The organism is Pseudoalteromonas sp. PS5, from assembly GCF_004103255.1.
GTDB lineage: Bacteria > Pseudomonadota > Gammaproteobacteria > Enterobacterales > Alteromonadaceae > Pseudoalteromonas > Pseudoalteromonas peptidolytica.
This window is the reverse complement of the sequence record NZ_RCSQ01000010.1, coordinates 1-57,671: the sequence shown is the minus strand read 5'-3', so window position 1 is coordinate 57,671 and position 57,671 is coordinate 1. Positions and strand designations below refer to the sequence as shown.

Here is a 57,671-nt window from a genome sequence, read left to right as displayed (position 1 = left end):
TGTCCGTGCCCAACAAAAACAGAAGACTCGTCAAGCGCTTATCGAAGCGGCATTTAACCAGCTGAGTGCGGAGCATAGTTTCTCTAATTTGAGCCTGCGTGAGGTTGCAAGAGAGGCTGGTATCGCACCCACTTCTTTTTACCGCCACTTTAAAGATATGAACGAGCTTGGCTTAACTATGGTGGATGAAGCTGGCTTAACCCTGCGGCAATTAATGCGACAGGCAAGACGCCGCATTGCCAAAGGCGGTAGCGTTATTAATACGTCTGTTTATACTTTTATGGAGTTTATTGAGCAGTCGAGTAACCAGTTCCGGTTGTTACTACGTGAACGCTCTGGCACCTCACCGGCATTCCGTGCTGCGGTGGCACGAGAGATAAAGCACTTTATACTTGAGCTTGCACATTACTTAGAGACTGAGACTAGGGTGGATGCGCATCACGCTCATATGCAAGCTGAGGCTATGGTCACTTTGGTATTTAGCTCAGGTGCAGAGGCCTTAGATCAAGACTCACAACAACGTGCAGAACTTACCGAGCGCCTGAAGTGGCAACTGAGGTATATCGCAAAAGGTGCTTCAGGATATGCGAAGCACCCAGAGCCGCCCAAAAAATAGCCTTGCATAGGCTATTTTTTTGCTTGTAATTAAAATTCAAAATTACCCTGTTCATTTCATATACTATCTGTATTTCTCTCTTAAATTGAAAGATATTGTCTATGAAGTGCTTTTTTTAGACTTAAATTTTTATTTTATATATTTTGAAGTCAGTTTTGATGGATAATTTATGCTTGATTGTCACTTTTGAAGCATGTTAAAACATAACTAATTCATCAACAGGAACACCTAGCTCAATGAAACTAACAGCGCGTTTGTCACTCCTTCTTAACCTCCTACTGGTAAACCACAGGGGTGGGGTGTAATTGCGCGAATTGAGCGACATTTACTGTAGACACCCCGCACTTGCGGGGTTTTTTTTGGCTGAGGATAAGGGTATGCAAGATAAAGTTTGGATTTTCGATACAACGTTAAGGGATGGTGAGCAGGCACTAAAGGCCAGCTTAACCGAAGAAGATAAAATACAACTGGCGCATACCATTAGTCGGCTCAATGTGGATGTGATGGAAGTGGGTTTTCCAGTATCCAGCCCCGCGGATTTTCGTGCCGTGCAGCGCATCGCCAAAGAAGTAAGAGGACCTGCAATTTGCGGCCTAGCCCGTGCTGTGGCAAAAGACATTGACGCCTGTGGTGAAGCCTTAAAAGGCGCAGAGCAGCGTCGTATCCATACGTTTATTGCAACCAGCCCACTGCATCTAGAGCATAAGTTAAGAATGAGCTTAGATGACGCGACTAACATGGCGATTAACGCCATTTCTCAGGCCAGAAAGTACACCGATGATGTTGAGTTTTCTTGTGAGGATGCTGGCCGTACCCCTTATCCAGATCTGTGTCGGATTGTTGAAGCTGCAATAAATGCTGGCGCCTCTACGATTAACTTGCCTGATACCGTTGGTTACGTGACGCCCGATGAGTATGCCGCGATGATCCACCATATTCGCCATAATGTACCTAACATAGACAAAGCAAGATTAAGTGTACATTGCCATAACGATTTGGGGCTTGCGGTAGCAAACTCTATCGCTGCGGTACAAGCAGGTGCAAGGCAAATTGAATGTACTATCAATGGTATTGGTGAGCGTGCGGGGAACTGTTCACTAGAAGAGGTGGCGATGATCATGAAGATGCGTCAAGACCACCTAAAAGTTCATACCGATATTCGTAGTGAAGAAATCTACCGGGCATCACGTCAGGTCGCTAAAATTTGCAATATGCCGGTACAACCGAATAAAGCAATTGTCGGTGAAAATGCGTTTGCACACAGCTCCGGTATTCATCAAGACGGCGTGCTAAAAGCACAAAATACATACGAAATCATGGCACCTGAAACGGTAGGCGTACCGAGTAACCAGCTAAATATGACGTCTCGCTCGGGTCGTCACGTGATTGAACACCGCCTCAGTGAACTTGGTTATCAACAGTCAGACTACGATATGGATAGCCTATATGACAGCTTCTTAGCGTTAGCTGACCAAAAGGGTACGGTTTATGACTATGACCTAGAAGCGATGATTTACTTCAATCAGATCAAAGATAAAGATGAGCGCTACCAATTGCAGTTCGTTAACGCTTCATCTAACTCGCAATCTATCGCCAGCGCCACGGTTGGAGTCACAATCAATGGGGAGCTTAAGCAAGAAGCGGCAACAGGTAATGGTCCGGTGGAAGCGGCATTTTTGGCTATTGAACGGATCACAAATATGGCGATTGAAGTTGTGGAATATAACTTAGATGCAACTAGTCAGGGCGCCAGTGCACTAGGCCAAGTGAATATCATTGCGAAATTTGATGGCAAGCAGTATCACGGCGTAGGGCTTGCTTCTGACATCGTAGAGGCATCGGTAAGAGCGATGATCCGAGTATATAACCTAATCGATAGAGCACAAAAAGTGTCAAGTCTTAAACAACAAAGGAAAGCAGGATGAGTCAAGCAAGCTATAAGGTAGCAGTACTGGCAGGTGATGGAATCGGTCCAGAGGTGATGCAAGCCGCTGAGCTAGTATTGGATAAAGTGGCGACTAAGTTCAACTTTACTTTAGATAAGTCGGCGCAAGCGATTGGTGGCGCGGCTATTGATGCGTTTGGCGAAGCCTTACCAGCAGCAACATTAGCTGCATGTGAAGCCGCTGATGCTATTTTATTTGGTTCTGTCGGTGGGCCAAAGTGGGAGCATCTGCCACCGAATGAGCAGCCAGAACGGGCATCTTTATTACCGCTTAGAAAGCACTTCCAGCTTTTTTGTAACCTGCGTCCTGCGCAGCTATTACCCGCATTGAGCGCTGCCTCGCCACTGCGCAGTGACATTAGCCAACAAGGTTTTGATATTTTATGCGTCCGTGAGCTTACTGGCGGGATCTATTTTGGCGACAAAGGTCGCCAAGGTAAAGACGAAGACGAATCAGCGTTTGATACGCAAACCTACTCGCGCAAAGAAATCGAACGCATCGCCCGTTTTGCGTTTGATGCTGCAAGGCTCAGAAATAATCACGTGACGTCAGTGGATAAAGCGAATGTACTTGCAACTAGTGTGTTGTGGCGTGAAGTGGTCAATGACGTGGCGAAAGAATACCCAGATGTGGCGCTTGATCACATTTATATCGACAATGCTGCGATGCAGCTAGTCAAGCAACCTAGCCAGTTTGATGTCCTATTGTGCGATAACCTGTTCGGTGACATCCTTTCTGATGAATGTGCAATGATCACGGGTTCCATGGGGTTATTACCCTCGGCCAGTTTAAACCAGTCAGGCTTTGGTTTATATGAGCCTGCGGGTGGATCAGCGCCAGATATCGCCGGTAAAGGCGTGGCTAATCCTATTGCACAAATCTTAAGTGCTGCGTTGATGCTGCGTTATTCCTTGGGGCAAGACGAAGCCGCGCGGGCAATTGAAAAGGCGGTAGCAGAGGCAGTGAAAGATGGTGTGGGCACACCTGACATCTACCCGCAAGGTGGGTTTACTACAATGGATGTCGCACAAGCGATCGTCGATAGGGTCTAATAAGGGTAAGAGCAAGTGGCAAAAACATTATACGATAAAATTTGGCAATCCCATGTAGTTGCCAATTTAAATGAACAAACGGATCTGCTGTACATCGACCGTCACCTTGTACACGAAGTTACTTCACCGCAGGCGTTCGCTGGATTGAAGGAGCAAAACCGCTCCGTGCGTTGTCCACATAAAACTTTTGCAACGATGGATCATAATGTATCAACTAAAAGTCGCTCACTTGATGCAGCCAGTGATGTGAGTAAAAACCAGCTACAAGCCTTGGCACAAAACTGTGAAGAGTTTGGTATTGTACTGTATGACTTAAACTCGATTAACCAAGGCATAGTACACGTAATGGGGCCGGAGCAGGGGATCACTTTGCCAGGCACAACCATAGTGTGTGGTGATAGTCATACTTCAACACATGGCGCATTTGGGGCGCTGGCTCATGGTATTGGTACATCAGAAGTTGAACACGTGCTGGCAACACAAACATTACAACAGAAAAAAGCCAAATCGTTAAAGATTCAAGTGAATGGCGTATTGCGCCCGACCGTGACTGCAAAAGACTTGATCCTCGCTGTGATTGGGCAATTAGGCACAGCTGGTGGCACGGGTTATGTGGCTGAATTTTGTGGCACAGGCATTGAAGCACTGTCAATGGAAGCGCGAATGACGCTCTGTAATATGAGTATTGAAATGGGGGCGAAGGCAGGGCTCATCGCACCTGATGAAAAGACATTTGAATATTTACGTGGGCGTCCATTTTCACCTCAAGGCGAAGACTTTGATGCTGCGGTGCGCTACTGGCAAACGTTGCATAGTGACTCGGATGCTGAATTTGATCGTGTCGTGGAGTTAGACGCTGATAGCGTGCAACCTCAAGTAACGTGGGGAACAAGCCCAGAGCAAGTCATTGGGATTAATGACTTAGTCCCAAACCCTGACGATGAACCTAATTTAGTTAAAGCAGATGCGATGCGCAGCGCGCTGAAATATATGGGCCTCACAGCAGGGCAAAGGCTAAGCGATGCCAAAATTGATACTGTATTTATTGGCTCTTGCACCAATAGCCGGATTGAAGACTTACGCGCTGCGGCACAAGTGGTAGCGGGTAAACGCGTAGCAGCAGGTGTTGAAGCGCTTATTGTCCCGGGATCTGGCTTGGTAAAGCAGCAAGCCGAACAAGAGGGCTTAGCCGATATTTTTAAAGCGGCGGGATTTGAGTGGCGCGAACCGGGCTGCTCGATGTGCTTGGCGATGAATGACGATCGCCTTGGTGCAGAAAAGCGCTGTGCTTCAACCTCAAACCGTAACTTTGAAGGGCGCCAAGGGCGAGGCGGTCGTACGCACTTGGTGAGTCCAGCAATGGCTGCCGCAGCAGCAATAGCAGGTCACTTTACTGATATTCGAGGAGAGGCGTCATGAGCGTGTTTCACAAGGGCCTAGTTGCGCCACTAGACAAAAATAATGTTGATACGGACCAAATCATTCCCAAGCAGTTTTTAACTTCAACCAGTCGTGACGGCTTCGACAAAGCGCTATTTTATGACTGGCGCTATCTTGAAGACGGCCAGCCAGATCCGGACTTTGTGTTAAATTACCCACAGTATCAAGGGGCATCAATTTTATTAACACGCGATAACTTTGGTTGTGGCTCATCTCGTGAGCATGCTCCTTGGGCACTTAAACAATATGGCTTTACTGTGATCTTAGCCGAGAGCTTTGCAGATATTTTCTTTAACAACTGTGGCAATAATCAGATGCTTTGCATTGCGCTACCAGCCAGTACGCTAGATACGCTTTTCGACGCATGTGAGCAACAATCACAAGTGCATTTGAGTATTGACCTAGAAGCGCAGCAGGTAAGCGGAACAGGTATTACGCCAATTGACTTTGAGGTGCGAGAAGACATTAAAGCACGGCTTTTGAGTGGCCTTGATTTTATTGGTGAGACCGAATTATTGAATGCCCAAATTGATGCGTTTGAGCAGCAGCTGGCCACGACAAGACCTTGGCAATAATACTTGTTACTCAATTTGGTCGAATAATTTTGCCACCAAGCCAGAAGCTGATTAAGCTCTGGCTTTATTTGTTTTAGGTGTCTCCAATGAAAAAATTAACTTTCGCGCTACTCACGACCTTGAGTTGCGCAGCTTTTGCGCGTCCAGCCCCGCTGGTTTCAATTCCTAGTCATGATGCGTTTTTCGATAGTATCAAAGCGCATTGTGGCAAAGCTTATGAAGGTAAAGTAACAGTAGATAATCAAGGTCCCAGCAGCTTTAGCGATGCGCGCCTTGTGATGCACGTACGCAAATGCAGCGATACTGAGCTTCAGGTACCGTTTCATGTAGGTAAAGATGCGTCAAGGACGTGGATCATCACCAAAACAGGCAGCGGTTTGAGCCTAAAGCACGACCACCGTCATGAAGATGGTAGCGATGATGTTTCTACTATGTATGGTGGGCATACCTTAGATGCAGGGTATAACACAGTGCAGTCGTTTCCAGCGGATGAATACTCAAAACAGTTATTCATCCAGCAAGGGATCCCTCAATCCGTAGGGAATACATGGCAAATGTATATTTACCCAGAGCAGTTCACCTATCGCTTAGTTCGTGAGGGAAGAGAGTTTCGTGTCGACTTTGATTTAACGAAGCCGGTGACTGCACCAAAAGCACCATGGGGATATAAAGACTAAGTTCAGCGCTGAGTTGTAATACTAACTATTCGAAGATTAGGTTAACTATGCAATAAAGCGTGGAAAGTAAAGTGTGTGATTACCTTGCCACACACTTTATTTCAACTGTTAAATCATTTTGATAGGGTCTTGGCTCTAATGGGAGCCTGTCAAAATCTTGTACACCACTGAGTAATGTCACTTGTGGATGAGCACCTTGGCATAAGCGCTTTGCGTGACGTAGCAAGAACACACTTTGCTGCCTGAAGTGTGCATAACTATCAGGCTTTATAGCCAGTTTAAAGTAGGTATCACTATAAGTGATTTGCTCATAATGGACTTTATGGTCAAAATCATAGTGTTTCTCAGCCTCACCTTTTGGCACCTGAGTGTATTGACATGCGCTAAGTAATGCTACACCCACTGTTAGAGAACTTAGCTTTAACGCGCTTGCTCTTAATGATAACTTAGGCATAACTATCCTTTTAATCTGCTACATTCATAGTATATCACATAGGAGATGAGCAACTTGCTTAACCAACTAAAAAAGCTGTTCCAAAGCTTGCAAGAAACCGCTTCAAAAGAAGAGCTCGATTTTAATACTGCTTTAGCTGCGTTATTGGTGGAGGTAATGCGAGCGGACGGTAAGTTGCAGCAATCAGAGTTCGATAAAATCGCAGAGCTGCTAAAAACGCGTTGTGAATTACCACAGGCTCAAGTCACAACCCTTATTGATGAGGCGCAGCAGTTGGTCGAGCATGCAGTGGACATGTACTCATTTGCTAAACAGATAAACAACCATACCAATGATGTAGAGCGCATCGAGGTAATAGAGCTGCTGTGGCATGTGGCATATGCAGATGGCGAGCTAGACAGTCATGAAGACCATATTATTCGTAAAATTGCCGGTTTATTTTACGTTGCACATGCCGATTTTATTGCCGCTAAGCTCAGAGCTAAACCTTAGGCTAATTCGCTGCTTTTGCCATTAATGACTGACTAACTCTGTTTGGCAGCTGCTGATTGCCTCTTTGATCATAAAGTTGACTAAAGTTGGAGAGATTTTATAAAGGCTGGCAATCTCTTTTTGCTTTAGCCGACCATTACGATAAAAGGAGAGAATGTTTTGGTGGCGTCTTGAGAGCTTTCCAATCGTTTCATTGATTTTTCCGCTCAGCTGTTCATTCTCATATTTTGCTTCAAGATCGACCTGCTGATCGGTAAGTTGCTCTAGATGACCTGCCTCAATATCCACAATATTTTCACGGTTAAACTTTCTGAGCATATCAATGGCGATATTTCTTGCTACTTGATAACAAAAGCTTGTTGCATTTTTAACTGCTAGGTTTTGACAATTAGACATACCAGCCAATCTAATATAAGTATCCTGCAGGGCATCTTCTGCCAAATATGGACAGCGCAAAATACTGCTTAGGTACACAAGTAATTTTGATTCGTTTTCAGAAATAACACGCGACCATTTTAGCGCAAATTGAGACACAGCGACTTACTCCTTAAGTATTCCAAAAATAACAACAATGCAAATGATAATAATTATCAGTTATTCTATTTTTTATCTGGGAGCCATGTCAAGTGAAAAGTTTACTTTTTGTGTATTGTTTTTTCTTCAAATTAACAAAAGTATTTGTTTTGGGTATTCAGCTGGGGAGGTAGATAAATTAATTTCTAACTTGTTGTTTTTAAAGCAGGTAAATGAATTTTTGTATCCATTATGGCCCGTGAGTCATAGAGAAAATAGTGGGTTATTCGCCGTGAATGCAGTGTGATTAATACTAAAAGTTAATGTTATTAATGTGTTTTTTATTTTGATTCAAGGTTTCTATTTGATCTTTTGTGTTAACTGGGCTGTGAGGCAGCACAGTATTAACGAATAAATAAAACTAAATAATTTTGTCCGTGAGGCGTCATTGCTAGCAACTTAGTTTATTTACAGTCTGGGTGAAAAGTTATGAGCTTTGATAATGAGAATTGCACATTTAAAGTATTGATAAATCATGAGGAACAGTACTCTTTATGGCCAAGTTATAAAACTATCCCTGGAGGATGGCAAGAAGCTGGCTGCGAAGGAGATAAGCAGACTTGCCTTGATTTTATCAACGAACACTGGGTGGATATGAGACCGCTGAGCTTGCGTCAGGCATCTTCTAGTTAATCATCCGCATTCTTTTTTAATCTATTTAATGTCGATGGGTTTATGGAATTTAGGTTTCATCATTGAGCCCATATTGTCCAATTTTGTTCGTTAGCAAGCGTTTTCAATTAGCCATGTGCTGCTATAAACATCGGAGATCCTCGGAGTAATCTATGTCTGCCATTACCATTACAGACTACCTTGCGCGCCATGCCGAAGCTCAACCTGAGCAACTTGCGTTAGTATGTGTCGAACGCAAAGCAACCACACAGTGGAGTTATCAAGCATTACTAGACAAGGTAATGTCTCTTGCAGGTCACTTTCAACATCATGCAAAGATAGGCGACAGAGCGCTAATCTTGATGGAAACCGGCATTGAATATGTAGCCAGCTTTTTAGCGTGCCAATACTGTGGGATCACCGCTATTCCCAGTTTTCCTCCAGAGTCAACAAAACCACAACACCTAGCGCGAACAATAGGGATTGCTAAAGACGCCAGTGCGACTTTGATCCTGACCACATCACGTTTTAGCGACACGGTGCAAGCGCTGACATCACAAACTCCCGATGCTTCTATGTTGAGTGTTGATACGCTTGCGCCATTTGATGGCAAAGCCGAGCGCGCTGACGTTGCACCAAGTGACATTGCTTTTTTGCAATATACCTCAGGCTCTACTGCTGCTCCGAAAGGTGTTATGGTCAGCCATGAAAACTTGATTGCCAATGAGCGCGTTATTTGCGAGCGAATGGCCACAACCGCTGATGACGTCATGATTAGTTGGTTGCCGCTGTTTCATGATATGGGACTAATTGGCGGCCTGCTACAGCCACTCTTTGTTGGTTATCCGCTGGTATTGACGTCACCTCGTTACTTTATGGAACGACCAGTGAGGTGGTTGCAGTTACTGAGTCAGTACAAAGGAACGATTTCTGGCGGGCCTGACTTTTCATTTCGCTTATGCTTAGAGCGCATCAAACCACAGGTAATGGAAACGTTAGATCTTAGTCATTGGCGGGTTGCTTTTTCAGGCGCTGAGCCTATCCGGCATGACACCTTGATTGATTTTGCAGAGTGCTTTGCTGTATGTGGGTTGGACAAGCAAGCCATTTACCCTTGCTACGGTCTTGCCGAGGGTACCCTGATGGTGACAGGTAGTCACGCAGGACAGGGGGCATATGTTGCTGCATTTGATAGCGAAGCACTGGCAGCAGGAAAAGCAACTGAGGTGCCGAGCCAGGATTGGCGAAATACCGCGCAATACCGCCATCAGGTTGGATGTGGTGTGGTTGCCAGCGAGCATTTTTTGCGTATTAGCGACCCGCATACACAGCAGCGTCTTGATGATGGTGAAATTGGCGAAATATGGACCGCAGGCCCAAGCATCGCTGTAGGGTATTGGCAAAATGAAGCTGCGACACAGGCAACATTTGTAGAATTGGACGGTAAGCGTTGGTTAAGAACCGGTGATGTCGGTTACATCTATGATGGTCAGTTGTTTATTTCTGGACGAGAAAAAGACCTGATCATTATGAATGGTCACAACGTTTATCCGCAAGATATAGAAAGGATCATTGAGGCGGAACTAAACTTTGTACGCAAAGGTCGAGTCTCAGCGTTTCCGGTACCCAGTGCCCAAACGGGTGAAGGGATCGGTCTTGCGATTGAAACCAGTAATAGTTACCGCAACTCAGTTGCGGCTGAACACACCGCAGAAGTTATCAGAAACTTTGTAAGTACCCAATTCGGACATAGTCCCGAGTTAGTGCTGTTACTAGATCAAGGCACGTTACCGAAAACCTCCAGTGGCAAACTACAACGTAGTGCCTGTCTCAAACTGTATCAACGTGAACGGTTGGTACCGTATGGGGCATTTGATAGCGAAGCGCTGCGCAATCTCACTATGGCGGAGTGTGGCACTGAAAAGTGGTCTGATTTTGAATTGACCATTGCCCAACTGTGGCAGCAAGTGCTCAACTATCCAGTCACAAGCGATAAAGCAAACTTTTTCTCGTTGGGCGGGAACTCACTCAAAGCGGTGCGCTTAATTGCTGCGATACAAACCCAGTTTGATTGTCAATTAGACACCACTTGTTTGTTCACCGCACCAGAATTTGGTGCATTTTGCGAGTTCGTAAAACAAAACAAAGCGCAACTCAGCACGCAAATACAATTGCAGCCGTCTCAACAAACAGATTATCCATTGAGTGCTCAGCAGCAACGGCAACTATTCCTTTGGCAATTACAGCCAGACAGTAATGCCTATCATATTGGTGCAAAAACTACGTTAACCGGCGCCTTGTCCAATGCGCATATTCAGCAGGCATGTAGTACAGTATTTGAACGCCATCCTATCTTGCGACAGCAATTTATTAAAAGTCGTGATGGTATGTGGCGACAGTCAGCGTCTTCTCTTGACATGGTTTGGTGTGAAGAAGATTTATCACTGTGCATGCAAGATATACAGTCGCAGTGGATAGCAAAGTGGTATCGCACACCTTTCGCACTTGCAGAGGGAGAGTGCTTCAGAGTAGCACTGATAAAAGTTGCGCCACAGCAGCATAGATTACTGATTGCAATGCACCATATCGTTGGTGATGCGTGGTCATTTGAACTGCTACTTAAACAAATCGCTGAGGCTTATCAAGCTTTGGAAGACGGGGTGGAGACAGCGCAAGCACTCCCGTTATTGCAATATGGTGATTTCGCTCAGTGGCAGCAAGATTGGCTTGAAAGCGCAGAAGCTTTGCAGCAAAAAGCATACTGGCTGGCTCAGTTGTCAGGTGATGGGGATGAGGAACTTATTACACCGCAGTATGGCAATAGCTTAGCAGAGCCTGCGTCGGCGCTACTTGGCGAACGAGTCGAGTATCGTCAGGTGCAGCAACTTCAGGCTTTCGCTCATCAACAAGGTGCCAGTTTGTATATGCTGTTGTTGGCGTCCTTGCAAGTCACGTTTTATCGCCTATACGCCAAGGCCAAGCCAAGAATTGGCGTCCCGATTGCAAACCGTCGTAGTGCCGCTACTCAAGAAATGTTGGGCTTTTTTGTCAACACCCAAGTGATCAGTGCACATATTCAGCCTGCGATGTCATTCACTGAAGTGCTAGCACAGGTTAAACAGCGTGCCCTTGAGGCGCAGCAACATCAAGACTATCCGTTTGAAAAGTTAGTTGAAGTGCTAAACCCAGAGCGCCAATTGGGGAAAAACCCATTATTCCAGTTCATGCTGAACCATGTGGAATACCAAGCGAACCCATGGGGTGCATGTACATCACTGCGTGCTGAAGGTGTAGAGGCACTCAATCAGCAAGCGCAGTTTGACTTTAGTGTAGACTCAAAATTGTTTGATGACGGTCACCTTGATATCGAGCTGCAATACAACAGTGCGCTATTTTCAGACGCGCAAATGCAGACCTTTATACAAAGTTGGTTGACGGTACTTGAGCATGTTACTCAAGCGCCACAAAAAGCAATCGCGGAGCTGACGACGGTAAAACAGCCTGCTGAGTTATTAGCGTTGGGTCAAGGTAAAGCGAGCGGCGAAGCAACACCTTCGTGGCTGGCACAATTGGCACATCATGCCAACACCAATCCAGACGCAACAGCCATTATTTATCGAGACCAAAATTATAGCTACAGTTGGTTGTGGCAACGGGCACATGCCGTAGCTCGTCAGCTTAATACAGCAGGCCGTGACGAAGAGCTGGTCGTTGGTATTTTGTTACCACGAACACCAGAGATGTTAGCCTGTACCTTAGGGTGTCTGCTTGCCGGCGCGGGTTATTTACCATTAGATGTGAACTTCCCAGATGCTAAATTGGCGTTCATGCTGAAGGATGCAAACTGTGGCAAGCTCATCAGTGATGGTAGCAAAGTCAATATAACTTGTGCGGGTGGCGTTTACACTCCTGCTGAGTTATTTGAGACTTTGGATAGCGATAACAGCAATGAAATTAGCGCTACAAATCCGCATACCGTGGCGTATTTGAACTATACCTCGGGCTCTACGGGCACACCAAAAGGTATCGCGATAGCGCATGACGCATTGGCAAAATATATTGAATCGGCCATCGACTTTATTGGCTTAACAGTGAATGACGTGGTGCTGCAATTTGCAACCGCCAATTTCGATGCCTTTGTTGAGCAGGTATTCCCAACTTGGACTGTCGGCGCAACAGTAGTGCTCAGAGAAGACGCACTGTGGGATGCACAAACCTTGTATCATCAAGCAAAGCGTCATCATATTAGCGTGATGGATCTCAGCGCTGCTTATTGGCGTTCCATTGCTGCATCATGGGCACAGCAAGCTAAGCGTGATGGCGCGCTGGTATTGCCTCACCTACGCCAAGTTCACTCTGGTGGTGAAGCCATGTCTGTTAGCGGCATTGAGGATTGGCGTGCCGCTGGATTAGCCGATGTGAAATTATTAAATACCTATGGACCAACAGAAATAGTGGTTGAAGCCAGTGTGTTTGATTGTCGCACACTTGGCTCATCGACGACTGTACCTGTAGGTACGGCAATTCAGGGGCGGCAGCTTTATGTTTTAGATTCGGCATTACAGTTAGTGCCCCATGGTGAAGTTGGTGAGCTTTACATTGGTGGTGACATTCTTGCTCGCGGATACTGGCAGCAAAGTGCACTTACCGCTTGTAAGTTCATTGCTGATCCATTTAGAGACGATGGTGCTCGCATGTATGCCACGGGCGACTTAGTGCGGTGGCAAGGTGATCAGTTAGCATATATTGGTCGTCGCGATCATCAAGTGAAAATCAGAGGTTTTCGCGTCGAGCTTTCAGAAGTCGAATCACAACTAAGTAAGTTGCCTCAGGTCAATCACGCCGTGGTTCAACTCAGAGAAGGTCAAGGCACTGCCAGTCTCGTCGCATTTGTTGAGGCTGAGCACACTTGTGAGTCTGAATTAAAGCAAGCATTGCAACAGCATTTACCTCATTACATGATCCCAGATGTGATCCAAGTGCTTGATAAGTTGCCGCTTTCTGATAGCGGGAAGTTAGAGCGTCATAAGCTTCCCAACATCGAATCGACACCTGTTGAACCGCTGTTATCACAACAAACAGGAAGTGCACTAGAGCAACAGTTGCTGCAAGTATTTGCGCGCCATCTACAGCGAGATGCCATTGCCATGGAGCAAAACTTCTTTGACTCAGGCGGTCACTCATTGATGTTAATGGCTATCTTCGATGAGCTAAAACAAGATCACCCATCATTAGTCTTAACGGATCTATTCCAATACCCCAGTATTGCCAGCTTAGCGGCTCATTTAACCAGTCAGTCAAGCACCCAAGTTGCGTCGTCAAACGCGCCAAATAGTAAAAAACAAAAGCAAGCCATGAATGCCTTTGCTGCCAAGAAGCGAAAATCAAGAGAAGCATAAACGATGACAGAGCAAACATTTAACCCTTTAGATATTGCCGTGGTAGGTATGGCAGGCCGCTTTCCTGATGCGGATAATGTTGACGCATTATGGCACAACGTTCGTAGTGGCCACTGCGCGATTAACACCCTCACTGATGACGAGCTTGCAGCTGCGGGGGTAAGCGAAGCACAGCGTGAACATGCGGATTATGTGAAGGCTGCTATCCCATTTGCCAATAAAGATCAGTTTGATGCTGAATTTTTTGGTTACACACCAAAAGAAGCAACCCAGTTAGATCCGCAGCAGCGACTATTTTTGCAAACCTGCTGGCATGCGTTAGAGCAGGCAGGCCTAATGGAAGCAGGCCAGTTTACCGGCGTATTTGCAGGATGTGGTGTGCCTGCATATTTGCTGAAACACCTACTTCCCCAGCAGCAAGATAATGATATTACTAGCTTATTGGCGCTCACCAATGGTAATGAAAAAGACGCACTGGCAACTCGAGTAAGTTATGAATTAGATTTAACTGGGCCGGCGGTAACGGTGCAAACTGCTTGCTCAACTTCTTTGGTGGCAGTGCACATGGCCTGCCGCGCGTTGCAAAACTATGAATGTGATAGTGCGCTTGCAGGTGGGGTGTGGCTCAATCTACTAGATGACCAAGGCTACCTTGCCCCAGTAGGTGGAAGTTTATCGACTAGCGGTAAATTGAGCGCGTTTGGTGAGCACGCGGATGGCATTTTAATTGGTAGTGGTAGCGCTGCTGTGGTACTCAAACGTGTTGAGGAAGCCATAGAGGATGGCGACCATATCTTAGCTGTGATCAAAGGCTCGGCGATTAATAATGACGGTAGAGACAAAGTAGGCTACACCGCACCGAGTGTCACAGGGCAGGCGGGTGCAATACGTGCGGCGCTCGAGTTTGCTGATGTTGATCCCCGCTCAATTGGCTACATAGAAACTCACGGGACCGGCACTAAGCTTGGCGATCCTATCGAAGTCGCCGCCTTATCGCAGGCATATCAACACACTGAAAAACAATACTGCGCGCTTGGCTCAATCAAGGCGAATATTGGTCACTTAGACTCAGCGGCTGGCGTAACAGGTTTAATTAAAGCAATACAAGCTTTACGCCATAAAGAGATCCCACCGAGTATCCACAGCACGCCACTCAATAGTAAAATCGACTTTGAGGCGAGTCCTTTTTATTTACCGCAGCAGGTGCAAACGTGGCACAGTGATGTTCCTCGCAGGGCTGCGGTCAGCTCGCTTGGTATGGGTGGAACAAACGCACATGTGATTGTTGAAGAGTATCAAGCGCCCGAGGGTGAAAGGACAAGTGACACCGCGCCTTGGCATATCTTGCCTATATCGGCGGCTAACCCAGACAGTATTAAAAAACAGTGCCAGCAGCTGGCTAAAGTTATAGAGCAGCACCCGCAGCAGCTATCTTTAGTTGCGGCGCAGTTACAACACAAGAAGCGTCGCTTGTCAGCCTGCCATGCCATTGCGGTGAAAGATGCGACTCACGCGCTCGAGATATTAAGTCGTGAGCAGGTTGATTGTACCACCACGAAAGCAGAGCCGGTTGGTTTGTTGTTTTCAGGTCAAGGTTCACAATATGTCACGATGGCACAGCCTTTATATCAGCATATCACTGCTTTTAAAACGCACTTTGATGATGTAATGGCACGCGTGCCAAGTCAGCTCCAGTCAGAGCTACAAGCCGTGTTTTTCCCATCAGATGAGCAGATTTTGGCAGCCAACCAGCTCTTAAATCAAACCCGAGTTACACAACCTGCACTCTTTATTGTGGCGTATGCGATGGCGAAATGTTATCAGACACATGGTGTGCAAATACATGCAATGTTAGGCCACAGCGTTGGCGAATATGTTGCTGCGTGTTTGGCTGGCGTTATGTCGGTAGATGATGCCATTACACTGGTCATCGCACGCGGTGAAGCGCTACAGCAAATGTCAGAAGGGGCGATGTTATCGGTGATGGCAAGTGCGCAGCAAGTACAGACTTATCTGCATTCTGAGTTAGATATTGCCGCGCAAAATAGCCCTCAAAATACGGTGGTGGCAGGGACAAAAGCAGCTATCAAAGCGCTGCAAAGCACCTTAAAAGAGCAGCAAATAAGCTGTACACGTTTACACGTTTCTCACGCATTTCATAGTCACCTGACAGAACCGGTGTTAGCAACCTTTGCAGAGGCACTAGCAAAGGTTGAGCTACATACCCCAACACTGCCATTTGTCTCTAATGTTACCGGAGAGTGGATCACGGCGACTCAGGCAACGTCAACACAGTATTGGCTGGATCATATCCGCAAGCCAGTTAAGTTTGCCCAAGGTGTACAAACGCTAGCGCAATCATGCCCAGTGCTAATAGAAGCAGGCCCTGGCGATACATTGCAAAAACTCAGCATGCAGAATCTTGGTGAGCAAGCACTCGCGCTACACTCGATTGCACATGTAAGAGATCTGAAAGCGGCCATACCTCCTTTTATCAACACGCTTGCGGCACTTTGGCAGCGCGGTCATGAGATTAGCTGGCAGCAAGTCACTGACTATCCAAGTGGTCAAATGATGATCACACCAGAGTATGTATTTGCAGACACGCGTTTTTGGCAAGAGGCACAGCCGTTGCAAGCACAGGTTGTTGGATCGCAAGACACTCCCCCTGAGTTACTTACGCCAATCTGGCAACAAACGCCACCGCTACCAAGCGCAAGCCAAGTGCCGAGCGCAGAGCAATGGCTGGTGATTTGTGATGATAGCCCACTTTGCGGTGTGTTGGTGAATGCACTTCAAGCTCAGCAAGTTACAGTACTTCAACTGTGGCATAGTCGTGATTTTGAGCAGCAGCAGGCGCAAGTATACCGTGGCGATACGCAACAAGCTGAAACCCTAGAAGCGATTGCGGCACAATCTGGCAGTATCGACAGAGTCCTTGATTTAAGATTACTCGGTGATGATGTATTGGCATTTTCGAGCCACTTAGCACTGTTTCAATGGGCAGTGGCTAACAAAACAGCGTTAAGCCTTGTGACCACTGGGCTATTTTCGGTGTTGGGAAATGAAGCTATATCACCGCAAAAAGCGACACTTTTAGGTGCAACGCGGGCATTACGCCACGAAGCATCAGAGTTAGCAATACAAGTACTTGATGTTGATGAAGTGATTGCCAACGCTGCGAACAATAGGCTCAATTCGACGTTACTTCAGCATTTACTTTACGATCAGAGCGTGGAAGTAGCGATCCGTGGTAAAAACGCCTTTAGCTTGTCACAACAGACACTGGCGGAGGTGACAGCAGTGCCAGCTTGCACTGAGCAAGCCGTTAGCTTTATTACCGGCGGCCTAGGTGGTGTAGCCCTTGTTCTTGCCGAGCAACTTGCACAGCAAGGACATAAACTTGCTCTACTCAGTCGCAGAGCAATACCAGATCCAACACAATGGCAGCGACTGGCAGCGAACGCTGACACAGAAGATGAAAGGGCGTTGTTTACGCAGTTGTGTGTATTACAAACCACAGCAGCTGATTTAATGGTATTACAAGGTGATGTTACTGATTTAACCGAGTTGAGCGATGCGGTCTATAAAGCTGAGACCAACTTAGGCAGTATTACGCATGTTGTGCATGCCGCAGGAGTTGCTGGAGGTGGCGTTCTGCCACAGCTAACCGCTGAGCAAGTGACGATGACATTGGCCGCAAAAGTCTCAGGTGCGGACAATTTACTGACCGTATTTGCACAGCACTCGTTAACAAAAATGATACTGTGCTCTTCGCTCGCTTCCGTACTCGGGGCGTTTGCGCAAAGTGACTATTGTGCTGCGAATGCCTATCTTGATGCCGTCACTTATCGCGCGTTACCATTTCCCGTTTGCACTATTAACTGGGATGGGTGGGACAACATAGGCATGGCCGCAGGGCAGCAAGTGGCAAGTGGGCTTGGTTTAAGTCGTGAACAAGGCGCAGCATTATTCAAGCAGGCGCTTACAAGTGATGTTCCACATATTTATGCCGCAGCCATGAGTTGGGCGCAGCGTGAAATCAAACTTCAAGCATTACTTGAGACCCTGAGTAGCGTTGACTCTGCGCAGCCGCTGACGTCACAAGGTAAAGCGCGACCATCTTTGGATGTTGAGTTTGAAGCGCCCGAAAGCGAGCTGGAGCAGCGCCTAGCTAACTTGTGGTGTGAGTCTCTTGGTTATACAGAAGTTGGTATCTTCGATAACTTTTTTGCGTTAGGTGGAGACTCTCTGATAGCGATACAGATGATAGCAAAAGCAAAGCAAATCTTTGCTGTTGAAATCACACCAGCTGCCTTTTTTGAAGATCCCACGATTGATAACTTGGCATTTCTAGTTGAGGAAGCGCTGGTCGCAGAGCTAGAAAATCAATAACTGAAACGGGTGATAATCACCCGTTTTTTATATCTCACCTTATGTAAGCGATTTATTTCACCCTCGAAATTAATTGAAGCGCTACTTCAATTGTTTCTACTACTCAGTAACAAGAAAAGGATAGGTATGAACTCTAATACACTGCTCATTCCATTACTATTATTTGGCTCTGTAGCATGTCAGGCCGACTACTCGTCAATTCAAAGTAATAACAAACAAGACGACAGCAAGCTTAAAGCGAAGATCACGCGTACTGAGTTTGGTATTGCGCATGTTACAGCGCATGATCTGCGCTCTTTGGCTTTTGGTTCCGGCTATGCACAAGCACAAGATCATGCTTGTGTTTTAGCGGATAGTTACTTGCGAGTACGTGGTGAGCGCGCTAAATATTTGGGTGCTGATTTGCATCGTGCGGGCGACAACCGTCATGTAATGTCTGATTACCTGTTTAAGATTGCCGACATTCACCAGCAAGCTAAGTTAGCCTTTCCCCACCTTTCTGAAGATACACAAGCAGCAGCTGAGGGCTTTGCGGCGGGCTTTAACTTGTATCTGGCAGAGGTAGAAGAGGGTAAAGCGAGTTTAGAGCCGACCTGCCAAGGGCAAAACTGGGTGCAACCAATCACCGCAATTGACGTACTTGCCAATATCGCCGCGGCAGGCAGTGGAGCCAGTCTTGGGCAGTTTGCAACGGCTATCTTACAAGCTCATCCTGGACAGGCTAATGAATGGCTGCCAAGTGCAGCGAAGCCAGTCTCACTGACCGCTCCCCTTGCTGCTGTCCAAAGTGCAGATACGCTTGTTACTCAAGGCTCTAATGCTTGGGCAATTGGTGGTGCACTAAGTGATGATGGCAAAGGGTTATTGATGGCAAATCCGCACTTTCCTATGACCGGGCAAATGCGTTTTTGGGCGTATCATGCCAACATTCCAGGTCAGCTAGATGTAATGGGGGCATCATTACTTGGTTTCCCCGCAGCGGTAAATATTGGTTTTAACCATAATATCGCATGGAGCCATACCTATTCAGCCTCAACACAGAGCGTAATTTATCGTTTGACGCTCGATTCAACAGATCCATTAAAATATGTTGTTGACGGCGAAACGAAGCAGATAGCGGTCAAGGATGTCGCAATTGAAGTGCTTAGTGATTCAGGTGAAATATACAGGCTACACAAGCCTGTGTATAAAGCTGAAGGTGGCATGTTGGTCGAAATCCCCAAAGTGTTAGAGTGGAGTGAGCAACATGCCTATGTATTAAAAAATACCAATATAAATAGCTTTGCGGCAATCGATCATTGGTTGGCACTGAATAAAGCGCAAACACTCGCTGAGTTCCAACAAACTTTTAAAGATCACAATGGCTTGATGTTTAATAATGTGATTTATACCGATAAAGACGGACAAACATTTTATATCGATGCTGCCAATGTGCCAGACCTTCCGCCAATTGCATTACAGTATCTCAATGATAACGCGCAGGCGAAGCAGTACTTTGCAAAGTTCAGAGTCCCAGTGCTGCCAGGTGACTCGGCGGCGTATTATTATCAGCAAAGTGTACCGTATGAAGCAAAACCAAAGCTAACACGTACAGATTACGTGCAAAATGCAAATGACTCATATTGGCTCGCCAATGCGAGTGCACCGATAGCTAAAGTTTCTCCACTTTATGGTCAACACAGTGTATTGCAAAGTCGCAGAACACGACACTCCCTAGCTAACGTGAGTCACCCAGTCGGGGCTGATAATAAATTCAGTGCTGATGAAGTGGCGACCATTTTGTTATCGAATACTGCGCTTATAACTCCAATAATTGACGATGTCATTGCCGCTTGTGAGCAAGGTTGGCAACGCAAAACCATCACGATTGATGAGCAATCAATTGCGCTTGCGCCAAGCTGTGCAGCCTTGCAAAAATGGGATGGGCACTTCAATCAAACATCGATTGCGGCGCATCTAGTGCGAGAATTTGTTGCAAGAGTCAATGATAGGGAAGACTTTGAAGTCAGTTTTGATGCGCGAGATCCCGTGAATACGCCGCGCAATATTCGGATTGATGAAGCGTTATTTAAAGAGCTGGCTATCGCGGGTGAAATTATTCGCCATGCGGGCTTTACACTGGAGGCATCGCTTGGAGAGCTACAATTCTTTGAGCAGCACGGGCAGCGTTTTGTGTGGCAGGGTAATATGAACGTTGAGGGCGGGCTGAATGTATTTGCAACGCAAAATCGCCTTGACCAAACGATATTTGCACCTGTGGCAACGCCATCTGTAACAACGCCATACAATAACAGGCCGCTGTGGAGTGGGTTGTCACAACGTGGATACGAGCTCCACTTTGGTTCTAGTTGGATGATGGTTGTGGACTTTGAGCAAACAGGAGTGAAGGCACAGGGTCTGTTAACCTATTCTCAATCACAACATCCAGATGCAGAGAATAGTAACGATCAAACCCGCCATTATAGTGAACAGAATAAGCTGGTGACGTTACCTTTTGAAGCCGCTGACATTGCCACGACGCAAATATCGACAACCGTTATTAAGCAATAACTATTTCGTAAAGACATTAAAAAAGGGGCTGCTAGCCCCTTTTTTGGTCAACCGCTATTAAAAGCGGTATTTTACGCTGAAGTTATACGCGCGAGGTTCACTGTACTTCTTCGGTACGAAGCCGTAAGTATCGTAGAAGCTTTCATCAGTTAAGTTACTGACATTAAGTTTGAAGCTAAGCTGCTTTGAGTAATCATACTTAACATGAGCATTGATCAGGGTCTGGCCGTCTTGCTCTGCACGTACGGCACCACGACGACCACCGGCTGGAAGGCCAAGGTCAACGCCCGGTACGTTAAGAATGTCTACTTTTCTGTCGGTATCCCATGTCGCGTTTAAGCCAAAGCTCCAAGCTTCATAGGTGTACTTAGTGCTGACATTGAGTGTTTGTCTTGGTGCATATAGGTTAATGTCTTCGCCGTTTTCGTCAACGACATCAAAATCACTATAGCCAAGGTTAACTTGCCAGTTATCAGTAATATCCGCATTTAGTTCGATTTCAAAGCCATCAGCTTCTGCACCATCTACAGGGCGATACCTTGCTGGTCTTTGATCCGCATACTCAGGAATAACGACACCAAAGTCTTCTTTTAAGCTATCAAAATAAGCCACGTTTAGGCGTAAACGGTCATCAAGTAGATTCGTTTTCACGCCTACTTCGATATTGCGTGCGGTGATTGGATCAAGTTGCTTTAGGTTTACGTCAACTTTGTCTAGCTGAGGTTCATAAGCATCTGTGTAACTGACATATGTACTAACTTGTTCGTTGATGTCGTAAACAAAGCCTAGGTATAAGCTTTCACCGCTTTCATCTCCTTTATCGCTAGAGAAGCCACTCCACGCAAAGTCACGCTCATTGGTGCGTTCATAATCGAAAAACTTGATACCTGCGACTGCGTGTAGATCATCAGTAAGAACCAATTTACTGCTGATGGCCAAGCTTTGTTCTTTTGTTGTTTTATCCCAATAACCAATAAATTGCTTGTCGGTTGCATTCAAGTGTGAAGCCGGGTGGCGATTATAAATTGACTGAAGTGGATAAAAAACGGTGCGTTTGTTTGCGTCCAACTCTTCATAACGATCATCCGTTGATTCGAAGTCAGCATTGAGATAAGTCACATTGACCTGATGCGAGCGGTCGAATAGATCAAAGCGGCCCACTAAACCTAAAATAAAGTTGGTACCATCTACAGTTTCTACCCAGCGACGATCACCACCTTGTAACCCCAACCCTGTTTGCTTGTCAGGGTTACCACTAAAGTAGGTCATGGTAATGTCAGCTTCTGTTTTGCTGTACTGCGCACCAAAGTTAAGCGCCCAGTCTAAGTTGAGCTGATGCGATAATTTAAAGTGGTAACTTTGATGAGTATTGCCATTGAAGCTATCCGGTGAAGATAGATTGGTTTTTTTGTCAATTTCTACCGATGAGCCATCAGAATAAAAAATAGGTAGTCCCCAAGGTGACAGCTTTAGTTCACTATCTTGGTAATGTACGGTGAATGACGCTTCAGTATCATCAGAAAAATAATGGTGTAGCTGAGTGTAAGCAACGATTTTGTTGCTATTTTCTTTGTCTACAAAGCTGTCTTTATCTTCATAAGCAAGAATAAGGCGGCCAGCAAGCGCTTTATCATCTGTTAACGCACCAGTTGCATCAAGATGCGAGCGCACTTTATTCCAAGAGCCAACCTCAGCACCGACTTCAACAAAACCATCTCTGTCGGGTTGTTTAGTGATCACATTTAAGGTCGCGGATGGCTGTCCTGCTCCAGCCATTAAGCCTGCAGCACCTCTTAGTACTTCTACGCGGTCATAGACAATGGTATCTAAACGACTTTCTTGAGGGCCTGCAATAGAGGTTGGTAAGCCATCTTTTACCAACGCATTGATAAGATAACCGCGAGAGGTAAATTCGGTATTATCACCTGCACCAAACTTATATCGAGAAATACCAGTTGCTTGAACTAAGACATCTTCCAGATCATCAAGCTCAAAATCGTCGATAAAGTCATGGCTTAATACCGTGACAGACTGTGGGGTTTCTTTGATGGTAAGGTCCAAACCTGTTGGGCCTGAGTTACGTTTAATTGGTTGACCAACCACATCAATCCGTTCGATGTTTTTGGTGCTGTTCTGCGTATTGGCTAAAGTAGTAGGTGAGAAGTATATCAGTGACAGCATAAGAGATAATGCTGCTGATTGATGAGCTTTGCTTCGCATGGGTTTTTTCATTCCTGATTTTGTTATTTTGGCCAGTTATGCCATTTTGACTTAATGGTTTATTAAGCAAATTGGTATAAAACGCACTTTTGGCGCGCACCCGTAGGACGAAAAGTCGAAACAAAAATTTAGTAAAAGGAATCATTTTTATTTGCGACTGTTTTTTTCATTTTTTCACTCGTCTACTTGCCAAGTAAAAATGGCAGTTGCATTGTCCTAAACTGGAGACAAGAAAGTGGAAGCACCAACGAGAAAGCGCCAACGAAAATCACGGCTACACTCGACATCAACCCAACAGCTAAATGACCTAATAAAACAAAGAGCAAATGCTGCTCAGGTTAGCTTGTTAAGTCGCTCTGAGGTACAAGAACAAGCGCCTTTGACCGCAGCTCAGCAGCGCCTTTGGTATGCTTGGAAAGTTGCTCCGCATGATAAAGCATATAATTTAGCTGGCTCTTTGCACTTTGATGGGCAATTAGATGCGGAGTTGGTCAAACGTAGTTTTGACGTGTTGCAGGCGCGCCATGGCGCACTACAGATCCAGTTCTGCGAAACCGAAGCTGGGGTGTATCAGCAGCAAAATCCACACCTTAACTTTGAATTTTCAGTGGTCTCAATGGCACAAACAAATGCCAATCAACCAGCTGATAAGTTAAGCCATGCAATGCGTCCATTCGATCTATTATCAGAGCCGCTATTGCGGGTAGTATTGGTGAGTCATGAGAGCCGTTGTGAATTGCTGATTGTGATGCACCATATCATCACTGATGGCACTTCGATGCAAATTTTATTTGATGAGTTTGTGGATGTTTACCAAGCATACACGCTCGGAAAAGCGCCTGCGACACAAAAACAAGTCGACTTTATCGATTATGCCCGCTGGCAAGCGACACAAGATAACAGCACCAAGCTCGCGCAGCAAAAGCGCAATTGGGTGGCGCAGCTTCCGACACAAATAGAGGCCATCACGTTACCAGCTGCGGAGTCAGCAAGGCGTCTAGAGACTTACACAATGGCGACGCATAGCGCCACATTGACAGAGAACATAGTGCAGGCGGTGAGTAGTACCGCTGAGCGCTTTGGCACCACGCCTTACTTGGTGATGCTAACCGTTTTTCAAATGACACTACAGCGTTTTTGTGGTCAACGAGATGTCTTAGTCGGTGTCCCCGTGGCAAATCGCCATATAGCAGAGACCTTAGGAGTGATAGGCTTTTTTGTGAATACGCAAGTGAGTGCGCTACGTGTTACTGAGCACGATAGTTTTTCGACACTCATAGCGCAAGCCAAGCAGTATCACCATTTTGCGCAGTCTAACCAAGATTTACCCTTTGAGCAGCTCATTGATGCACTGGCGGTTGAGCGAGTGAACGGCACCCATCCGATCTTTCAAGTGATGTTCAACTATCTTCGTCGTGATAAGCAGCGCGCCAAACAGTTACGTGACGCGACGCTCAGCCATGCGCAGGCACATCGCTTTACCATGCCTTTTGACTTACATTTGGATGTTATCGATGTACAAAATGAAGGGGTTCAGTGTCACTTTTATTATGCAGAAGAGCTTTATCAAGCGCCGTTTATCGCGCAGTTCCAGAGAGCGTTTTTTACCGCACTCAACCACCTGACTTCATGTTCGACGACGCCAATTACACAAGCAAGTTTATGGCAAAGCGATACAGCAAGCCGTTTGCCTATCGGTGAATCGACTCAACCGGGTGCCGATCTGCTCGCACAGTTACAATACTATGGTGAACAACAGCCTGAACAGGTTGCCGCAGTAGGTAAATCCGGTGTCCTGACTTATGGTGAACTGGTGCAGCTTAGCGATAAAGTGGCTGCAATACTACAGAGTAAAGGAATACTTGCACAGCGCCGTGTGGGTCTGCGAATGTCGCGCGATATTACCGCACTGGTAAGTATTTTTGGGGTGCTAAAAGCGGGCATGACATATGTTCCGATTGATGCCTCACTTCCTGAATCGCGACAACAGTATTTAATAGACAACAGTGAAGTTGCATTGGTTATTTCGGATCTTGAAACGACGCTAGCGATACAATGTGAGCAGGTGCCGTATCAACAGTTAATGACACAAACGCCTGCGCCATTAACGCCGCCATTACGTCATAGTAAACAACTGGCTTATGTGCTTTATACATCAGGTTCAACTGGGCTGCCAAAAGGGGTAGCGGTGACCTTTGCTGGACTAAATAATTACTTAGCCGATGCCAGTGAGCGCTACATGGCAACATGCTCACGAGCCGTGGTCAGTTCAACGTTGTCATTTGATGCCACAATCACCAGCCTGCTAGTACCCATTTATGCTGGTAAACGTGTTGATATGATTGCGCAAGATGACGGACTGCTGGAGCAAGTAGCAGAGTGTATTCAACAGGCAACAGACAATACATTATTTAAGCTCACTCCCGCACACCTTGATGGCTTGCTGAGCTTAGGTCGTCATATCACTTCTTCGCTGCATCATTGCTTTGTTATCGGTGGAGATAAACTGATGTCGGGGACAGTGGCGAAGCTGCAACGTCATCTAATCAATAGTCGCTTTATTAACGAGTATGGGCCAACGGAAACTGTGGTGGGGTGCTCCGCATTTTTAGTGACCCCACAATCCTGTGCTACGCATACGGTGCAACCTATTTCTAACGCACTGAACAATACCGCGCTGTTTGTTTTAGATGAATATCTTAACCATTGCCCTGCGAATGCGGTTGGCGAGTTATACATTGCTGGCGCTGGCTTAGCACAAGGTTATCTAGGTCGTGCTGATCTAACGGCAGAGCGTTTTATTGCCAACCCTTTTAGTGACGACGGTAGTCGGCTCTATCGGACAGGCGATATAGTACGTTATGAGGCCGATGGCACTTTGCTTTACCTTGGTCGCAGTGACAACCAAGTGAAAATTCGAGGCTATCGTATTGAGCTGGCAGAAATTGAAGCCCAGCTATGCACGCTACCAAATGTTGACGAGGCGGTGGCGATAGTAGAGGAAGGGGCGACTCACTCTCGGATCATTGGCTATGTGGTTGCAAGCGAAATTGATGTGCCCGCGGCGCTTAGCCATCTCGAAAAGCATTTACCCCAATATATGCTCCCTGCGCATATTATCGCCTTAGACAGCATTCCGCTAACCGTCAATGGCAAGGTAGATAAAACCGCGTTACCTAAAGCCAGCCTCCAAGTAACCCGCGACTATATTGCGCCAGAGGGGAAAATGGAACTGCTGATAGCCACACTTTGGCAAGCGCAGCTTGGCCTTGAGCAGATAAGTCGCCACGATAGCTTCTTTAAACTCGGTGGCGACTCTATTATTGCTTTGCGGTTTATTGCCGCTTTGGGTAAAGCGCTTGGCTATGCTGTACCGCTTAAGATCTTATTGCTGAATCCGGTGCTAGAGCAGTTTGCAGACGCGATTAATCAGCCACAGAGTGCGATACTGCCACTGGAAAAAAGGCCGCAAAATACACCTGCTTTGGCATCCCCTGGACAAAGAAGCTTGTGGGTTGCACACCAGTTGGCGTTGAATAAAGGCGAAGCGATGAGTTACAACATGTTTGGAGGGGTAGATCTGCACGGCGAACTTGAGGTAACAAAGCTACAGCTGGCATTAGATAAGCTTGTTGAGCAACAATCTGCACTACGTACGTGGTTTGCTGAAGTGGATGGTGAAATTAGGCTGAACGCCGCGGCACACAAACGCATCGTCATCGAAGAGTTCGATTTCAGTGCCTTAGATGATGAGGCTAAAGCCAAAGCGCTGGCACATCAGCAACAGCAGTTGTCGTTACATCAATTTGACTTGGCCGCGCCCCCACTTGTGAAAGTGAATGCAGTTTGGCTTGCGCCAAAACACCTGCGCTTGTTAGTTAATATGCACCATATTATTTCAGATGGTTGGTCGATTGCGATCTTTATTGAGTCTTTAAGCAATTTTTATGGTAATAGCCATCAAGATAAGGATGCTGAACTGACAATTGAGTATGACGACTTTGCACATTGGCAACAGCAACGCTTACAGAGTGAGGAGGCCAAAACGCAGCAAAGTTATTGGCGTAATACATTACGTGATGCTCCGGCTTTGTCATTATTTCCTGCACATAAACCACTTTCAGAGCAATCCAGTGATCTTGGAGAAGAGCTAAGTCTGGTGTTCTCTGAAGCGCAAAGCCAGCAATTGCGGCAATTTGCACAATCACAGCATGTCTCGCTAAATTCAGTCATGATGACCGCTTATTTGTTGTTTTTGCAGTACGTAACTAAACAGCAAGATTTAGTGGTAGGTACCGACTTAGCAGGGAGAGAAGTCCCTGAGTTAGAAAAAATCATTGGTTATTTTGTGAAAGTGCTGCCAGTTAGAACACAGCTATCAACAACGACCTCAATGGCGAACGCGGTAAAAACTGTGCACCATACACTTGCAACGACGATGGAGCATCAGTTATTGAGTCTGGATGAAATCATTAAACAGGTAAATCCACCTCGGGATCAGTTTAATGCGCCAATTTTACAGCAGTTATTTGTGATGCAAAACGCACCCAAAGCAAGCTGGCAAGCTCAAGGCGTGTCGTTTACGCCAGCGGTGATCGACTTACCTAAGTATAGTAAGTTTGCGAATGCGTTATTTGTCACGCCTAATGATGAGATTGAATGCACTTGGCTTTATAGAAAGGCATTGTATGACGGATCAGCGATGCGTCTGTGGTTGCAGCAGTGGCGCACATTATTGTTGTCATTGATTGCTCAGCCTGATACAGCCATCAGCGAGCACTATCGAACGCTTTCGGCTGTCAGCGGCCATAAACCCAAGTCAAATAAGTTTGCTAAATTTAAAGCTAAGTAATAGCTGCAATAGCACAACAGTAAAAGCCAAGCCTAGCGCTTGGCTTTTATGATCAAAAAGTAAATTTCAACTGCCTTGTACCGTCTTACTGATACTTTGGCCGCCTCGCGGTGTCAACTTTGAAGATAGGCATGGTGTAAATATGCAAGATGATTTTTTAGCGGATATTGATAGCGATATATTGAGTTTACTACTGGAGCAGGACTCGTCTGATGGGATCCCTCGTATATCCGGCAATGCCGCCCCTTTGTCATACTTACAGCAACAGCTATGGACACTGCAAGCACTTGATGAGTCAAACACCAGCTACTTGATGCCTGTGGTTTTTGCAGTAACGGGGCAGATTGATCCAAGTAAACTAGAGCAAGCACTGCAAGCTGTTATTGCCAATCACGGAGTATTTAGAACGCAATTTGTCACCACTGATGATACCCCAACTCAGGTCGAGCTTGATGAGGTCAGCTTTTCTTTAGCGCAAGTACAAAGTGACATGACAAGAGCCGACTACCTTGCCAGCGAAACATTAAATCAGTGGCTGTTAGCAGCAAAAGACTTATCACAGGCACCACAACTCAAAGCACAGCTCATCACCTGTGCTGATCAATTACAAATATTGGCGCTGAGCTATCATCACCTCGTGTCAGATGGGTGGTCTAATAATCTAATTTTAGCGGATTTAAAAAGTGCGTACCGAGGGTTGGCACTCTCAATGCCAGCGCTGCGTTACCTTGACTTTGCACATTGGCAGCGTCACGCGTTATCACAACAGCATCCCGCGGTGGCATTTTGGCAGCAATATCTTGAAGCACCACGACAACCCTTACGCTTGCATCAACAGCGCACAACCACCACTAAGCTAAAGTCGGTAGGTGGGCGTCAGCAGTTTACGCTTTCAGCGCCTTTATGTGCCAGCCTTAGCGACTTTTGCAAGCGCAATCAGGTCACGCCATTTGCCTCTTTATTGGCAACATGGCAACTATTGTTGTCGCGTCATCATGGTAATGAGCAGTTTGTAGTGGGCGTGCCAAATGCGGGTCGCTCAGAGGAGCAGGTGCAAGATATTGTTGGCTGCTTTATCACCACACAGGCTTATCGCTGCGAAGCGCATTGTGGACGCTCCTTTATAGAAACGGTAAAACAAATACAGCGTCATGCACTGACTTGTACACAATACAGTGATGTACCGTTTGAATACGTGTTGTCGGTGTTACCTGAGCATCGCGGCGATCTGCGCCAAGGTGGCTTTTTTCAAGTTGGGTTTGATTGTCAGCCGCAATTACAAGGGCAGCTCGACTTTGGAGATTTCTCACTCGCTCCAGTGGCAGGTGGCAGTATGCAGAGTAAGTTTGCGATTGCGCTATCGGCACAAACCAGTGAAACGAGTGTTATCTGTGAGATAGAATACGATTGCGCACAGTTTGATACACCATACATTGAAGTGCTGCAACGAGAGTTTTGCCAACTACTGACACTGGCACTTGGGCATGATGCTGAGAAAATCGGGAATTGGCTTGATGTCGCCTACGAAAACCAGCCTGCGTATCTTCCTGAAAGCCGCGCGAGTAAAGGAAAACAACTCGCACCAGAAACGCGACTAACGCATGAGTTAGTTCGCCAGCAAGCGCTTAGTTTACCGACGGACACTGCGCTTATCTTCCAAGACCACCACTTTGATTATCAATGGTTAGAGGCGCACAGTAATTATATTGCGGCACAACTGCAACGTCATCATATCAAAGAGGGAGAGGTGGTTGGTATAGCCTTGCCACGTACCCCATATTTGATTGCTAGCTTGTTGGCGTGCTTTAAATCAGGTGTGGCGTATTTACCCCTTGATCCTAAGTTGCCACAAGACAAGCTCACGCACATGATAGAAGATAGTCAGTGTGCGCTCATTGTCGGTGAGCAATTGTCAGCGTCTTCATGCGCGGTGATTGCAGAGGCTGAATTAATATGCCCAGACTTATCTGTTTGGTGCCAGCAAGACGCCGCGCTTGCTGTGCATCCTGAGCATATTGCGTATCTAAATTATACCTCAGGCTCGACAGGAAAAGCCAAAGGGGTGGCGGTGCCACATGGGGCGCTGAGCCGTTATATTTTTACCGCAGCGGATTTCATTTCGCTTACCCAACATGATGTCGTGTTACAGTTTGCAACAGCAAATTTTGATGCGTTTGTAGAGCAAGTTTTTCCCACTTTGGTTGTCGGTGCCGCTTTAGTGATGCGAGATGACACTTTGTGGGACGCGCAAACCCTGTATGAGCAAGCCAGCAAGCACAGTATTAGTGTGATGGACTTAAGTGCGGCCTATTGGCGACAAATTGCCGAAGATTGGTCGTATTTAATGCCAAAGCATCAATGGCAATTACCCGCGCTTAGGCAAGTGCACTCAGGCGGTGAAGCCATGTCAAAACAGGCCATTAGTGCATGGCGAGCGGCAGGACTTGAAAAGGTGAAGTTGGTCAATACTTATGGCCCGACAGAAATCGTAGTTGAAGCGGCTATTTTTGACTGTAGTGCGTTGGATGTTGAGCGTATCAACTCTGTACCTATAGGTAGCGCGATTGCTGAGCGGCAACTGTATGTACTTGATGAGCAGCTCAATCTGTTGCCACATGGGCAGGTTGGCGAGTTGTATGTTGGTGGTGAAATTTTAGCGCAAGGCTACTTAAGACGCCCAGGACAAACCGCGGCGAGCTTTGTTGCTGATCCGTTTAGCGATAGTGGTCAACGCCTATATCGCACCGGTGATTTAGTGAGATGGAATGCTCAAGCACAACTTGAGTTTATCGGTCGAGTAGACAACCAAGTGAAAATTCGCGGCTTCCGTGTTGAAGTTGAAGAGGTTGAGCTTAAGTTACGTGCTATCGAAGGTGTCAATGATGTTGCTGTGATTGCACAGCAACACGCAGAGTCGACCCGGTTGCTAGCCTACCTATGTTCAACCCGTGATGTACATGATATTCAAGCGGATACTCGAGCTATACTACCAGAATACATGGTGCCTTCAGTATTTATGCTTTTGGACAGCCTACCGCTTAACGCCAATGGTAAGGTCGACAGAGTTGCCTTGCCAACCCCTGCGGCATCACCGCAGCAGACACAAATAACGGCATGTATTGGTGAAGTAGAAACATTGATCGCTGAGATTTGGTGTAAGTTATTTAGCGTTGAGCAAGTAGGTCGTGACGATAACTTTTTTGCCTTAGGCGGTGACTCTATTATTTGCCTGCAAATGGTGTCACTAAGCCGACAAGCTGGATGGGAAATCAAGCCAGCGGATGTTTTTGAAGCGCAAACTATTATGGCGATTGCACCTTTGGCCACGCGATTGGAAGAGGTCAGTAGCAGTGAGGTCGAGCATGTTGCCGGTAGTGCCCCTCTGCTGCCTATTCAGCAGGCTTTTTTCGCGCAGCGCGGACACGCTCCAAACCACTATAACCAAGCCGTGATGCTGCATGTATCGCAAACGATAGACTGTTCAGCGCTACAACAAGTGGTCACACAATTAGTGCAACATCATGATGCCTTAAGGCTGCGCTTTTGCCGCGATAGTGAAGGCAACTGGCAGCAGTCTTTTACTGAATATAGTGCGTCAATGTTGGCGCAGATATTTACATTACATGAAGTTGAAAACGCCCAGATAACCGCGCTGGCAGACGATATTCAACGTAGTCTGGATATTCAAAATGGGCCAGTGATGCGGGTCGCGGTGATGCAAGTGGCAGATGGCAGTTACCGCGTCTTACTGGTTGTACATCATTTGGTGATTGATGGCGTGTCATGGCGAATTTTACTGGATGATTTGGCAGCAGGGTATGAGCAGCTTATTGCTGGTAAGACGTGGCAGCCAATTGCTAAATCCAGCAGTGTCAAAAAATGGGCTGAAGCCTTGCAGCAATACGATGCGCACTTTGCTGATGAAGCTGAGTTTTGGCAAGTACAAACCGCCGCCAGATTGCCGTTGCCGTATCAAGATAAAACTGCCAGTGCAGCAGAAACTGAGTTAGCTACCGTTGAGCTGTATTGTCCACAAGCACTCACAACGCAGTTGCTGACACAAGCTAGCCGACCATACCGCACGCAAGTCAACGACTTATTGTTAAGTGCACTGAGTGAAGCACTTTACCGCTGGTTAGGGGCGGATGAATATGTGCTGCATCTAGAAGGGCATGGTCGCGAACCTTGGCAGCCATCTATTGATTTGAGTCGCACCATAGGGTGGTTTACGGCGATGTTCCCGCTGAAATTATCACGCCAAGATAACTGGCAAGAAACCATTCTTGCGACCAAAGAAATGCTGCGTGCTATCCCAAACAAAGGCATTGGCTATGGCGCACTCAAATATAACAGCGCGAAACCGGCAAGTAGCGCACCAGAGCTGGCAGATATTGAGTTTAACTATCTTGGGCAACTCGACAATAACTTTAGCAGTGATGGTATATGGCAGCCTGCGCGTGAAGACAGTGGCGCGAGTACCAACCATGCCGCAACGGTTGCAAGTGAGTTGTCGATACAAGCCCAAGTCTTAGGTGGGCAATTACAAATACGCACCAGTTTCGTCGCCACGCGATTGAGTAGAGACACCATTGAGGCGTTCACTCAGTTATTCCAGCAATGCTTGGAAGAGTTAGTGGCGCATTGTGCGTCGACAACGGCAACATTCAGTGCCTCAGATGTACCGCTAGCCCAATTACCAAAAGATACCTTAAGACAATTAGACGCGACAAAGATAAGTAAAGTGTATCCGCTTTCTGCGATGCAAGAAGGTATGCTTTTTCATGCTCAATATAGCGACAACAGTGCGTATGTGAACCAAATGCAGTTTGCGGTTACAGGTCTAGATGTAGTGGCGTTTAGCGAAGCATGGCAGCATGTTACGGATCGCCATGAAGTGCTGAGAACGGGGTTACTCACCAAAGAAAGCCCAGCGCACCAGTATGTAGTACATACGCATGCGGCAGACATCACAGTACTGGATTGGTCCTTTGAGGGCGGCGATGTAGAAGCAAAACTTGAACAACTTGCCAAGCAGCAGGTGTTATTGGGTTTTGATTTAGATAAAGACATAGGCTTTAACCGCGTGCTTATCATCAAACTAAATACACACCAGCACCGCGTGATATGGACAAACCATCACCTTTTCACCGATGGTTGGAGTGCCTCACGCATGATGGGTGAATTGTTAAGTGTATATCAAGGCCACACGTTAATGCCTGCGACAGGTCAGTATGAGCAGTATATTGGCTTTTTACAGGCGCAAGATCACACTCAAAATCGTGATTATTGGCAGCAACAGCTGCGCCAATTAGATGAGCCTTGTACTTTGTTTGCGCAACAAAACACGCAACAGACGTCGCAAAATGGTGCGGGACATACCCGTTGGGTCATGGCGCCTGAGCAGACCGAGCATCTTGTCTCGTTTTGTCGTAGCCAGCAAATTACGGTAAACACCTTAATTCAAGCAGCATGGTCATTGGTGTTGAAAGCCAGCATAGGACACCAAGCTGTGTGCTTTGGTTCAGTAACGTCAGGAAGACCACCAGAACTTGCTCACAGTGACAGCATGCTTGGCTTGTTTATTAATACCCTACCGACCATTGTCACCGTGAGTCCTGAGGTCAATGTGACAACATGGTTGCAGCAACTACAGCGCCAAAGTCTGCGGGCTCGTGAGCATGAATATACACCTCTTAGCGAGGTGCAAAAATGGGCCCGAGAAGGGGGAATAGATTGTCCAAATGGGTTATTTGACACACTAGTGGTATTTGAAAATTACCCAATTGCTGAAGCGCTTCAGCAAGCCGATAAAGCTACTACGCAATTTGAGTTACTGGCCAGCCGAGAAGAAACCGATTATCCACTCACGGTTTCCATTTCGCAGCAAGAAACGGTGGACATCGCATTCCATTATCAGCAAGCAGCCTTAAGTGATGCAGATGCCGAACAATTACTCGCACGCTTCTTATTGATAATCTCGCAATTACAAGAGCAGGTTACACAGCCTGTGGCGCATATTACAGGTCTCAGTGATGCACAGAGTGCTTCACTGATTGAACTGGGCGCAACAAAATACCATGGTGTAGCGCAGCAGCAGGACATATTGGCGTGTCTATATCAGCAGGCAAGCGTACATCAGGATACTGCTCGACTCTTTTGTGAAGCGCAGTCTCAAAGTTATCAAGCGCTATTGGCACGCAGTGAAAAAATTGCAGTTGGCTTGCAATTACAGGGTGTAACCAGTCAACAGCGCGTTGCGCTTTATATGCGTACAGGACTGGATACGTTGGCTTGTATTCTTGCGATTTGGCAGCTAGGCGCTGTCTATGTACCGCTTGATGTAGACTCACCAGAATCGCGTTTAAATGACATACTTGCGCTAAGTACACCGCAATTGGTACTGCACCAAGAGCGTGCGCTAACGCACTGTACAATGCAGCAAATATCGCTTCAACGTCTGACAAGTGAGGTGGGTGAACAGCCATTGCAGCGACCAACATTTGACCCTCAGCAGCTCGCTTATTTGGTGTTTACGTCTGGCTCTACAGGCAAGCCAAAAGGGGTGGCGGTGACACGAGGTGCACTATTAAGTCACTGTTTGGCGATTGCAGATGCGTATCACTATGGTACTGAAGATCACGCATTGGCATTTGCGTCATTGGGCTTTGACGCTGGGCTTGAGCAAGTGTTCGTCCCCTTATTGACCGGTGCGAAGCTGACCATGGTGAATGGTAAAGCATTACTACCGGAGCAGTGCAGCGAGTTGGTTGTGGCGCATCAAATTAATATTGTTGATTTACCTCGTGCTTATTTACAGCACTTGCCCCATCTGGATGGCGTTCGTCTATGTATTGTAGGAGGGGAAGCTTGGCCAACAAAAGAGTTATTGCAATGGCGTAAGCGCGCGCCTCAGACACGCTTCATTAATGCCTACGGCCCGACAGAAACCGTGATCACACCGACTATCTGGCAAGATGATCATAAGGTTGAAATAGACAGCTTATATGTGCCCATAGGGGCGGTGGTTGGGCATCGCCATGCTTATGTGTTAACTGAAGAACTTAACCTAGTACCTGCTGGTGGAGTCGGTGAGCTATATATTGCAGGTACTTTGGCGCAGGGTTATTTTGGCCGTGCTGACCTTACGGCTGAGCGATTTATTGCTAATCCATTTAGTGACAAAGGAGAACGTTTATATCGTACTGGCGATTTGGTGCGCTTTAATGAACAAGGGCAGCTTGTGTATCAAGGTCGTGCAGATCAGCAGGTAAAAGTGCGTGGCTATCGGATTGAATTAGCTGAGATAGAAAAGCGCATTATGGCGATGGCGGAGATAAGTAGCGTACTGGTACGGTTACAGCACACCGAGCAAGGGGCGCAGTTGATAGCCTATGTGATCGGTGAGAATGTGGATCTGGCTGCGCTGCAAACATGTGCACAGCAGCAGCTACCCGATTATATGCAGCCTGCCCATTGGCTAACATTGACGCAATTGCCATTGACCATCAATGGTAAGGTCGATGTCAATGCGTTGCCACAGCCGACGCTACCCAAAGCGGAGACTAAGTATCAAGAGATGGACGCGCAGGCGCGCCAGCTTAGCGTAATATGGAAAACATTACTTGGTGTTGACGCAACACCGCAGAGTCAGTTCTTTTATGACGGTGGCGACTCCATTTTAGCGATGCGATTAACGTCACAAATCAACCAAACGTTTGGCTTACAGTTGAAAGTTAGAGATATTTTTGAGCATAGTGAGTTTAGTGCGCTGGCTCAATACATCACAGCGCAGCGACAAAGCACAGATGATAACCACAGTATTACTTTACAAGCGCAGCCATTCGCTCAGCAAATACCGGTATCAGCAGAGCAGCGCAGTTTATGGGTCACTGACAAACTGAGTGAAGCAAAAGACCGAGCCGCGTATAACATCACCACGAGTGTTAATCTCTTTGGAGTACTTGAACCCCACAGCTTACAGTGCGCTTTTGCGCAGTTACTGGCTTACCACAGTACGTTTAGTTATCGCTTTGTTGAACAAGAAGGTGACGTGGTCGCGGTGTATAGTGAGGACAATGAATTACAGTGGCAGTATGTTCAGCTTGATGATGACTTAGCGCAAAACACTGCAGCAGCTGCGAAGCTCCGTGAGCATTTTGAGGTGACACCATTTAATTTAGCTGAGGATGTGTTATTGCGTGTGTTGTTGGTGAAAATTGCACCTGAGCACTATCAACTTACCATTAATATGCACCACATAGTGAGTGATGGTTGGTCTATGGGGAACTTGGTACATCAGGTCGGTGAGTTTTATTTGGCGCAAATTGAGCAGCGCCAAGCCCAACTGCCGCCACTGCAAGTGCAATATGGTGACTATGCACAGTGGCAACAGCAGCGTTTAGCAAGCCAAGAAGCAAAGGATGTTGCTCAGTTTTGGCGTACGAAGCTTGCAGATGCTCCAGCGCAAAGCGTGATCCCGTTACATTCTCCACGTCCTGAGCGCACCGATACGCAAGGCGATGTAATAGATTTTCAGATTGCGGCAACAACTCGAGAGGCCATTGAGCAACTTGCGCAGCGACAACAATGCTCTGTGTTTAGCGTGCTATTGGCAAGTTATGCTGCTTGGCTGTTTGAAACAACAGGGCAGCAAGATATGGTATTAGGTACGGATCTATCAGGTCGAGAACATGCGGATCTTGAACCTCTGATCGGATATTTTATCCGTGTCTTGCCGCTACGAGTTCGTCTTAATGGCGCAGTCGGGTTCACCCAGCTATGTGAACAGGTTCAGCAAACGCTATTGGATGTTCAAAGTAATCAGCTGCTTACACTGGATAGCGTGATAAATGAGGTAGGCGCGCAAAGAACAGCGGGCTTGTCACCGTTATTCCAGCAGCTTTTCGTTATGCAAAATACGCCAAAACCAGATTGGCCTATCGATGGGCTGGAAATGGAAGGGGTCGCTTCGGTGGATACGTCAAGTAAATTTGACTCGGCAATTTTTATTGATGCGCAAGAGCAGGCTTATCATGGTCGCTGTTACTTTAAAACGGCGCTATATCGCCGTGATAAAATCCAAGTCGCACTTGATAGGTGGATGCAATTGTTAACTCAGCTGGTGGAAAGCCCAACAGTCGGCATTGCGACATTGAAACCACACACGCCAAAGCAGGCTGGTCAAAGCAAGTTTAAGTCCAGCAAATTTGCTAAGTTTAAGAAGTAGTCAATCCGAGTGCGACTTAAGCCAGCGCTGAACTCCCTTCATTTATTCAACAATAAAGAGACGCATTGAGCGTCTCTTTATTGATTCAAATCAAGTAAATCTTCGACTTTGTAGTAAAGAAAGTACGACTTGTCACGTCATATCGCTAAGCAGACCAACTCAAGGTAGCAGGGCGATGATCTATTGGAGGTCCGATAGAGCATTACCGCGGATTGGTATGAGTCTATGACAGGAGAAAACGATGACGTCCACTGTGCGAAAAGGTAAATTTTCATCTCTTAAAAAAGGGGTAAAACCCACGGCTAGCGCTACTCAAGCCGCAACTTCAACAACATTCTTCAAAGGTGCGCAAGGGTTTCCAGCCGTTATCCAGCCAACCAGTAAAGATTTAGACCCGTATGTGTGGGCTGAAACAAATCGAGACTTTATAGAAAGCAACTTACTTAAGTATGCGGGCTTGGTTTTCCGTGGCTTTGGGTTAAAGACCCCACAGGAATTTGAGCAGTTTGCCAATGCAATTCAGCCAGGCTTATATGGCAACTATGGCGATCTGCCTAAAAAAGAGGGTGGTAAAAAGACTTATAAGTCTACGCCTTATCCTGAAAACAAAATGATCCTTTATCATAATGAAAGTTCACATCTAGAGCAGTGGCCGCGTAAACAGTGGTTTTTCTGTGAATTACCTTCTCCTGTTGGCGGTACGACACCCATAGTAGATTGTCGTCGAATGTTATCAGTTTTGCCCAGTGAATTGGTGCAAAAAATAGAAGAAAAAGGCTTGCTGTACCTACGTAATTTCCATAAGAGTGTTGACGTAAGCTGGCAGCATTTCTACAAAACTGACAGTAAAACTGAAGTGGAAGCGAGGCTGAATGCAGCAAATATTGAATATCAATGGCTAGAGAATGACGGCCTCCAAACAAAAACCAAAACCCATGGCGTTATTGTTCACCCAGTGACAAAGGAAAGGTCGTTTTTCAATCAAGTGCAACTGCATCATATTGCCTGTCTAGAGCCGGAAGTCAAAGAGAGTTTGATCGAGTTAGTGGGAGAGCAGCGTTTGCCTCGACACGTGTATTTTGGTGACGGCTCTGCTATCAGTGATGAAGAGATGGCCATTATTGGTGCTGCATATGAAACATGTGCGGTGCGTTTTGAGTGGCAGCAAGGTGACGTAGTGATGCTGGATAATATGCTCGCTGCACATGCCAGAGATCCATTTGAGGGTCCAAGGAAAATTGTAGTTGCTATGGGTGATATCTATACGCAACAAGATCTAAAACAAGCAAATCAAGCACAGTAAAAGGTAGTGCATATTATGATCCAAGAATATATCTCTGCTTATCCACAAGGCCTGTCATTGAGTGAGCAGCAGCAATGTCTAGGTAATACACTGGAGCCATTGGCATATAATAGCGTGCTGGCGCGCATGTCAGAGCAACACAGCACAGAACATCTCCAAGCTAGACTTAATGAAATCATTGATGACAATATCATTTTGAGCTTTACGTTTAGCGAGGTGTCAGGCTTTCGTGGTTTAAGACAGGTACCTCACTTAAGTACCAAGCCCGTCATTGCCACCATGACGTTGGAAGCCGATGCCAGCATTAACTTAGCAACACTTGATAGCTTGCAACCTGTGTCTTTGAACCCTGCTGCGGGTCAAAATTTACAAGTGGTCAAAATTAGCCACCGGGATGAAGCATACCTGTTGGTGCGTACCCATGCGCTATGCGTTGATTTGGCCAGTACAGAGAAAATTGTACAGCGCTTGTTAGATCTTAATTTAGCTGTTGAAGAAAGTGTCCAATACCCTGATTTTCTCGCGTGGCTTGAAGAGCTGACTAGCAGCGAAGATTCACTTCAAGGTAAAGCTTATTGGCAGCAGTATATTAGCCAGCTTAATAATAATGCAAAAAATCACTTTGCATTACCGTATCACAAAGCGCCAGAGCAAGGGGCGTTACAAAACCTACAGTGCGTTGATGAAGCATTAGCTGAGTCTACGACAGAAGCGATCACAGCGCTTAGCGCACAATTAGAGGTAGATGCACAAAGCATATACTTATCATTATGGTGGTTATTACTAGCGCGTGTTTCAGGGCAAAGCTTTGTGACCAGTGTAGGTTATGATCCGCGCCAGATGAGCGAAGAGTTGGCTGATGCGCTTGGTGTGTATACGCAGGCATTACCGGTTCAAGTACCACAAGCTAAACAGCAGGTATTAGCAGAGTGGATTAATCAGTTTGCCTTTACCTTGTCTCAGCACATGGAGTGGGCGGAATGTTTTGAGCGCCCTGAAACGCTTGCCAATAGTAGTGTAGTTGCACACTTTGCATCAGAGGTCGTGAGTGCAGAAGCAACCGTCGCGATTGCCGATAACGCAGAATTATCCTTAACTATTGCCGATGACAGAGTGCGACTGCAATTTAATAGCTCAGCTTATTCACATCAAGCCGCAAGTATCTTGTTACAGCAATTTGTTCATTTATTGGCACAAGCCCCGCAATATTTGGCAACAGCCGTGGCTGATATTACCCTTGTTACTGCGCAAGAACAGCAGCGCTTTCTCGCGTTAAATGCAGATCAAGGGCTAACTGCTACCCACGTGCTGGCACAACTTGAATATTTTGCAGACGCTAAAAGTGAGCACATTGCATTGGTAGATGCTGCACACTCACTTAACTACAGCCAACTTACTGTTTTGGTCAATAAGACAGCGCAAGCTCTACAAGCCCATGGAGTAAAGCAAGGCTGTGTTGTGCTGTTATCGCTACCTCGCAGTTGGCAGCAAGTGGTCATGTTACTGGCGGTGATGCGTGCCGGTGCAGCATATTGCCCAATTGACCCAAGTTGGCCAGAGCCGCGCAAACAGCGTGTGATGGACGCGTCTGGTGCAATGCTTCATATAGATGAGCATAATGTTGAGCAGTGGCTACTAGAGGCGCAACAGCTAGAGTTAGACAGTAGTGTGCTACCTGAGTATCAGTTAGCAGACACCGCTTATGTATTGTTTACTTCGGGTTCCACGGGAGTGCCAAAAGGTGTGCCTATTGCACATCAACAACTTGCACAATACTGTACTGCGTCTTCACACGCACTTGAGCTACAGCAAAACCAGCGCTTTGGTCTCACCTCTACCGTTGCCGCAGACATTGGTAATACTACGCTATTCAATGCTTTTTATAATGGTGCCACACTTATTGTTGCCAGTGAGCAGCAAATGCTCGATGGCGACGCATTTGGTCGCTTTGTGGCCGAGCACGCGGTCGATTGCGTCAAGATAGTGCCTTCTCATTTACAAGCATTATTGGAAGTCATGCCAGCCAGTCTGCCAACTAAGTTGATCTTAGGTGGTGAGGCGGCCAAGCCAGCATTAATTCAAAAGGTACATAAGTTAGCGCCGCAAACACAGGTGTTTAACCACTATGGGCCGACAGAAGCCACTGTGGGTGTGATGTCACACTCATATGAAAACAACGCACGCTTTGATGCCGCTGTGCCAAGACTTAGCCAAGTCTTTTCTGGCTCACAAATCTTTATCTTAACTCCTCAAGATGGCTTGTGTGCAACTGGTGAGCAAGGCGAATTATGTATTGCGGGTAAGCAATTGTCAGCAGGATACATTAATGCTGATTCCAGCGGTGTTTTTGTCGATAACAGTCAATGGTCTGAGCGTCTCTACCGTACAGGTGACGTGGCTCGTTATTTACCTGATGGCTCTATTAGTTTATCTGGTCGTAAGGACGACCAAGTGCAGATCCGTGGTTTTAGAGTAGAGCCCAATGAAGTGGCACTGGCTATTACACAGCACTTGGACAATGTAGATTGTTTTGTGGCGGTACAACAGTATGGCAATGAAGCTGTTTTGGTTGCCTTCTTAACTCAGTATTTAGATAAACAAACCGTAGCAAATGAGCTGTTAACTGGAGAGGAAAACCTTACGTTGCAGACGCAGTTACGCGATGTATTACCAGATGCCATGGTGCCTGCTTTCTTTGTCAGTGTGACTGAGTTACCACTGCTTGCTAACGGTAAGGTAGATCGTCAAAGTTTGCCTAAAATTGCCGAGTTGACTTTATCTACTTATGTTGCGCCTAGCAGTCAATTAGAAACCTTACTTGCGTCCACGCTGGCGGATATTTTAGAAGTAGAAAGAGTAAGTTGTGATGCCAGCTTCTTCGATTTAGGTGGGCACTCTCTGTCTGCTATTAAGTTTGCTACACGCATAAAGAAATTACTCTTATTGAATATTGAACCTGGCGTTGTGTTTGATAACCCAAGCATTCAATCTTTGGCTCAAGCACTAAATAACTTAAGTGGTGATCCGTCTAGATTGGAGAAATTAGCATTGACGCAAATTAAGTTGGCGACACTGACGCCAGAACAGCAGGCGGCATTGCGCGAAAAAATGGGTCTGAAAGCCACATAGGTATCAGGGTAAGGGATAACCCAAGATAATTTTGAGACGATAATACCAATTATCTTAATTAAGAGGTCTATTTTGAGGCGAGAAAATCTTGTCGATTACTAGGCAAAAATTTTGCTATTTAGTTGTTCTAAATAAGAAATTTTTAACGCCGTTAGCGTCAGGTTTACTCCTTCAAATTGAGCAAGTATTAAGTCTAATTGGTATAAAGTGGGAGCTGAGGCTCCCACTTTTATTTGAATGGGTATGGGTATGTCAAATAATGAGTTAGCGGATGAACTGGTCGATGGTCTAGATTTGGACTTGTTGGCACAATTATGGAGTGAGCCCGAAGCACAAAGCGACACGACAACTATCGTCGCCACTGAGCACAGCTCAGGTACGCTTTCGTTTCAGCAAAAGCGCTTGTGGCTACTTCAGCAAATTGATCCAACCAGTAACGCCTATGATGTATTACGTGCATATCGTGCGCCTAATGCGTTAGATTTGTTACAGCTCCAGTGCGCACTGGATGCACTCGTTGAATGTCATGATATTTTCCGCACTTATTATCAGTTTGACGGCGCGGCAACTCAGGTGGTCGCGTCGCAGTGTCAGGTGCCATTAACCCTCATTGAAGTAGACACTGAGCTTGATGGTGATGCGCTTTTTGCACAACAAGAGGTCAAAGCATGGTGTGATAAGCCATTTAATTTAAGCCAAGTGCCGCTATTAAAAGCTGCATGGGTGCGTACGGCTCAAGGCGGATATTTATTATTACGCAATCATCATATTGTGAGCGACGCATGGTCAAAAACCTTGATCTTAAAAGACTTGCTAGCGGCATATCAGGGACAAGCACTGACTAAACCATCATGTCGTTACCTAGATTATGCGACGTGGCAAAGTGACTACTTGTTTAATGAAGAGGCCAACAACATTTTAGATTATTGGCAAGGTTACGTGGGTGCAGTACCGCAGCCGATTGCGCTACCTATGGTGGAGCCTGAAAACGAACACCAAGCTCATGCGCTGACATTAAGTTGTCAGTTATCCCGTGTTCAAGTTCAGCAAGTTAACGCTTTTTGCCAGCGCCACGGAAACACTGCCGCAGCGTTATTTATGACGTTATTGCAAGCGACATTAAGCCGCTTTAGTAGTACCGAGCATTTTTTGATAGGCTCGCCTACCGCAGCTCGTAATCTGCCAGAGCTTGCTGATGTGGTTGGGTGTTTTATGAATACCCAGCTGTACAGAAATGAAGTACAAGATGGTGTCACTTTTCTTGATGCGATTGAGTGCAACCAACGACATACGCTGCGTTTAATTAATGAAGATCAAGTACCATTTGAATGGCTTGCGGAGCAATTAGAGTGGCCGGTGCAGTCTGATAGACATCCGTACTTTCAAGTCTTGTTCAACTATTTGCAAAGTGACCCGCAGCCAAGTAGCGACCAAACGATGGCGCTTATCCCCGTGAGCGTAGAAAGCCACACCGCAAAGTTTGAATTATCGTTAGATGTTAGTGTGCAAGAGGGTGCTATTGAGCTTTATTTTGAAGCCGACAGCACGGTGTATAGCCAAGCGCTATTGCAACAATTGCAGCACTGCTATCTCGCTTTATTACACGCTGTGCTGCATGAGCCACAGCAAAGTATAAATAACGTACTTATCCATCAGCCCGACAGCGTATTTTGTGCGCCACAACAAGATAATGATGCTGTCACTATTATCGACCTTATTACTAAACAAGGCAGCCGCCAAGAGTCGTTGGCCATCGCGGATGATAGCGGTGCGCAGCTAAGCTACCAAAAGTTGCTTGAGCTAAGCGCTAACTTTGCCAACTTTCTAATTGCACAGGGAGTGCAAAGCGAAGATAGAATTGCCATTATCACTTCTCGTCAAGCTGACATGGTTATTGCGCTGCTTGGGTGTATGCAGGCGGGGGCGGTGTATGTTCCGATCGACCCGACCATGCCACAACAGCGCCAACAATTAATTTTCAACTCAAGTGCCGCTGTGGCGATTGTGACGAATATCGACACTGTTCATAACCCCGGGAATTTACCGGTTTGGTCAATTGCTGCGGTGAACGAGCGGCAATATCCGCAGCCTCCGTTTATTGTTCGTATCAGGCCGCAGCAGCTGGCTTATATTCTATATACCTCTGGTTCAACTGGTCAGCCTAAAGGTGTTGCGATAAGTCATGGTAATTTAGTTAACTTCATTCTCGCCATGCAGTCTCAATTTTCACTCACACATGACTCAAAATGGTTAGCCTTGACTGCACTGGGGTTCGATATTTCTGGTTTAGAGCTTTATCTGCCTCTGGTCAGTGGGGCGCAGACTTATATTGCTAACTCGGTACTAGAACTACAAGCTACTGACTTAATCGGTATTACTCATATTCAAGCGACCCCTGCGGGGTGGCAGGCCTTATTGGCAAAAGAGTTGATTAGCGCTGCGGTTATTGGTCTGTGTGGCGGAGAGGCGCTGCCTCCGGCGTTGGCTCAATCATTACAAGATAAACAGGTCACACTCTACAACATGTATGGCCCGACGGAGACTACAGTGTGGTCTTCTAGCCACCTTGTCACTGCACATATTCATCTTGGTCATCCGATCCGAAATACACAGTTATATGTGTTAGATCAGCACTTAAACGCTTGTCCGCAGGGCGTATGTGGAGAGCTGTACATCGGTGGTTTAGGGTTGGCACGGGGATATTTTGCACAACCTGCACTGACTGCACAGCGGTTTATCGCCAATCCATTTTCTGACACGGGTGAGCGACTCTATCGCACAGGTGACTTAGTTGAGGTAAACGCCCGTAATGAGCTGCATTTTCTCGGCCGTACAGATCACCAGATAAAAATTAGAGGGCACCGTATAGAAATCGGTGAGATTGAAAGTCAGTTGCTATGTATTGATGGTATAACCCAAGCTGTGGTGGTTGCTCACGATGCCGAGGGGAGCAAGCAGTTGATTGGTTATGTTTGCACCCAGCAGCTGCAAAGTGAAGACATAAAAACAGCGCTGAGTGCACTGGTGCCAAGTTATATGGTGCCAGAGCAACTTATTATACTGGATACTCTACCGCTTAATCACAGCGGTAAAGTGGATAGAAAAGCGCTGCCAGCACCTTCATTACAGCAGACGCAGGGCACATTACCTGTGGGTCATGTTGAGCAAGCATTAGCACGCGTCTGGCAACAGATTTTACAGCGTCAGCAAGTGTTTCGGGAGGATAATTTCTTTGCCCTTGGAGGCAACTCGATTCACGCGCTACGCATGGTGCATCAGTGGCATAAACTTGCCAGACCTGAACCTCTCGTTGCTCAGGCTATCTGGCAAGCGGATAACTTACGTGCCTTAGCTGAGCAAATGGTGGCCTCAAAACAAGCTTCTGTGAGTGATATTTTGCCTGAGTCAGTAGGGGGACGCGCACCCAGTGATTTATTAATATGTCTTCACGATGGCCGTGGATTTACCATGTCATATCGCCCCTTGGCAATGGCGATGCCTGAACAAGTGAGGTGTGTCGGGATCACCCCTGACACTGAGTTATCATCTAGCGATAATTTTAAGACGCTGGCATCTCGTTATGCTCAACAGCTTGGAGACTTGAGCGGCTATGAAAATATTCATGTGTTAGGCTGGTCGTTAGGTGGTGCCTTGGCATTACAGTTGGTCGAAGCGCTCGCATTACATAAATATCAGGTAGCTAACGTCTTCCTCATTGATAGCTGGGATCCCTTTGAACCTGCGAATCAAAGCTCGGAGAGTTGGCGTGATTATATTTTAACGCGACTTTCTGAAAGCGTCGCCGCTCCCGAGCGCTTTACTGATTTTGCGCAAGCGGTAAGAGCGTTTCCATGGTCGGACGGTGATTCTAGTGCGTCAAGAGGTGAGGATATTTCGCGTTTTGTGACAGCGCATCTAGCACTGCTGGAAAAGAATATTGCTGCCATGCCAGTGTCAGAAATTATCCAGACCTTAGAGCAAACTTACTTATTGCGCTGCGCAGGTCGACACGAAGTGGAATATCACACATTAGATACGCCTACCTATTATGCGGTGTGGAGCACAGAGCGCGATGAAGTACTGACTAACGCGTTCAACCAGCGCTTTGGCATTGAGCATATTGAGTATGTGAATGCCAATCACATGGAGATTATTTCTCATGGGAGTGTCATAGAAACTGTACAAAAAGTGATAAAATTAAAATAAACATAGATTGTAAGTGATAATTGTTTTCGTTACCATTGCAGGTAATAAGAAAAGGAGATTATGACGATGCAATCAGTAGGTAAGCGATTACTGATATTAGCCAGTATTGTTCCGCTATCCAGTTGGGCAGCAGAGCAATCACTGGCAAGTGAAGATATAGAGGTAATAGAAGTGCTTGGACGAGATTCGGAAAAGCATTTTGCTACGTATACGTATTCCGCAACTAAGACTGCTGCTGATATTTTAGATTTACCGCAATCCATTAGTGCAGTGACCAAAGAGTTAATTCAGCAACAGGGATTGATGCGCCTGAATGATGTAACGCCTTTTGTTAGCGGTGCCAGTGAGTTTTCGGTATACAACGATATTACTATTCGCGGTTTTCGCAGCCAAGATGATCGTCGCCTCAATGGTATGCGCACGTACAATGACTTTTGGTCACAAACAGCCATCGCGCATGTCGAACGGGTAGAAGTGATAAAAGGCCCAGCCTCTGCAATTTTCGGTGATGCCAGCCCCGGTGGTGTCATTAATACGGTAACCAAAAAACCGCTCGCAACCAGTCGCCATGAGCTAAGTGCTCGTATCGGGAGTTATCAAGAGAAGTATGTGGCGCTTGATACCACTGGTGCTGCGAATCAATCTGAGTCAATATTATATCGCTTAAATGTTGGTTACGAAGATTCAGAATCTTTCAGAAATCAAGCGTTTAACAAGGGCTTGTTGGTCTCTCCAAGCGTTACTTTTCTTGCCAGTGATACCCTCAAGCTAAACTTGGAGTTTGTCTATTCAGACAGTGAGGGGATTTTAGAACGAGGCCAGCCCAATATTCGTGGCAGTCAACAGTTGGGCGCGGTGCCAATCGAAGTCTCGGCCACCCAGCCTGGGGACCATTTAGATACTGAAAGTTTGATTAGTAGCCTTGCCGTTGATTATCGTTTTAGCGACTCATGGTGGCTAGCTGTACAGTATATGCACCAAGATAGTGACCAAGATTTAATCGAGCATGGTATTGGAAACTATGTTGATGGCTCTGACTCTGTGGTGAATCTGCGTTACATTGATCGTAACTCTGAAGCAGAGTCGGACTCGTTCTCCAGTTATCTAAATGGTAATTTCTATACTGGAAACATCGAACATAATGTTGTCATTGGTTATGACTATATTGACAGGTTTAGAGAATCTAGTCAGCGTGTGGCCAATAATGCAATACAGTTCGATATTCTAAACCCGGTTTACCAGCGTCGCGACACGGCCAGTTATAATGCAACTCAGCGCCCTGTGTTTGGGGGTAACCTACAAAGCGAAGGGATTTATATACAAGACCGCATCGTGCTTGGACAATGGTCGCTATTAGCCAGTTTACGTGAAGAGCGCTTTGACCTTGATAATACGGGTGGTGGTAGCTCAAAAGACAGCCAGTTACTGCCAAGGCTTGGCACTGTATACAAACTGTCCGATACGCAGAGCGTTTATGCCAGCTGGATGCAAGGGTTTGAGCCACCTCCACTGTATTCAAATAACCCTGAGCAAGGTGGACCATTTAAACCACAAGATAGCGAATTATACGAAGCCGGTTTTAAGGCACGTTTATTCAATGATAACTTACAAATAACAACAGCAATTTATCAAATTACTCGTGAAAATGTTGTGCTATATGATGCTGAAGCATCCGCTAAAATTGATTTCGCTCGCTACATGTATCGTCAGCGTGGTGCTGAGCGGGCGAGAGGATTTGAGTTTGATCTCAACGGTCAATTGAGCGAACAGTTCTCAATTATTGCTAACTATGCTTACAACTCAGCAAAAGTAACCAAAGATCTGAATGACAGTGAGATTGGGAAACGTAAAGAAGGTGCTGCTAAGCATATGGCGACAATTTGGTCGCGGTATCAATTTAATGATAATTGGTCTGTAGGTATTGGCGCCAACTACGTCGGTGAGCGTCCGACATCATCAGAAGGACTATTGCTGCCAAGCTATGTGCTGTATAACGCGGGTATTTATTATCAAGCGGATGACTGGAAAGCATCACTGGTAGTAGATAACCTATTTGACAAAGTACATTGGACCGGCGGTTACAGCTATAGCCAGCTATTCCCAGGTGATCCGCGTAGCGCGAGCTTAGCGATTAACTATCGATTCTAAACAAGGAGAGTGAAGTACGCGCTGTTGCGACTTCCTTTTTAGGTGAAAAAAATGACAGCAAAACAATGGTTCAGTTGGCATAGTTTAAGCGGCGTTTGGTTTGGCTTACTATTATTCGTGATCTGTTGGACAGGGGCATTTGCTACCATTTCTTATGAGTTAGATTGGCTATTTGATGATACGGTTCGTGCGCCAGAGAGCAGTCCTCAAGTGAGCTTGGCGAGTGCATATGAAAAGGTGCAAGAGACTTATCCGGACGCGCGAATCGGGATTGCTTTTGCAGGTGCCGAGGCACATTTTGCGCACGACTTTGTGGTGCGCTTACCCGACAACCCATGGCAACATATTTATGTTGATCCCTATACCGGGAATATTCAAGGAGAAACGAGCTTTTTGAATATTCAACGGTTTTTCCGAGACTTTCATATGCACTTCTTTGGTGTGTTCGATAGTATCGTTTCTTACTATTTGGTTTTGGCGTTTGCAATTCCGATCACCATATCAACACTGACGGCACTGTACCTTTATCGAGGATGGTGGCGTAAATTTTTTACATTAAAACTCAGTGGAGACACTCGCGCGAAAGTCGCCAGTACCCATAAATTGGCTGGAGTATGGAGTCTATGGTTGGCTGTGGTCATTGCCGTGACCAGCATGTGGTATTTATTTGAGTTTGTTAGGATGGACTTAGCTGATGGCAAAACGGCATATACTGATGTTGGGCAGTTCGCTGTAAATCCATTGCCTGAGTTGGCAGCACAAGATAAACCTCAACTATCAGTGGTGACACTCGCAGCTAAGGTTAAAGAAGCGCGACCAGACTTAGATATTAGAGCCATCCGCTATTCTGGCGGTTACTTTTATGCTGAAGGCCAGGCTAATGATGTATTGGTCAGAGACCGCGCTAACAAGGTTTATGTCAACCCATACACAGGTGAGATAGTCTATAGCCAAACTGCATCTAGCCAAGGGTTATATTGGCGATTATCTGACACTGCGGATCCCTTACATTTTGGTAATTTTGCAGGAGTTTGGGTAAAAATACTGTGGTGTATATTTGGCTTAGCGCTGTCATTTTTAGTGCTTAGCGGAACCTATATGTATGTTAAACGTCAGTTGAAACTGCGTCGCAAAGAAGATCTTCGCGGTGTGAAGGTGTCTCTGGGGTTAAGCGGTGCACTGCTGTTGTGCATTGGATATTATGCCTACCACACACTGATGGGGTATGGCATTGCTGGCCAGTTCCCGGTGTTGCCATTGGGCTCTAAACTATTTTTGGTTGTATGGACATTATTAACGTGCGCCATTATCGCTATCTGGATAAAAGCGTTGCTGAATCTATGTCGCGAAGCAACGCTCGTGAATAAGCCTGAGGCTAAGCCTAAAGCGAAGCCTAAAGTGTCGCACCACCATCTATAGTGAGCACTTGCAAGGTAGTATGCGAACTCAGTGATGAAGCAAAAAATAACACTGAATTGGCAATTTCTTCTGGTGTCGCCAGTTTTTGCAGTGGGATCCCAAGCTTGTATTGGCTTGCAAAACCCTGAATAACTTGGTCGGCACCTGAATCATCTAACCACATACCGGTTTGCATCGGGGTTAATGTTGACCCCGGTGCGATAACATTGGCACGTATGCCATAAGGGGCTAATTCTAACCCCGCGGTTAGGGTCAATTGTGTTGCAGCAGATTTAGAGGCACAGTAGGCGGCCATACTTTGACGTGGTGTATGACTGGCATTTGAGCTAACCGTTACAATACTGCCGAGACCTTGCTGTTTGAAGTGACTTGCACAGGCTTTTAGAAACACAAACACGGCTCCTGCGTTAACGTGTTGACAGTGCTGCCATTGCTCTAATGAGTGCGACTCTAATTCACCTAACTCAAGTACCCCTGCGACATTAAGTAAATTATAAGGGGCAAGACCCTGCTGGATAAGCTCAGTCAATGTAGCTTGTAGTGTTGTTAAGTCTTCGAGATCGCACTGTACTGCTTTAAACAGGTTATGAGTACGGGGAAATTGTTTATCAAAACCAACAACGCGCGCGCCAAGTTGAATGAATTTTTCCGCAATACTTTGACCTATCCCTTGGCCTGCACCTGTGATCCAAACCACCTTATTGCGATACTCCTGTTGCAGCAGACTATCAAACCCCATGTTCTAACTCCTGTGTAATCGCGTTACAAGATAAAGCCGGTGTGCGTGTCCAGCGACTCGCGGTTGAGACGATGGCCTGTGCAATTGCACTAATTTGCTTTGATGAATATCTGGCATGGTTGTAATCAATATCAAACTGCGCTGGCTCATCACCATTTAGGTAGATTTGGATCATCAGGTCATCAGTGGTACCTGCACTGAGAATGTGACTACGCGTTGTTATCTCGCCATAACGAGGATGACTGGTAAACGGTAGAATGTTAATTGTCGGGCCGCTTATCTCAATGGATTTACCTTGTTGTTTACGGTCGCGCTTTAAGTGCTCTACGCGGTAGCACTGTAAGGACTTCAGGCGCTTAATTTGTTTATTGATGTGCTTTGCAACATGCTTTAACCCATCCGCCGACGGCAAAGTCAATGGTAATGGCAGAACATTGCTTTGTACCGTCGGACAGGAGAACTCAATAGCACAGTGGCGATTCATCATCACAAGCCCTAAGGTGACTTCAAAGGTACTGTGCTTGGCGGCTAACACGGCTGCAATGACGCTCAGTAAAATTTCACTTGGGGCGGCATCCACATAATTTGCGGCAGATTGTAACGTTTGCCATTGGGGACGTGTTAACCCGAAGTGATAACGTTGATTAGGTGCTGTGATCGCGGCTTCACTATGACTAAAGCTTTGTGCCGGTGGGTGTTGATCCAGCCACTGGTTTAAAGACGCTTTAGCCTCGGATAGACGTTGTTGATATTTGTCGCTGGTGTGTAAATCAAGTAGCTGTTGTTGCGTGGTAAATTGGCAATGAGGCATAGGTTTACCCGCGTTTAATGCGTTATAACAGCGAGTTAAAGCTTGATGAAATAACCCAAAGCCATAGCCATCCAGCACGATGTGATGGCCAACAATAAAACAATAATCTTGGCTTGGCGTACGTACTAATTTAAATTGCATTAAGCAGTCAGTAGCCAAATCAAACGATTTGCCGAGCGTTGTGGCAACCTGCTGAGACATAAACTCTGCGACTGAGACAATATCATGGTCAAGATACTCAATGTTCAATGAGGGCTGAATATTTCCCACAATAATGCTGGGGGTAAAGCTGTCATCATGAATAAAGTGACTACGTAATAACTCTGTTTGCTCAAATACATGATGCAGCGCGGCTTTAAACAGCGCGGCATCGATTTTACCGTGAAACTCTAAACACTCGGCAACATTAAACAAATTACCTTGGCCACTGATGGTATGCAGCAGCCACATGGCATGTTGAGAGTCAGTTAATGGCAACGCCATTATTCAGCCATCCGTGTTTCTAACAGCTCCACCCAAGCGGCAAGCGTTGGTACTTGTGCAAGCTCGATGAAATTAGTCTCAATACCTTGTTGCTGCCACAAAGAAATTAAATTCATGACTTGTACAGAGTCTAAGCCGTAATCAATGAGGCTTTCATGTTCATCAAACTCATCAGGTTCACAATCAATTAATGGCAAGATAAACGCTTTTAATCCGTCTAGAGTGGTCAAGTCTGTACTGGCTTCACCAATAAGCTCTGCGGTAGTAAGCACTTTACCTGCACGTTGACTGATGATGTGAAGTGCCATCATATGTTCATCTTTGGTGAAATCTGCGATTGCATCTGCGACAACAAAGGGTTGGATATCTCGCATAAACGCATCTATTGCTGTGGTCATTACACCGATATGACCATAAATACCGACAATCAATAGTTGATCACGCTGCTGAGCTTGCAGTTGGCTTTCAAAATCACATTTTTGAAATGCGCTATACCGCCACTTGGTCAGTACCGTGTCTTTTTCTGTGGGGGCAAGTGCATCAACGATAGGTTGCTGGCTGGGATCTTGTAGTCCAGCTCCCCACATATCAAGTAGTAAGCCGCGCTCATTACGACCTTGTTTAATTGGCTGAGCGGTGTAGTAGACTGGAATATCATGCTCATAACAATACGCTTTTATACGTTGAATATTTTCTATCATGGCGGTGACTAATGGGTTGTCTTGGCCATAAAAAGAAACAAAATAATGCTGGACATCATGGATCAATAACGCTGCACGGTGTGGCTCTAGCTGCCACTCTACGCGATTTGGTGCAAGCTCAGCGGCGCGCGGCAGAGCATAGTGATTTAATTTAGGTATACTCATGTTACTTCTCTAAAATTGTGGGGTAGGTTGCTGAACTTCGGTTTCGTTACGAAGCTGTTTTTTATCGACTTTGCCAACAGGCGTTAACGGTAAGTTGTCTATAAACTTAAACTTATCTGGCACTTTGTAGTCAGCGATACCCTGCTCGCGCAGGTATTTTCGAAGTGCAAGTGCTTTAACTGGTATACCAGTAAGAAAAGCAAAACTTTTTTCACCTAACGTTGCATCTGGCATAGCTACAATCGCGGCTTGTTGAATATTTGGATGCCCGAGTAAAAGGTTCTCGACTTCTTCTGCTGCGATCTTTTCACCACCACGATTGATTTGGTCTTTCACTCGACCGGTGACGATGAGGTGGCCAGATGGTAAACGTTTTACCAAGTCTCCGGAGCTATAAAAACCATGCTCATCAAAGGCACTTTGATTATGTTCAGGTGAGCGATAGTAACCGCGAATTGTATAAGGCCCTCTTGTTAAGAGTCGCCCTTCTTCACCATCTGGTACTAAGTTACCTTGCTCATCGACGACTTTGATTTCATCGTCTTCACTGATTGGTCGACCTTGTGTATGAAGGATATGCCAAAGATCATCATAGCGGGTATAGTTAACCAACCCTTCAGCCATGCCAAATACTTGTTGTAGCTGGCAGCCAAGTAGTGGCTTAACTTGCTCTGCAATGGTCAGGCTTAATTTAGCGCCACCCACTTGAATTACCGCGAGGCTTTGTAAGTTATGTGCGCTTTTTGGTGCGTGCTGTAACCACAGTTGTAAGGCTGGAGGAACTAAAGCCGTATGGGTAACTTGGTATCTTTCTATTAACTGGAAGCAACTGCTTGGGCTGGGATCGTTTGCCATCACAACCGTGCCGCCTGCGGCAAAAACCCCAAGTGCGCCAGGGGAGCTTAGTGGAAAGTTATGAGGCGCAGGGAGGGCGCATAAATAAACATGTTGCTCTGTTAATTCGCAAATATCTTTACTGGCGACCACAGAGTACAAATAGTCATTGTGGGTGCGCGGAATAAGTTTAGGTGTTCCTGTACTGCCGCCCGAAAGTTGGAAGAACGCCACGTGTTCAGGGTTTAAATCAGGGGCAATAAATGCGCGGGGCTGAAGGTAGGCCTGTTTTAATAGGCTATTACCTTTGGGGTGATCCACCAACGTCGTGCGAATACTTGGGTACTGTTGTTGTAATGTTTGAATAAAAGCGTCATCACGATACAGCTCATGCGCTGAAGAGACAATCAGTACTGTTGGTTCAAGTTGCTCGCAGTAACTGTTAATTTCTGTCTGTTTATGGCTAAACAGCGCACATACGGGGGCTGCGCCTAACTTTAGCAAAGCAAATAAGCTAATATAAAATTCAACTTGGTTTGCCAGTTGAATAAGCGCAGTATCTCCTTGCTGGATCCCTTGAACGGCAAGGTAAGCAGCCAAGTGATCGCTATACGCTTCAAGCTCTTGATACGTCAAACTACGGTGAGCATCAATAACGGCTGGTTTCTCGCCATGTTGTGCGAGCTGATCGCTGATGACTGAAGTTAGCGGGCGGTCTTGCCAATAACCTTTTTCACGATAGCGCTTTGCTAGCTCAGGGGGCCAAGGGGTAAAATCAATTTGCTTCATGGAGTTTATTTCTCATTGCGTAGTATGTTTGCTTTATTTCGAGTGCATTCAACATGGTATTGAGTTTTGCCTCTGTTTCTAACCACTCCGAGCGGGGATCAGAAGCCGCCACTATGCCTGCGCCAGCAAAGAGTGTCGCAGTGTGTTTATATAGCTGCGCACAACGTATTACCACTACCCATTCACCGTTACCCTGCTTATCAAACCAGCCAATTATTCCTGAGAATAAGCCTCTGCTATGTTGTTCTAGTTCCGCTATTTTTGGATAGGCAGCAGAGGTCGGCTTACCGCATAGCGCAGGGGTGGGGTGCAGCTGGTTGGCAATCATCAAGCTGTGAGTTTCAGGATGTTGTAAGGCACCAGAGATCACAGTGGATAAATGCCACATGGTGGCTGTACTTAATAATTCAGGCTGGGCAGGGATATTTAGTTTACTGCAAAATGGACTAAGTACTTGCTGGATGTCTTCAATGACCACAGCATGCTCATATCTATCCTTTTTTGATGCAAATAATACGCTGCGTCGATGGGCTTCTTCCTTTGGGCACGGATCTCGTGGAATAGACCCAGCTAATGGGTTGGTGGTTAACGCTTCAGCTTGCTTTTTGAGTAACAGCTCAGGGCTTACTCCCATTAATGTCGCGCCATCTATCGTCGGGAATGAAAAGTGATACCCTGACTGACTTTGCTGTAATAAATTACGTAGCACCAAGTGGTGATTTATTGGCTGATCGAAATCCAGCTGTGTTTGCTTACTGAGTACAATTTTGTCTAGCTGCTCGCTATCGAATAATTGCTTCGCTTGAACAACCGCTTGCTCAAATTGCGCCTGCGATTGAATGTCTGTAATTGCTGATAGGTGGTTCTTTTGCCCATGAACAGGAGCCAATTCAGCATCAAACCAAGCGTTAAACGCGGCTTTATCCCAGCGCGATACCTTTTCCGGAATGATGACTTGTGCCTGTTCTGTTTTGCAAAACGGCAGTGCTGCAAATGCGATGGTGTCATCAGGCAGGTCACGCATGTTAGCGCTAATGTTGGCAACCAGTTGTGCGGTATCGTTGATCGGTAGCGTAATGCGTTTGCGCACGCCTTGACTGACTAGGCAGTGCGTTCCTGTGGTAAAGAGGCAGTTTTTCTCCGGGTTAAACTGCGCGGCTTTTGTATATTGTTCGAGCTGAATAACTTGACTGAAGTCCATGAGCACACCTCGCTGACAAAGCAGCAGTGAAAACGAATTAATTGACATCAAGACGAAGGTAAACAATAAAGATTTAGATTTATATGTCGTTAGTTGCCATCATTGTTTTATACAGAGCTCGCTGTTGTTGGCGTGCATCGGCATGATGTGGTTGTTTGGGGCAGTCACGGCAAAGCTTGCTATTACTTACCTTGTGTAAAAAGCAACAGGATGCTCTTAATTGATAAGGGCCATGTGTATCACTAAGCTCGATTCGAGGCGCGTAAAATGGGTTAGGCAGTTGTCCTAAGTATTTTGACTGGGTGAGGGTCTCAAAGTCTTCCTGCGTCTCTTTGCGCCTGCCAGTATAATGAAGGATTGTGGGGAAAAACTGCCTTAGTCTAAAAGCGCAATTGCTCCATAAAACAGGTTCAGGCACACCAAAGTGCTGTACTAAGAAACGATGTAATGGCACCAAGTGCTCAAAGATGAAGCTGTCGTATTTTTCCAAGGTAGGCTGCGAAGCCATAGCGGTGCCTTGGTGTGGTAATTGTAGCTGCCAATGATTGGTGTCTATGCTTACCTGCTCAGTTGCAAAAGGTAGTTTACGATTTAACACGCTGTGTACAAACAGCACCGAAGGCATGATCTGTAAGGTGTAGTGCATATGCCATACCGAAGCTTGTGCTCTTTTACCTTTCACTCCTTTGGCAGCACTGAATTGCGCAATTGCCTCGCTAAGTGTCACCACGCGCTCGAGTTGTTGAGACAATGGCGTTTGCGTTTCGCTGATCAATGAAACGCCGCGTGCGTATTGTGCAAGTGTTGGTGACAAGTAAGGTTTGAGAATAGGTAACATGATTTAGGCTATCGGGTTTTTAATATATGACGCGATCCAAGTGAATTTTTTTAGTTCAAAGTCGTCCTGTAAGGGATTTGATCATCCTTGGGAGAAATCGTGTTAGTTTTTCTGATAAAAAAGACTTGGCAGCGCTTTGTTGCGACAGCACTTAGCAGTATTATTTTTGGCATTATCAGTGTTTCATTGGTGGCACTGATCAATGAAATTATTAATGCTAATGGTGAACGTCAAACTGAGTATTTTATGGTGTTTGCTGCGCTTGCCTTGGCGGGTGTTGTGGTACAACTTATTTCCAAGTTGGTCGCTGAGCAGCTCAGTGAGCATAGTCAGGCTGAATTGCGAAAGTTAGTTGCAGATAAAACCATAGAAGCGAAAATCAGCAATATAGAAGCGCAAGGAGACGCAAAGATCAAATCTTGCTTAACTGAGCATAGCCTCAAGGTTGCAGGGTTTTTTATGAGTATGCCAGGGATTTTAACAAATGCCATGATAGTCTTGGGTGCTTTTGTATACATGGCGTGGCTAGATTGGGTTATCTTTCTTTTTGCGCTGCTCACCTTAGTACTTGGCTCGGTGAGTTATAGCTTTGCAAACAATATAGCCTTTAAGAAAATTGCTAATGCAGCGGCGATGCAGGATGGCCTTTTCCATCAGTTTGATGCCATAACAGACGGCATTAAAGAGCTTAAACTTAATCGCAATAAGCGCGCATTTTTTAAACAAGAAGTCCTCCATCCAGCCATTGATGCCTTGCGTAAAGAACGTATCGAAGGGGTATCGATATTACATATGGCATCATCGTGGGGGGGCTTTTTAATTTTTACTTTCATTGGTGGCGCACTTTTCTTCCTTTCACAGCAAACCGGTGAAGAGAGTCAGCGTATTATGTCGGGCTTTGCATTATTGTTTTTGTATATGCTTACGCCTCTTGAAACCTTACTTGCCAACATACCCAGAGCATTTGCTGCGCAAGCCTCTGCGAACACCATTAAGACACTAAGTGATGAGCTGGTCAATGAGGATGAGAGTCGGGTACCAGCACTTGCAAGCTTTGAACGCATTCAATTACAGTCGCTATGTCATCGCTACTATCATGAGCAAAGTGACGATATATTTTCATTGCAGCCGATTGATATTGGGTTTAAAAAGGGTGAGTTGATTTACCTAGTTGGTGGTAACGGCAGTGGCAAGACTACTTTTGCTAAAGTGCTGTGCGGCCTATATGAAGCTGATGAGGGGCAGATTAAAGTAGATAATCAAGCGATCACATGCACTGATTTAGATGGCTATCGGCAGTTATTTAGCACTGTGTTTGGTGACTATTACCTATTTGATCGCCTGTTAAACGTGCCATGTGAACAATTGGAGCAAAAAGGTAACGCGCTAATTCGTAAACTTAATCTTCATCATAAGGTAAGTATCGAGGCTGGCCGTTTTACCACTCAGCGTCTTTCTCAGGGTCAGCGCAAGCGCCTTGCACTAGTCGTTGCTTATTTAGAGGATCGACCATTTTACTTATTTGATGAATGGGCTGCTGATCAAGACCCTGTTTTCAAAGATGTGTTTTACCGAGAGTTGTTGCCAGAGCTGAGAGACAAAGGAAAAACAGTACTAGTCATCACTCATGATGATAAATACTTTGCTTTGGCAGATAGATTACTCAAGATGGAAAATGGCTGTTTAACAGAGGTAACACAATCACCTGTTACACCAATACCAACGCTCGCTTAATACCAATTTGACTTAATATTTACTCAATTTGAAGGAGTAAATCTGACGCTAACAGCGTTAAAAATTTCTCATTTAGAACCACTAAATAGCAA

Annotated in this window: 28 protein-coding genes (1 of these 28 running past the window's edge); 19 read left to right on the top strand and 9 right to left on the bottom strand. The window is 46.0% G+C overall.

Annotated features, from left to right (window positions below; genetic code table 11):
• From fabR to D9603_RS01570, 6 genes are all read left to right on the top strand, one after another.
• A protein-coding gene (gene fabR, locus D9603_RS01595) for an HTH-type transcriptional repressor FabR (protein WP_125251318.1) crosses the window boundary here: on the top strand, positions 1–616 show its 3' portion. 8 nt of this gene lie to the left of the window's left edge; the window shows 616 of its 624 coding nt (coding positions 9–624); the start codon falls outside the window, past its left edge; it ends in the stop codon at positions 614–616.
• A gap of 377 nt (positions 617–993) precedes the next feature.
• Positions 994–2,541, top strand: a complete 1,548-nt coding sequence (leuA, locus tag D9603_RS01590) for a 2-isopropylmalate synthase (protein WP_128729796.1) — start codon at positions 994–996, stop codon at positions 2,539–2,541.
• Positions 2,538–3,614, top strand: coding sequence for a 3-isopropylmalate dehydrogenase (gene leuB / locus D9603_RS01585; protein WP_128729795.1), 1,077 nt, complete (start codon positions 2,538–2,540; stop codon positions 3,612–3,614). The genes leuA and leuB overlap by 4 nt, the downstream gene beginning before the upstream one ends.
• A 15-nt stretch (positions 3,615–3,629) precedes the next feature.
• Positions 3,630–5,033, top strand: a complete 1,404-nt coding sequence (leuC, locus tag D9603_RS01580; protein ID WP_128729794.1) for a 3-isopropylmalate dehydratase large subunit — start codon at positions 3,630–3,632, stop codon at positions 5,031–5,033.
• Complete coding sequence (gene leuD, locus D9603_RS01575) at positions 5,030–5,629, top strand: 3-isopropylmalate dehydratase small subunit (RefSeq protein WP_128729793.1); 600 nt, start codon at positions 5,030–5,032, stop codon at positions 5,627–5,629. The genes leuC and leuD overlap by 4 nt, the downstream gene beginning before the upstream one ends.
• Before the next feature lie 86 nt (positions 5,630–5,715).
• Positions 5,716–6,306, top strand: a complete 591-nt coding sequence (locus D9603_RS01570; protein ID WP_125251323.1) for a hypothetical protein — start codon at positions 5,716–5,718, stop codon at positions 6,304–6,306.
• A 79-nt stretch (positions 6,307–6,385) separates the two neighbouring features.
• Here D9603_RS01570 and D9603_RS01565 read toward each other — a convergent pair whose 3' ends face one another.
• The gene (locus tag D9603_RS01565) at positions 6,386–6,760 is read right to left on the bottom strand and encodes a hypothetical protein (RefSeq protein WP_128729792.1); all 375 of its coding nucleotides are present in this window, start codon (positions 6,758–6,760) and stop codon (positions 6,386–6,388) included.
• 54 nt (positions 6,761–6,814) lie between these two features.
• Between D9603_RS01565 and D9603_RS01560 the strand changes: the two genes are divergently transcribed.
• Positions 6,815–7,252 carry a TerB family tellurite resistance protein gene (locus D9603_RS01560; RefSeq protein ID WP_128729806.1) on the top strand — a complete coding sequence of 146 codons (438 nt, stop codon included), beginning with the start codon at positions 6,815–6,817 and terminating at the stop codon, positions 7,250–7,252.
• A 21-nt stretch (positions 7,253–7,273) separates the two neighbouring features.
• Here D9603_RS01560 and D9603_RS01555 read toward each other — a convergent pair whose 3' ends face one another.
• Positions 7,274–7,786, bottom strand: coding sequence for a sigma-70 family RNA polymerase sigma factor (locus tag D9603_RS01555; RefSeq protein WP_125251325.1), 513 nt, complete (start codon positions 7,784–7,786; stop codon positions 7,274–7,276).
• Between the two features lie 468 nt (positions 7,787–8,254).
• On the opposite strand from D9603_RS01555, the gene D9603_RS01550 reads away from it, so the two are divergent.
• From D9603_RS01550 to D9603_RS01535, 4 genes are all read left to right on the top strand, one after another.
• Positions 8,255–8,458, top strand: a complete 204-nt coding sequence (locus tag D9603_RS01550; RefSeq protein ID WP_125251326.1) for an MbtH family NRPS accessory protein — start codon at positions 8,255–8,257, stop codon at positions 8,456–8,458.
• A gap of 152 nt (positions 8,459–8,610) precedes the next feature.
• Entirely contained in the window at positions 8,611–13,836 is a 5,226-nt protein-coding gene (locus tag D9603_RS01545) for a non-ribosomal peptide synthetase (protein WP_128729791.1), read from the top strand.
• 3 nt (positions 13,837–13,839) lie between these two features.
• A complete protein-coding gene (locus D9603_RS01540) occupies positions 13,840–18,231 on the top strand; it encodes a type I polyketide synthase (protein ID WP_128729790.1) in 4,392 nt (1,463 codons plus the stop codon).
• A gap of 126 nt (positions 18,232–18,357) precedes the next feature.
• Positions 18,358–20,781 carry a penicillin acylase family protein gene (locus D9603_RS01535; protein WP_128729789.1) on the top strand — a complete coding sequence of 808 codons (2,424 nt, stop codon included), beginning with the start codon at positions 18,358–18,360 and terminating at the stop codon, positions 20,779–20,781.
• A gap of 57 nt (positions 20,782–20,838) precedes the next feature.
• Here the strand turns inward: D9603_RS01535 and D9603_RS01530 are convergent, their stop codons facing one another.
• A complete protein-coding gene (locus tag D9603_RS01530) occupies positions 20,839–23,001 on the bottom strand; it encodes a TonB-dependent siderophore receptor (RefSeq protein ID WP_128729788.1) in 2,163 nt (720 codons plus the stop codon).
• Between the two features lie 235 nt (positions 23,002–23,236).
• Between D9603_RS01530 and D9603_RS01525 the strand changes: the two genes are divergently transcribed.
• From D9603_RS01525 to D9603_RS01490, 7 genes are all read left to right on the top strand, one after another.
• The gene (locus tag D9603_RS01525; protein WP_128729787.1) at positions 23,237–27,853 is read left to right on the top strand and encodes a non-ribosomal peptide synthetase; all 4,617 of its coding nucleotides are present in this window, start codon (positions 23,237–23,239) and stop codon (positions 27,851–27,853) included.
• Positions 27,854–27,995: 142 nt separating this feature from the next.
• Positions 27,996–37,079, top strand: a complete 9,084-nt coding sequence (locus D9603_RS01520) for a non-ribosomal peptide synthetase (protein ID WP_128729786.1) — start codon at positions 27,996–27,998, stop codon at positions 37,077–37,079.
• Positions 37,080–37,320: 241 nt separating this feature from the next.
• A complete protein-coding gene (locus tag D9603_RS01515) occupies positions 37,321–38,382 on the top strand; it encodes a TauD/TfdA family dioxygenase (protein WP_125251333.1) in 1,062 nt (353 codons plus the stop codon).
• A 15-nt stretch (positions 38,383–38,397) separates the two neighbouring features.
• Positions 38,398–41,511: an amino acid adenylation domain-containing protein gene (locus tag D9603_RS01510; protein ID WP_128729785.1), complete on the top strand. Its 3,114-nt coding sequence runs from the start codon at positions 38,398–38,400 to the stop codon at positions 41,509–41,511.
• A gap of 249 nt (positions 41,512–41,760) precedes the next feature.
• The gene (locus D9603_RS01500) at positions 41,761–45,717 is read left to right on the top strand and encodes an amino acid adenylation domain-containing protein (protein ID WP_128729783.1); all 3,957 of its coding nucleotides are present in this window, start codon (positions 41,761–41,763) and stop codon (positions 45,715–45,717) included.
• Positions 45,718–45,777: 60 nt separating this feature from the next.
• Positions 45,778–47,865, top strand: coding sequence for a TonB-dependent receptor (locus tag D9603_RS01495; RefSeq protein ID WP_241651550.1), 2,088 nt, complete (start codon positions 45,778–45,780; stop codon positions 47,863–47,865).
• 51 nt (positions 47,866–47,916) lie between these two features.
• Positions 47,917–49,284: a PepSY-associated TM helix domain-containing protein gene (locus tag D9603_RS01490; RefSeq protein WP_128729782.1), complete on the top strand. Its 1,368-nt coding sequence runs from the start codon at positions 47,917–47,919 to the stop codon at positions 49,282–49,284.
• Here D9603_RS01490 and dhbA read toward each other — a convergent pair.
• The 6 genes from dhbA to fhuF all read right to left on the bottom strand — a co-directional run bounded on the left by dhbA (position 49,259) and on the right by fhuF (position 55,845).
• The gene (gene dhbA, locus D9603_RS01485) at positions 49,259–50,023 is read right to left on the bottom strand and encodes a 2,3-dihydro-2,3-dihydroxybenzoate dehydrogenase (protein WP_128729781.1); all 765 of its coding nucleotides are present in this window, start codon (positions 50,021–50,023) and stop codon (positions 49,259–49,261) included. The two genes, D9603_RS01490 and dhbA, sit on opposite strands and share 26 nt — an antisense overlap.
• Positions 50,013–51,317, bottom strand: coding sequence for a condensation domain-containing protein (locus D9603_RS01480; protein WP_128729780.1), 1,305 nt, complete (start codon positions 51,315–51,317; stop codon positions 50,013–50,015). The genes dhbA and D9603_RS01480 overlap by 11 nt, the downstream gene beginning before the upstream one ends.
• Complete coding sequence (locus D9603_RS01475) at positions 51,317–52,183, bottom strand: isochorismatase family protein (protein WP_128729779.1); 867 nt, start codon at positions 52,181–52,183, stop codon at positions 51,317–51,319. Before D9603_RS01475 ends, D9603_RS01480 begins: the two co-directional genes overlap by 1 nt.
• A gap of 9 nt (positions 52,184–52,192) precedes the next feature.
• On the bottom strand, positions 52,193–53,806 hold the full coding sequence (locus D9603_RS01470; RefSeq protein WP_128729778.1) for a (2,3-dihydroxybenzoyl)adenylate synthase: 1,614 nt from the start codon (positions 53,804–53,806) through the stop codon (positions 52,193–52,195).
• Entirely contained in the window at positions 53,793–55,007 is a 1,215-nt protein-coding gene (locus tag D9603_RS01465; protein WP_128729777.1) for an isochorismate synthase, read from the bottom strand. The genes D9603_RS01470 and D9603_RS01465 overlap by 14 nt, the downstream gene beginning before the upstream one ends.
• 79 nt (positions 55,008–55,086) lie before the next feature.
• Positions 55,087–55,845, bottom strand: coding sequence for a siderophore-iron reductase FhuF (gene fhuF, locus D9603_RS01460; protein WP_128729776.1), 759 nt, complete (start codon positions 55,843–55,845; stop codon positions 55,087–55,089).
• Between the two features lie 99 nt (positions 55,846–55,944).
• On the opposite strand from fhuF, the gene D9603_RS01455 reads away from it, so the two are divergent.
• Complete coding sequence (locus D9603_RS01455) at positions 55,945–57,579, top strand: cyclic peptide export ABC transporter (RefSeq protein ID WP_128729775.1); 1,635 nt, start codon at positions 55,945–55,947, stop codon at positions 57,577–57,579.
• Positions 57,580–57,671: the final 92 nt, after the last annotated feature.

What these genes read in the sequence shown, in the direction of transcription:
- D9603_RS01565 (WP_128729792.1), bottom strand. Translation starts at nt 6,760, where the DNA reads ATGCCTAAGTTATCATTAAGAGCAAGCGCGTTAAAGCTAAGTTCTCTA.
- D9603_RS01530 (WP_128729788.1), bottom strand. Translation starts at nt 23,001, where the DNA reads ATGCGAAGCAAAGCTCATCAATCAGCAGCATTATCTCTTATGCTGTCA.
- D9603_RS01570 (WP_125251323.1), top strand. Translation starts at nt 5,716, where the DNA reads ATGAAAAAATTAACTTTCGCGCTACTCACGACCTTGAGTTGCGCAGCT.
- D9603_RS01500 (WP_128729783.1), top strand. Translation starts at nt 41,761, where the DNA reads ATGTCAAATAATGAGTTAGCGGATGAACTGGTCGATGGTCTAGATTTG.
- D9603_RS01515 (WP_125251333.1), top strand. Translation starts at nt 37,321, where the DNA reads ATGACGTCCACTGTGCGAAAAGGTAAATTTTCATCTCTTAAAAAAGGG.
- D9603_RS01490 (WP_128729782.1), top strand. Translation starts at nt 47,917, where the DNA reads ATGACAGCAAAACAATGGTTCAGTTGGCATAGTTTAAGCGGCGTTTGG.
- leuB (WP_128729795.1), top strand. Translation starts at nt 2,538, where the DNA reads ATGAGTCAAGCAAGCTATAAGGTAGCAGTACTGGCAGGTGATGGAATC.
- D9603_RS01535 (WP_128729789.1), top strand. Translation starts at nt 18,358, where the DNA reads ATGAACTCTAATACACTGCTCATTCCATTACTATTATTTGGCTCTGTA.
- D9603_RS01475 (WP_128729779.1), bottom strand. Translation starts at nt 52,183, where the DNA reads ATGAGTATACCTAAATTAAATCACTATGCTCTGCCGCGCGCCGCTGAG.
- D9603_RS01550 (WP_125251326.1), top strand. Translation starts at nt 8,255, where the DNA reads ATGAGCTTTGATAATGAGAATTGCACATTTAAAGTATTGATAAATCAT.
- D9603_RS01470 (WP_128729778.1), bottom strand. Translation starts at nt 53,806, where the DNA reads ATGAAGCAAATTGATTTTACCCCTTGGCCCCCTGAGCTAGCAAAGCGC.
- dhbA (WP_128729781.1), bottom strand. Translation starts at nt 50,023, where the DNA reads ATGGGGTTTGATAGTCTGCTGCAACAGGAGTATCGCAATAAGGTGGTT.
- D9603_RS01545 (WP_128729791.1), top strand. Translation starts at nt 8,611, where the DNA reads ATGTCTGCCATTACCATTACAGACTACCTTGCGCGCCATGCCGAAGCT.
- leuA (WP_128729796.1), top strand. Translation starts at nt 994, where the DNA reads ATGCAAGATAAAGTTTGGATTTTCGATACAACGTTAAGGGATGGTGAG.
- D9603_RS01510 (WP_128729785.1), top strand. Translation starts at nt 38,398, where the DNA reads ATGATCCAAGAATATATCTCTGCTTATCCACAAGGCCTGTCATTGAGT.
- D9603_RS01480 (WP_128729780.1), bottom strand. Translation starts at nt 51,317, where the DNA reads ATGGCGTTGCCATTAACTGACTCTCAACATGCCATGTGGCTGCTGCAT.
- leuD (WP_128729793.1), top strand. Translation starts at nt 5,030, where the DNA reads ATGAGCGTGTTTCACAAGGGCCTAGTTGCGCCACTAGACAAAAATAAT.
- D9603_RS01540 (WP_128729790.1), top strand. Translation starts at nt 13,840, where the DNA reads ATGACAGAGCAAACATTTAACCCTTTAGATATTGCCGTGGTAGGTATG.
- D9603_RS01520 (WP_128729786.1), top strand. Translation starts at nt 27,996, where the DNA reads ATGCAAGATGATTTTTTAGCGGATATTGATAGCGATATATTGAGTTTA.
- D9603_RS01495 (WP_241651550.1), top strand. Translation starts at nt 45,778, where the DNA reads ATGACGATGCAATCAGTAGGTAAGCGATTACTGATATTAGCCAGTATT.
- fhuF (WP_128729776.1), bottom strand. Translation starts at nt 55,845, where the DNA reads ATGTTACCTATTCTCAAACCTTACTTGTCACCAACACTTGCACAATAC.
- D9603_RS01465 (WP_128729777.1), bottom strand. Translation starts at nt 55,007, where the DNA reads ATGGACTTCAGTCAAGTTATTCAGCTCGAACAATATACAAAAGCCGCG.